This is a genomic window from Variovorax sp. Varisp36 (assembly GCF_047304235.1).
In the GTDB taxonomy this organism is placed as follows: domain Bacteria; phylum Pseudomonadota; class Gammaproteobacteria; order Burkholderiales; family Burkholderiaceae_C; genus Variovorax.
Genome location: NZ_JBGLYU010000039.1, coordinates 1 through 56330, shown reverse-complemented (window position 1 = coordinate 56330; position 56330 = coordinate 1). Strand labels below are relative to the sequence as shown.

The following is a 56330-nucleotide window of genomic DNA, read 5'->3' as shown; positions in this document are numbered from 1 at the left end:
GTTCGAGCGGGGCGTTGTGCGCAACGCGCAAGGCGACGGCTGGGCCTGGGCCGATCGCGTCACCGAACTGCGGCCGCCAGTCGAGGTGCCCGGCGAGCACGACTACCTGACCGAGATCCATCCGCAGGCGCGGGCCTTCATCGCCACGCTGGCCGACCGGCTCGGCAAGGGCGCGGCCTTTCTCATCGACTACGGTTTTCCCGAGGCCGAGTACTACCACCCGCAGCGCCACATGGGCACCGTGATGTGCCACCGCGCGCACCAGGCCGATGGCGACCCGCTGGCCGACGTGGGCTACAAGGACATCACCGCGCACGTCGACTTCACCGGCATTGCGTTGGCGGGGCAGGACGCGGGGCTCGAAGTGCTGGGCTATACGAGCCAGGCGCGGTTTCTGCTGAACTGCGGGTTGCTGGCTCGGATGGAAGCGGGGTCCGTCGCGGAGCGGGCGATGGCGGCGCGGCTGATCCATGAGCACGAGATGGGGGAGTTGTTCAAGGTGATTGGCTTTGCCGTCGGCGAGGCTTGGGATGCGATGGGGTTTGCCGAAGGGGATCGCAGTCATACGCTTTGAGCGGTTGGCTTGGGTTGTTTTCCGGGGCCGGGACTCGCCCCGGCGGGCGACCTACTTTTCTTTGCTTCGCCAAAGAAAAGTAGGCAAAAGAAAGGCGACCCCACTGTCTGCGACCCTTCGCTTCGCTACGGGCAACCTGCGGTGCTCGCGTTTCGCGGGGTCTCGCAGAACTCGCTTCGCTCAAACAGCTGCGAGCCCTGATCCGCGAAACGCTGCGCTCCTCGGCGCAGCCAGAGGGGAGGGGAACCCTCCCGGGCCTTTGCTTCGCTGGGCCACCAAGCCACCGCAGGCGCAAAGCGCCTGCGGTGGCTTGGTATTGGCTTTTGGTTTTGGTATTGGCTGTTCCGGAGCCGAGCGCAGCGACGGCGCGTTCCAAATCCCTTCTGGCTGCGCCGAGGAGCGCAGACGCAGACAGCAGGGTCGCCTTTTCTTTGCTTACTTTCTTTTGGCGAAGCAAAAGAAAGTGAGTCGCCTGCCGGGGCGAGACCCGGCCCCGGAAAGACATCAGCCCCTCAAAACAAAGTCATAAGCTAGCAACAAAGAGTTCGTTGGCGATCCAAACCCCGCCCCCTACATTCCCGGCATGACTGCCGCCCCCACCAGCGAGGTAAATGCCCCTTCGCAGCACTTCGAAGTGCGCCCTTTCGATGCCCCGGTCGGCGCCGAGGTGGTAGGCCTCGACATCTCGAAGCCCATCAACACCGAAGACTTCATCCGCCTTCACAAGGCCCACCTCGACCACCACGTCCTGGTCTTCCGCGACCAGCAGATCACCCCGCAGGAGCACATCGATTTCAGCCGCCGCTTCGGCCCGCTCGAAATCCACGTGCTGCACCAGTTCCAGCTGAAGAACCACCCCGAGATCCTCATCGTCTCCAACATCAAGGAGAACGGCGAGCCCATCGGCCTCGGCGATGCGGGCGTCTACTGGCATTCCGACATCTCGTACAAGCCCAACCCCAGCCTGGGCTCCCTGCTGCATGCCCAGGAACTGCCGAGCGAAGGCGGCGACACGCTTTTCGCCAACCAGCATCTTGCATGGGAATCGCTGAGCCCCGAGCTGCAGCAGCGCATCCTGCCGCTGAAGGCCGAGCACAGCTACCTCGCCAAGTACGAAGAGTTGCGCGCGAAGAATCCGTGGCGGCCCAAGCTCTCGCAGGCGCAGATCGACCAGGTTGCGCCCGCCGTGCAGCCGGTGGTGCGCACGCACCCTGAGACGGGCCGCAAGGCACTGTTCGTCAGCGAGCATTTCACGACGCGCATCGTCGGCCTGCCCGCGCAGGAAAGCGATGCCCTGCTCGCCGAGCTGTTCGCGCACAGCGTGAAGCCCGAGTTCGTGTACCGCCACAAATGGGCGCCGCACGACCTGGTGTTCTGGGACAACCGCTCGCTGATGCATCTCGCGGCGGGTACGCCCGACCACCTGCGCCGCCGCCTCAACCGCACCACGATCGTCGGCGATACCCCTTTCTGATCTTCTCGTTCCCGGACCGACTTCAATGAACCGCTTCACCCGCAAAGCCGCCGCGCTCGTCGCCGGCCTGGGCCTCCTGGCCGGCAGCCTCGCCGCACACGCCGAGGGCCGGATCCGCATCGCCGAGCAGTTCGGCATCGTCTACCTGCTGCTCAACGTGGCGCAGGAGCAGAAGCTCATCGAGAAGCACGCGAAAGCCGCGGGTGTCGATGCCAAGGTCGAATGGGTCAAGCTCTCCGGCGGCTCGGCGGTGAACGACGCGCTGCTCTCGGGCAACATCGAGATCGCGGGCGCCGGCGTGGGGCCGCTGCTCACGCTCTGGGACCGCACCAAGGGCCGGCAGAACGTGAAGGGCGTGGCCTCGCTGGGCAACTTCCCGTACTACCTGGTGAGCAACAACCCGAACGTGAAGACCATCGCCGACTTCACCGACAAGGACCGCATCGCACTTCCTGCCGTGGGTGTCTCGGTGCAGTCGCGCGTGCTGCAGTTCGCCTCGGCCAGGCTCTGGGGCGACAAGGAGTTCGACAGGCTCGACAGGATCAGCGTGGCGGTGCCGCACCCCGATGCTGCAGCGGCCATCATCAAGGGCGGCACGGAGATCACGGGGCACTTCGGCAATCCGCCGTTCCAGGAGCAGGAGCTCGCGGGCAATCCGAATGCGCACATCGTGCTCAACTCGTACCAGGTGCTGGGCGGTCCGTCGTCTGCAACGGTGCTGTACGCAACGGAGAAATTCCGCAGCGAGAACCCGAAGACGTACAAGGCCTTCGTCGATGCGCTCGACGAGGCGGCGAAGTTCGTCACCGCCAACCCTGAGAAGGCGGCCGACATCTACCTGAAGGTGAGCAACGCCAAGCTCGACCGCGATCTGCTGTTGAAGATCATCAGGAACCCCGAGGTGCAGTTCAAGACCACGCCGCAGAACACCTATCCGCTGGCGGAGTTCATGCACCGAGTGGGCGCGATCAGGAACAAGCCGGCTTCGGTGAAGGACTACTTCTTCGACGATGCGCAGAACGTGTCGGGCAACTGATGAGCGGCACGGCGGCGGTCCTTGATTCGCGGGGTGACTCCCTCTCCCGCGAGCGGGAGAGGGGGCAAGACACTGCCGCGGCACCGGCACTGCTGCGGGTCGACAATGTCAGCCTCGAATACCGCACCCCCCAGCGCCTCGTCCGCGCCACGCACCGCGTGAGCTTCGACGTGCATGCCGCCGACCGCTTCGTGCTGCTCGGTCCCTCGGGCTGCGGCAAGTCCACGCTGCTGAAGGCCGTGGCCGGCTTCATTCCCCCGGTCGAAGGTGAGATCCGCATCGACGGCCGGCGCGTGGCGCAGCCCGGTCCCGACCGCATCGTCGTGTTCCAGGAGTTCGACCAGTTGCCGCCGTGGAAGACCGTCAAGCAGAACGTGATGTTCCCGCTGCTCGCTTCGCGCACGCTGGGCCGGAAGGAGGCCGCGGAACGCGCGCTGCACTATCTAGGCAAGGTCGGCCTGGCGAAGTTCGCCGAGGTGCATCCGCACCAGCTTTCCGGCGGCATGAAGCAGCGCGTGGCCATTGCCCGCGCGCTCGCGATGCAGCCGCGCGTGCTGCTGATGGACGAACCCTTCGCCGCGCTCGATGCGCTCACGCGCCGCAAGATGCAGCAGGAACTGCTCGAGCTGTGGGACGAGGTGCGCTTCACGCTGCTGTTCGTCACCCACTCCATCGAGGAGGCGCTGGTGGTGGGCAACCGCATCGCGCTGCTGTCGCCGCACCCGGGGCGCATGCGCGCCGAGGTCAACAGCCATGGCTTCACACTGGCGAGTGTGGGCGGTGCCGAATTCCAGGGCACGGCGCAGCGGATCCACGACATGCTGTTCGAGGAAGAGGCCGTCGCATGAGTGCCATCGTCCCGCCGGTCCGCCCCGAGTACGTGCGCACGCTGGAGCCCTTCACCGAAGTACCGGTGGAGCGTTCGCTGCCGATGGGCGAGCGCATCTGGTCGCAGGCATGGCTGCGCAAGGGCCTGATCCTCGCCGTCGTCGCCGTGCTCTGGGAGCTCGCGGCCCGCTGGCAGGACAACGACCTGCTGCTGCCCACCTTCACCGCCACGGCAACGGCGCTGTTCGGAGGCCTCGCGAGCGGTGAGCTGATCGAGAAGGTGCGCATCTCGCTGGCCGTTCTGTTGCAGGGCTACCTCGCCGGCGTGCTGCTGGCCTTCGCGCTCACCACGCTCGCGGTGTCGACGCGCGTCGGCCGCGACCTGCTGGACACGCTCACGTCCATGTTCAACCCGCTGCCCGCCATTGCGCTGCTGCCGCTGGCGCTGCTGTGGTTCGGGCTGGGCCGCGGCAGCCTCGTGTTCGTGCTGATCCATTCGGTGCTGTGGCCGTTAGCGCTCAACACCTATGCCGGCTTCCAGGGCGTGCCCGAGACGCTGCGCATGGCGGGGCGCAACTACGGCCTGAAGGGCCTGCCCTACGTGCTACAGATCCTGGTGCCGGCGGCGCTGCCGTCGATCCTGTCGGGGCTGAAGATCGGCTGGGCCTTTGCATGGCGCACGCTGATCGCGGCGGAGTTGGTGTTCGGTGCCTCGTCGGGCAAGGGCGGGCTGGGCTGGTACATCTTCCAGAACCGCAACGAGCTCTACACCGACCGCGTGTTCGCGGGCCTCGCCCTGGTGGTGCTGATCGGCCTGCTGGTCGAGAGCCTGGGCTTCAAGACGCTGGAGCGCCTGACCGTTCGCCGCTGGGGCCAGCAGCGCTAGGGAGCGCGGACGAGGCCCTCTCAGCCGCCGGTCTTCTTCGCGGCCTGCCGCAGCGCGCGCAGCTCGCTGTTGAGAAACTCGTTGGCGTCGCGCACCATGCCATCGGTCAGCTTCACCTTGTAGGCCTGCCCCGTCATCTCCGAGCGCGAGGCGCAGCGCTCGATGAAGTCCTCGGCCGTCACCAGTTCCTTTTTGAAGTAGTCGTACTTCGCCTGCATGTGCTTGGCGGCATCGGCGGCGTTGTATTCGTTGCCGTTGCGCATGAAGACCATGGCCGACATCTTCGAGACGCGCTGGATCAGCGTGTCGATCAGCTTTTCCTCCGTGGCGGAAGGGGTGGCGTGGGCCAGCAGGGCCGAAGCGCCGAGCAGGAAGGCGAGCCACGCGCTTCGCAGCAATCTGGATGAAGTCATTTGTCGTGTTCCCTGGCAATTTCCGGGCCATGCTAGGGCTGGCGCCACTGCCGTGTCAAACCCGGCCCGGCTCGGGTCTAATCGCAGCTTTTGGCACGTTCTCCTCTCTTCCATGAGCTCTTCGACCCCCGATCTCCCGTCGATTGCCCAGGCGCTGGCCGATGCCGCGGCCGCGCAGTCGATGCGCTACTTCCGCACACCGCTGGACATCATCACCAAGGCTGATGAAAGCCCCGTCACGCTGGCCGACCGCGCGGCCGAGACGGCCATGCGCGACATCCTTGGCGCTCGCGTGCCGGCCGACGGCATCTACGGCGAGGAGCATGGCCCCGAGCGGCTCGACGCCGGGCGCATCTGGGTGCTCGACCCCATCGACGGCACGCGCAGCTTCATCACCGGCTCGCCGCTGTGGGGCACGCTGATCGGCGTGCTGGAGGGCGGCCGCGTGGTGCTGGGCATGGTCGACATGCCGGTGCTCGAGGAGCGCTGGATCGGCCACAACCCCAAGGACGGGGGCAAGGGCGCCACGCGCGACGGCCAGCCCGTGCGCGCGAGCGGCTGCACCGACGTGGCCAAGGCCCGCATCGTCACCACCTCGCCCGACATCTTCGCGCCGGCCGACTGGGCCGCCTTCGACAGACTCAGCCGCCAGTGCGCGATGCGCCGCTTCGGTGGCGACTGCTACGGCTACGCCCAGCTGGCGGGCGGCACCATCGACCTCGTGGTCGAAACCGGCCTGCAGCCCTACGACTACCTCGGCCCGGCCGGGCTGATCGAGGCGGCGGGCGGCGTCATCACCGACTGGCAGGGCCAGCCGTTGGGGCTGAAGTCCGACGGGCGGGTGATCGCGGCGGCAACGCCCGAACTCCACCGGCAAGCCATGGCCATTCTCTCGGCCTAGACTGTTGTCCATATGTTCCGCTGGCTGATCGTCGTCGTCCTGGCACTGGTGCTCATGAGCGGGCTGGCCGCCTGGCTGCGCCGCTTCGGCTTCGGACGCCTGCCCGGCGATTTCGAGTTCCGCGCCTTCGGCCGCGAATGGCAACTGCCGATTGCGAGCACGGTGGTGCTCAGCATGATCGCGGCGCTGGTCGCGCGCCTTCTGTAGACAAGAGACAAACAGCAATGAGAGCCTGCGTAGACATCGGCGGCACCAAGGTGGCCGTGAGCCTTTCCGCCTCGAGCGACGCGCCGCTGATCGGCCGCCGCAGCGAGCCCACGGCCAAGACCGGCGACAACGATGCGGTGGCAGTGCAGATCATGCGGATGATCGACGAAGTCTGTGCGCAGCAGGGCATCGATGCGGCGAGCATCGATCGCGTGGGCGTGTCGTCGGCCGGGCCTTTCGAGCTGCGCGACGGCCAGGTCGAACTGGCCACGCCCAACATCTGCGGCGGCATCGCCGGCCCGGCGCGCGGCCTGCCCAACACCTGGATGACCGCGCTGATCGAGGCCCCGCTGGCAAAGCGCTTCGCCCGCGTGCGGGTCGAGAACGACGCCGTGGCCGCGCTGGAGGCCGAGCGCCATTGGGGTGCGCTCCAGGGCGTGGACGATTGCGCCTATGTCACCTGGAGCACCGGCGTCGGCGTCGGCCTGTGCGTGGACGGCCGCGCGTTGCGCGGCAAGAACGGCAACGCCGGCCATGCCGGCCACAGCTTCGTGGTGGACGACGCCAGCGGCGCGCTGTGCGGCTGCGGCAACGTCGGCGACGTCGAAGGGCTGATTGCCGGCAACTCCATCGCGCGGCGCTTCGGCCAGCCTGCGGCCGATCTTTTCAGTTCGGCTGCGGGTGGCGAGCGGCATTCGCTCGAGATCGTCGATGCGCTGTGCCGCGTGATGGGCCGCATGCTCTACAACCTGATCGCCACGCTCGACCTGCAGCGCATCAGCCTGGGCGGCAGCGTGTTCTGGCACCACCGCGACTTTCTGCTGCCGAGGCTGCAGGCACAGGTCGACGGCAAGCTGCCGCCGCTCACGCACGGCGTGCGCCTCGTGCCTGCCGGCCTGGGCGACAAGGTCGGCGACTACGCGGCGCTGGCGCTGCTCGACTGAACGGCCACGCGCGCCGGCGAAACCAATGACCCAGCTGCCCCGCCGCCGCTCCTATGCCTACCTGCTGTGGCTGGTGGGCGGCTTCATCGGGGCGCATCGCTTCTATTTGGGGAGCTACCTGGGCGGCGCGGCGCAGCTGGCGCTGCTGCTGTACGGAATGGCGGGCCTGCCGGGATCGCGTTTCGGCCTGGTGCTCGTCCTGCCGTGGCTGCTGTTCGACCTCTACTGGATTCACCGGCAGCTGGCGCGGCAGGGTGCGGCCGGGGCCAGGAAGGAAGACGCCGCGGCCCGGCGCAACGTCCGCCGCGCCGCGGCGAGCGACGCCAAGGACTTCGACCTCGCCGCCCTCGCCGAAGCCAGCCGGCTGCAGGAGCGCTTCGTGGCCGCAGCCGAGGCCGACGACTGGGCCGGGGCCGTCGCCATCGGCGAGCAGGTCGTCGCCAGCGCGCGCCGCGTGTTCAAGGGCCCGCACCAGAACCTCGCGATGAGCCTGTGCATGCTGGGGCAGGCCTGCCACCAGCTCGGCGCCCTCGACAAGGCCCGGGCCTGCCTCGAGGAAAGCCTGTCCATCGGCCGCAAGATCGGCATGCCGGCGGAGGACATCGACATCGCCCGCAAGGCACTCGACCTGGCCCTGGCCGACATTGAGGAGCGCAAGGCCCGCGGCGCGGCATCCGATGGCAGGGCGCATTGCTGAAGCTGCTCGAAGACCGCGAGGCGCGCTACCGCGACGCGCTGGCCCAGGGCGACCTGCCGAGTGCCGAGAAGCTCTGTGCCGAAACCGTCGCCGCCAGCCGCCGGCTGTACGGCGGCCCGCACAAGGCCGTGGTGCTCCACCTGTCCAGCCATGCGGAGCTGTGCCGCCGGCTGCACTGGAACGACGAGGCGCAGGCCGCGGCCGACGAGGCGCTGGCCATGGCCGGGCAGCTCGGCCTCGACGACAGCTGGCGGCGCGGGCCGACCAACACCCTTGCGCTGCTGCACGCCGCGGCCGGGCGCTCCGACGAGGCCGAGACGCTCTACAAGAAGACCATCGCCATGGCGGTTGCCGAGGCCCGGGGCGGCTCCAGCGACGGTGTGGTGCGCGCCTTCAACAACCTCGCGTTCCTCTACGCCGACTCTGGCCAGGACGAGAAGGCGGAGCTCTGCTACGCGCGCGCCCTCGTGCACCTCGACAAGCTCCCGCCGGGCGAAGGCGATGCCGAACTGCATTCCGACATGCTCAACAACTTCGCCGGCCTTTACATGGCGCGGCGCGACTTCGTCCGGGCCCGTGAACTGTTCGAGCGTTCGCTCGACATCCAGCAGCGCGACTGCCGCGGCATCTCCCCGGCGGCCGCCACCGCCCACAACGACCTGGGGCTGATCGCGCAGGAAGAGGGCGACCTGCGCCAGGCGCTGGTGCACTTCAAGCGCACGCTGCTGCTCAACCAGATCTGCTCGCCCGACCACTTCAGGAACATCGACAACGCGCAGCGCAACATCGACAGCGTGAGCATGGCGCTCGCGGCCGTCGCACGCGCCGCACGCATGGAGCCCAGCACTTGAGCATCGGCGCTGCCTTCTACGCCCTCGACCGCTACCGGCTGCGCGCGCTGGTGATCGATCCGTCCACCGTGTCGGACTTCCTGCACTCGCCCGCCGAGCAGGGCGGTCCGCACGACAGCCAGACGGTGGAACAGGCCTGGGACGTGGTACGCACGCTGATGCCCGAGGCGGTGGATGGCGAAGAGCTCGAAGGCACCGACGGCCTGGGCTGCATCTATCTCACGGCGGCCCACGTGGAGCGCGCGGCGGCGCGGCTCGCGCAGTGCGACGTGGCGGAACTGATGGGCCGTTTCATGGGCGAGCCGGCAAAGTTCGCCGAGCTCTACTGGGCCAGGGTCTGGCAGGACGGCACACAGGATCTCGCGGGCTTCATGGAAGGCGTGAAGCGATTCTTTGCAGCCGCGGCCGCTAGGCGCGACGCGGTCGTCTTCTACATCGTCTGAATCGCAGCTAGCCCGGCGGCCGCACGGCCGCCACGATCTCGCCCAGCCGCCTCAGCCCCGCATCCACCGCCTTCGAATATGGCCAGCCGCAGTTGAGGCGCAGGTAGTTGTCGAAGCGCCCCGAGTTCGAGAACTGCGCGCCCGGCGCCACCAGCACGTGCTCGCGCAGCGCGGCTTCGAACACGTCCACCGACGAGCGCTGCGCCGGCAGCTCGACCCACAGCTGCAGCCCGCCGCGCGGCAGGTTCAGCCGCGTGCCGGCCGGAAAATATCTGGCGATGGCGTCCGCCGTCTGGTCGCGCTGCACGTGCAGCCGCTCGCGCAGCCGGCGCAGGTGGCGGTCGTAGGCACCGCTGGCGATGAACTCGCCCGCCGCGATCTGCGCCAGCGCCTCGTTGTTGCGGGTCTGCGCGTACTTGAGCATTTCCACCTGCGCATGCCAGCGTCCGGCGGTGATCCAGCCCAGCCGCAGCCCCGGCGCCAGTACCTTGTGCAGCGAGGCGCAATAGATCACGTTGCCCGTGCGGTCCCACGACTTCATGGCGCGCAGCGGCGTGTCGCTTTCCACAAGGTCGCTGTAGGTGTCGTCCTCGACCAGCGCAATGCCATGGCTCTCGCACAGGTGCACCAGCCGCTGCTTGTGGGCGTCGGGCATCACGCTGCCGATGGGGTTCTGCAGGTGCGGCACCACCACCACGGCCTTGATGTCGTCGTAGGTGTGGATGGCGAGGTCGAGCGCCTCGAGGGAGATGCCGGTCTGAGGGCTGGTCGGGATCTCCAGCGCGCGCAGCCCCAGGCTTTCGAGCACCTGCAGCAGTCCGTAGAAGGTGGGCGACTCCACGGCCACCGTATCGCCCGGCTTGGCGATCGCGCGCAGTGCGAGGTTCAGCGCCTCGATGCAGCCGTTGGTGATGAGCACTTCGTCGGGCGACACCGTCATGCCGACGCGCAGGTTGCGCTGCGCCAGCGCCTCGCGGAACTGCTCGTGGCCTTTCTGCGACGAGGCGGTGGTCAGCAGCTCGGGCCGCTGGCGCAGCGCGCGCGTCATCGAGTTGCGCAGCGCCTCGGCCGGATAGAGCTCGGGGGCTGCGCGGGCGATGGCGAAGTTGAGCTTCACGCCCGTGTGCCGGCCGCGCGCCATGAAGTTGGCCATGCGCGCCCGCATGCTGACGAACTGCGCCGGGTCGGGCGCCACGCCAGCCACCGGCTCTTCCATCGGCGCGATGGCCAGCCGCTGCGGCCGCCGCACGAAATACCCCGAGCGGTCGCGTGCCTCGACCCAGCCGTCGCTCTCCATCGCGCGGCAGACCTGCAGCGCGGTCGACAGGCTGATGTCGTGCAGCCGCATCAGGCTGCGCAGCGACGGCATCTTGTCGCCCTGCTTGAGCGAACCAATGTGGATCGCGTCCACGTAGTGCGCGGAGAGCTGGCGGTAGAGCGGTAGCGAGTCCATGGCGTCGATGTTCCCCGCGCCGGGCATCCGAAAACAGATGCAGTTGCTCGGGAAAACGACCATAACAGATGCGTTCACAGCGGGCTGTTCCGGTCGCAATAGCCGTGGCGTGTGCCTGTTTTTTGAGTGGCCGGATTTCTACGATCGATACCCGAATCACCGCTTTTCAAGGCACGCCATGATCACCACGCTCACCTCCGCACCTGCCTCCGTCATCCTGGAGCCGGGCCAGTCCCTGCGTACCGCCGTCGATGCCGGCACGTGGCTGCAGGTGGCCGAGGGCCGGGTGCGCGTGGTGTCCCCGCCCGGGTGGTTCGGCGAGACGGTGTTCATGGCGCAGGCGGTGCTGAACGAGGGCGATATGCATCACCTGGCGCATGGCGGCTGGATCGAGGTGTCTGCGCTGGCGACGGCGCATCTGCGGATTCATGCGCCGGCGGCGGGGCTGGTTTCAGGACCCGAACAGGGCCGGCCGGTGATGCGTTTCGTGCGCTTGCTCACTGGCTGGTGAGCGTCTCATTCCGTGGCGCGTGCGAAGGACGCCCATCAACGACTGCTCAGTCCAATGCTCACCCCGTCGGCGTGAGCGCGCCCCGAACTGAACTGAACAGACAGTTTCAGCGCTCGCTCGCAGCCTCCCGCAGCGCATCGAGAAAGCTCCGGCGCCACCAATGGATGTCCTGCTCGCGAATGCGAGACAGCAGCTTCTGGTGCCGTTCGCGCCGCTCCTCCAACGGCATCTGCAGCGCCTGCTGCACCGTCTCGGCCGTGCCATGGGTGTCGTACGGATTCACCAGCAGCGCTTCCTTCAGCTGCTCGGCCGCGCCGGCAAAGCGCGACAGCACCAGCACGCCCGGGTCGGCCGGGTCCTGCGCCGCGATGTATTCCTTGGCCACGAGGTTCATGCCGTCGCGCAGCGGCGTCACCAGCCCGACGGCCGCCGCGCGGCACAGCCCCGGCACGCGCTTGCGCGCCACCATGCGGTGGATGTAGCGCACCGGCATCCAGTCGAGCTCGCCGTAGTCGCCGTTGATGGCGCCGCACAGCGATTCGAGCTCGCGCCGGATGTCGCCGTACGCATCGACCGTCTCGCGCGTGGGCGAGGCGATCTGGATCAGCGTCGCGCTGCGCCGGTTCTCGGGGTAGTTGGCCAGCAGCTCGCGGAATGCGCGCACGCGCTGCGGAATGCCCTTGGAGTAGTCGAGCCGGTCGATGCCCAGCAACAGCCGGCGGCTCGAGTACTCGCGCTTCATGGTCTCGTACATGTCGCGCGACTCCTTCGCGTGCGTGAGCGCCGCGAACTCGTCGACGTCGATGCCGATCGGGAAGGCGTTGCTGCGCACCGTCTGCCCGTAGGCGCGGTACATGTCGTTGCCCAGGTACTCGCCGTGGGCCTCGTTGCGCACGTAGTGCTCGAAGTGCTGCACGTCCTGCTGCGCCTGGAAGCCGATCAGGTCGTAGGAGAACAGCGAGCGCATCAGCCACGCATGCTGCGGAATGGCCGCGGTAATGATCTGCGGGGGCAGCGGAATGTGCAGGAAGAATCCGATGCGCTGCCTGCAGCCCATGGCGCGCAGATCGGCCGCCAGCGGGATCAGGTGGTAGTCGTGCACCCAGATGATGTCGTCGTCCCTCAGCAGCGGCAGCAGCTTGCGCGCGAACAGCTGGTTCACGCGCCGATAGCCGCCGATGAAGCCGGCCTCGAAGTGCGCCAGGTCCAGGCGGTTGTGGAACACCGGCCACAGCACGTCGTTGCTGTAGCCGAGGTAGTAGCTGTCGTGGTCCTCGCGGCTCAGGTCGATGGTGGCGAGCGTGACATTGCCGGCCTGCTGCCTGTGCAGTTCGCCTTCGCCGGTCGGGCCACCCTCGACGATCTGTCCGCTCCAGCCGAACCACAGGCCGCCGCTTTGCTGCAGGCTCTCGCCGAGCGCCACGGCGAGGCCGCCGGCCGCCGGCTTGCGCGGGTCCGCCACGCGGTTGGAAACGACGACGAGTCGGCTCATATGCAGGAATCCCAGGGCGCCGACAGGCGCACGGCCGCATTGATGATGCCGACCATCGAATAGGTCTGCGGAAAGTTGCCCCACATCTCGCCGGTGACCGGGTGCGTGTCTTCCGACAGCAGGCCCAGCGGGTTGCGTGCCGCGAGCATGGTCTCGAAGATCTGGCGCGCCTCGGCCTTGCGGCCGATCTTGGCGAGCGCGTCGATGCGCCAGAAGGTGCAGATGTTGAAGGCGGTCTCGGGCTTGCCGAAGTCGTCGGCGGCCTCGTAGCGGCGCATGTAGGGGCCGTCGCACAGCGACTTTTCCATTGCATCCACGGTGGAGATGAAGCGGGGGTCGCGCGCGTCGATCAGGCCGACCTCCACCATCAGCAGGATGCTCGCGTCGAGCTCGTGGCCGCCGAAGCTTTCGGCGAAGGCCTGGCGCTCCTCGCACCACGACTTGGCGAGGATCTCTTCCTTCATGCGCGAGGCATGGCCGTGCCAGTAGGCCGCGCGCTCGGGCAGGTTCAGCGCGCGTGCGATCTTGGAGAGCCGGTCGCAGGCGGCCCAGCTCATCAGCGCCGAGCTGGTGTGCACGCGTGCGCGCGTGCGCAGCTCCCACATGCCGGCGTCGGGCGTGCCGTACACGCGCACCGCCTGCTCGCCCACCGCCTCCAGGTGCGGAAACTCCGCCGCGCCCGCGCGGCTGAGCAGCCGATGGTCGTGGAAGGCCTGTGCCGCGCCGAGCACGATGTTGCCGTACACGTCGTGCTGGAAGTGCTCCTGCGCCTGGTTGCCCACGCGCACCGGACCCATGCCGCGGTAGCCCGGCAGGCCTTCGACGAAGGACTCGGGCAGCTCGCGCTCCAGCCCGATGCCGTACAGCGGCTGGATGTGCTCGCCGTGCGAGCCGATCACCACGTTGCCGAGCCAGCGCAGGTAGTCTTCCATGGTGCCCACTTCGCTCAGCGAATTGAGCGCGCGCACCACGAAGAAGGCGTCGCGCAGCCAGCAGTAGCGGTAGTCCCAATTGCGCTGGCTGCCCGGCGCCTCGGGGATGCTGGTGGTCATGGCGGCCACGATGGCGCCAGTGTCCTCGTACAGCGAGAGCTTGAGCGTGATGGCCGCGCGGATCACCGCCTCCTGGTACTCGAAGGGAATGGCCAGGCGCTTGCTCCAGGTGCGCCAGTAGGAGATGGTTTCCTGCTCGAACTTGCGCGCGGTGTCGGCGATGCCGTCGAGCAGCGTCTCGTCCACGCCGAACATGAAGTTGTATTCGCGCGAGATCACGAAAGGCTGGCGCGCGAGGATGTGCGAGATCGAGGCGTCGGTGTTCAGCCGCAGCGTCACGTCGGGACCGACGTAGCGGATGTGGTTGCTGCCGCGCGTCACCTCCTCCGGCGCCACGGCGCCCCATTGGAAGCGCGGGTCGAGCGACACGCGCACGCGCGGCGCTCCGGCGATCGGCCGCACGCGGCGCACCATCATCAGCGGGCGGAAGTAGCGCGAGCGGCTGTAGAAGCGCGGCGCGAAGTCGGTGATCTCGATGCCCTGGCCCGCGCTGTCGAACAGCTGCGTGCGCAGCACCGCGGTATTGGGTTCGTACCACTGCTTGCTGGAGGCGAAGTCCTCGATCTCGATGGCCCAGGCGCCGGCGTCTTCGCCGGGATGCAGCAGGGCATTGAAGACCGGATCGCCGTCGAAGCGCGGCAGGCAGCACCACACGGCACGGCCGCGCGCGTCGATGAGCGCGCTGTAGGCGCAGTTGCCGATCACGCCCACGTTCAGCGAAGGTTCGGCCGGCGGCGCGAAGCCGCGCGTTCCGGGCGCGGCGGCCGCCTTTGCATCGACGGGGGCCTTGTCGTCGGGACCGGCGGCACCGGCCAGCGCCTCGCCCGCGCGGTCTTCGGGAGCCTCCATCAGTTGTTGCTCGCTCATCGGGGGCTCCTCGGGGGTTCGGTGTTCTTGTTTTCGGGGGCTGTCAGCAGGTCGCGTGCCTGCACCAGCCATTCATAGACGTCGCGCGGCGATTCGAGGCGGTGCAGCGCCAGGCTCGGCCCCGAGCCGACCTTGACGGCGATGCCGCCGCGCGGCTGCACCACGGCAAAGCCGGTTTCGTCGGTGGTGTCATCGCCGAGGAAAACCGGCATGCGGCCCGCGAAGGGCGCTTCGCTCATGAAGGCCTCGATGGCGATGCCCTTGTGCACGCCGGTAGGCTTCACCTCGAAGACGAACTTGCCGTGCATCAGCTCGAGCTGCGGTTCGTGCGCGATGGCGCGCGACATCGCGTCGCGGCACACCGCCTCGAGCTGCGGCGCGAGCCGGTAGTGCAGCGCGATGGCGGCGTGCTTGCGCTCCACCAGCAGGCCTTCGTGCACACGCGCGAGTTCGTTGGCGATGTCGAGGATGGATGCGAGGTCGGGCGCGCGCTGCTCCTGCATATGGCCCTCGGCGTCGCGGCGCTGCACGCCATGCTCGCCGGCCGCGGGCAGGCGCAGCGGGGCCAGGAAGCGGTCGATGGAATCGATCTGGCGGCCCGACACCACGGCGAGCGCGCCGCCGAGCAGGTCGCGCAGATCGCTCAGCAGGGGCACGAGGGCAGGGGGAATTTCGATGGCTTCAGGCGTGGGCGCGAGTCCGACCAGCGTACCGTCGAAGTCGAGAAAGAGGGCTGCGTCCCGGCCTAACGGAGGAGGCAACTGCAAGTTGCTGGAGGACTTTGGCATTGGGAAAAACCATAACACGCGCCATCATGCGCGCGTGTCGGCAAATGCCGAATCTCCCTTTGGCGTCAGCGGGCGGCCGTTTCAGGTTCGTGCCGGCAGCGATGCCGCGACGGCTTCCACCCGCGCCCGGTGAATCGCCTCGCCGATCTTCGGGCCGGTGGCACCCGACTGCTGCGCAGCCTTCGCCACCGCATCGGTGGCCACTGCCGCCGCCGTTGCCAGCACCGCGAGCAGGCGCTCGCGCTGCGGGTAGGTCGCGTTGCCGAAGCCGGGCCGGCCGCGCGCATCGCACTCGCAGGCCAGCAGCGCCTCGGCGAAGCGTGCGGGCTTGCGGAAAGCATCGCAGCGCTCCAGCAGGCGCACCAGCCCCGTTGCATCGAGTGCGCCGCTGCCGTCGACGTGGCCATGCTCGCGCGCCACCACCTCGGCCAGCTCCCGGATGTCCACCGGCACGCGCCAGCGGTCGCACACCTGCTGGAGCTGCGGTTGTCCAACGCTGCGCATGAGGCAGGCGAAGCGCACCGCCAGCGAGGCCCGCAGGCGCGCACCGGCATCGATGGCCGCCATGGCTTGCGTGCCGGTTTCGATCCCGGGCAGCAGCACGGCCAGCGCGCCGCAGTCGCGCAGCACTTCGAACATGCGCGAGGGACGCGCTTCCATCAGGCCGCGCGACAGCTCCTGCCACACGCGTTCGGGCACCAGCGCATCGGCCTCGCCGGCCGCGACCATCTCGCGCATCAGCGCCATCGTTTCCGGGGCGACGGAGAAGTCGTCGAAGCGGGCCGCGAAACGCGCCACGCGCAGGATGCGCACCGGGTCTTCGCGGAAGGCGTCCGTCACGTGGCGCAGCACCTTGTCGCGCAGGTCGCGCTGGCCGTGGAAAGGGTCGGCGAGCGCGGCGGGCGTGGGGTCGAAGCGGCCGTCGGCGCCCACCAGCTCGGCCGGCAGCGCGATGGCGTTGACGGTCAGGTCGCGGCGCGCGAGGTCTTGTTCCAGCGTGACGTCGGGCGCGGCATGCACGGTGAAGCCGCGGTAGCCCGGGGCGCTCTTGCGCTCGGTGCGGGCCAGCGCGTATTCCTCGCGCGTCTCGGGGTGCAGGAACACCGGAAAGTCGCGCCCCACCGGCAGGTAGCCCCGGGCCACCATTTCTTCGGGCGTCGCGCCGACCACCAGCCAGTCGTGGTCGGACACCGGGCGCTCCAGCAGGCGGTCGCGCAGTGCACCGCCAACGAGAAAAATCTTCATGGGTGCAGTGTAGGGATACTCCCGGGTTCAAAAAATAGAACGGTCGTTCGATAATTTTCGAAGCAAACCGGGTAATCGTTCGTCGACCGGACGAAATGAAGCGGCAGACACAAGCCAGCTCCCGAATCCGCGGAGGGATCTTTCAACCAAAGGAGCAATTCGCATGAAGAAGACGATGTTTGCGCTGGCAACTCTGGGGGCCTTGGCGTCCGGAAGTGCGATGGCGCAACAGGCCGGCAACTGGGTCCTCGGCACGGGCTGGTTCCATCTGTCACCGCAGGATTCCAGCAAGCCGCTGACCGTGACTTCGCCCATTCCGGCCGTGCTGCCCGGCTCCGGCGCGAGCGCCAGCGACTCCGACACCCTCGGCCTCAGCGCCATGTATTTCCTCGACAGCCACTGGGCGGTGGAAGGCGTGTTCGGCGTGCCGCCGAAGTTCAAGCTCGACGGCACCGGCACCCTGGGCCGCGTCGGCCAGCTTGGCGAGGCCCGCCAGTGGAGCCCGACCATCCTGGGCAAGTACTACTTCAACGAGGGCAACGACGCCTTTCGTCCCTATGTCGGCCTGGGCGCCACCTACGTCTGGTACAGCGGCGTCAAGCTGACCTCGAACCTGCAGGGCGCGCTGGCCAGCCAGTTCCACCAGTCGCCGTTTGCGGTCAACACCACGGCCAAGCTCGACAGCTCGTTCGCACCCGTGGTCAACGTCGGCGTGGCCTACCAGTTCGACAAGCACTGGGGCCTCTCGTTCTCGGTGTCGTACATCCCGCTGAAGACCAAGGCCAAGCTGACCACGACCTCGGTCACCGGCCTGCCGGTGGCCACCAGCGAGGCCAGCCTGAAGCTGAACCCCATCGTGACCTACCTCGCGGCCACCTACCGGTTCTGACCTGCCACCTGCCTCCAGGACCTTAGCGCCGGGTGCGGTAGGGCTCTTCGAATGGCAGGAAGTCCTTCTCCGCCAGTGCATCGTCGATCCAGGCCTTGACGCCCGGCAGCGCCTGCACGCGCTCGATGTAGGCCGTGATGTGCGGCGGCACCGGCAAGCCAAAGGTCTTGATGCGCGTGCCGACCGGTGCGAAGTAGGCGTCGGCGATGCCGAACTGGGTGCCGAACAGCATCGGGCCGCCGTGCGCCTCCAGCAGGCCGCTCCACATCTGCACGATGCGCGCGAGGTCGCTGGCGACTTCAGGCACCTCCTTCATCAGCCGCGCACCCACTTCGGGCAGCGAAGCCTCGATGTTCATGCCGCAATGGTTGCGCAGGCCGCCGAAGCCCGAATGCATTTCGGCGCAGACGCTGCGCGCGCGCGCACGGTCGGCCACCGACCGGGGCCAGAGCTGCTTCTCGGGGAAGGCTTCGGCGAGGTATTCGGCGATGGCCAGCGTGTCCCAGACGACGAGTTCGCCGTCCACCAGCACCGGCACCTTGGCCACCGGGTTGAGCGCGCCGATGGTGTGCTTGAACTGCGAGTCGGCATCGAACGAATCGAAGCGCAGCACGACTTCCTCGAATTCGATGCCGGCCTGCTTCATCAGCACCCAGGGCCGCATGGACCACGACGAGTAATTCTTGTTGCCGACATAGAGCTTGCGCATGGGGAGGCCTCCGTTCGTTGCGGTGATTCGGGAAAAGCCTTCGATGCTAGCCGGGCGCTGCCCAGCGATTGATGCCGAACGCGGCGCGAATTGATGCGGGGGCGCCGCGCTCAGCGTTTGCGGGCGTCGCCGCCATCGCCCTTCGGCGGACTGCCCATGCGCTCGATCAGGCTCACGAGGTGCGGCACCAGCGCCAGCACGGCGAGCGCGAGCAGCGCGCTCAATATGGCGGTGGTCTCCCGGCCGAGCCCGCAGGCCATGCCGATGGCGGCCGTCATCCACAGCCCCGCGGCGGTGGTCAGGCCCTGCACATGGCTCTCGTCCTTGCCCTGCTTGAGGATGGTGCCGGCGCAGAGAAAGCCCACGCCCGCCACCAGCCCCTGGATCACGCGGCTCATGTCGGCCGGCACGATGCCGGTCTGCTGCGGGATCAGCACGAACATCGCCGAGCCGATGGCCACCAGCATGTGGGTGCGCACGCCCGCGGCCTTGCCCTGCTGCTCGCGCTCGAAGCCGAGCACGAAGCCCAGTGCGCCCGCGAGCGTGAGGCGCAGCACGATGCGCGTGAGCTGCGCGACGTCGGCCGCGTCCGAGAACTCGGACGCGATGGTGGCGAGGACCTCGTCGCGCCAGCTCATCGGGCGGGCCTCAGGGCAGGTCCTTGTTCGGTTCCGGCTCGGCCGCGTCGCGCGGCCCCACGCGGCCCAGGCGCTCCTTCAGCGACTGCGGCCGGCCGCTGATGATGGCGGCGTAGTTGGTGGTGTTGGCCAGCACCTTCTTCACGTAGTCGCGCGTCTCGGTGAACGGCACGTTCTCGGCCCAGATGGCGGCGTCGAGCACCGGCCCGTTGCGCCAGCTGCGCGGGCGGCCGGGGCCGGCGTTGTAGGCGGCGGCGGCTAGCGCCATCGATCCGTCGAAGTCGTCGAGCGCGAGCTTCAGGTAGTTGGTGCCGATGGTGATGTTGGTCTCGCGGTCGTTGATCTGGCCGGGCGAAAAGTCCGACATGCCGATCTTGCGGGCCGTCCAGCGCGCGGTGGCGGGCATGACCTGCATCAGGCCCGAGGCGCCGACGCCGGAGCGTGCATCCATGATGAAGCGGCTTTCCTGGCGGATCAGGCCGTAGACGTAGGCCGGGTCGAGGCCGATGTCCTGGGCCTTGCGCAGCACCGTGTCGTGGAAGGGCATCGGGAAGCGCTGCTCCACGTCGACCACGCCCTTGGTGCGCTCGCTGGTGTTGATGCAGCGGTCCCACACCTCGCGCTGGCAGGCGAAGTCGGCCGCGGCCAGCAGCGCGCGGTCGTCCATGCCGCCCTTGTCGTGCAGGTTGGTGGCGTAGTTCCACTCGCGCGTGCCTTCGGGGCGCAGGCCCATCGCGATGGCGTAGAGGCCGCGGGCGAGCGCCGGGTTGTTGCGCGCGGCGGCCTTTTCCTCGGGCGTGAGCGGGGCGGGGCGCGTGGGCACCATGGTGCGCTGGCCCAGCTCTTCGAGCGCCAGCATTTCGTAGAAGCCGCGCGAGCCGGCGATGCTCTGGTAGAGCTCGCGGGCTTGGGCGCGGCGTTCGTCGCCGCCGACGCCGGCCAGGGCGCGGGCTTTCCAGTAGACCCAGGTCGGGTCGAGCTGGGCGGTTTCGCTCATGGCGTCGATGGCGGGCGCCACCTCTTTCCACTGGCCCGCACGCAGGGCGGCGCGCACGCGCCAGCCGAGCATGTCGTCGGACAGGTCGCCGTTCTTCGTGACGTTGGCGAAATAGCTGCCGGCCTGCGGCCAGAGCTTGATGGCGGCGGCGCGGCCGATGGTTCCCCAGAGCCAGTTGCGCTCTTCGGCGGAGAGCATCGGGCCCCACTTGCTGTCGAGCTGCGAGGCGGCCAGTTCGGGATCGGCAATGGCGACCTTGATGAGCGCCAGCACCACCAGCTCCTTGCGCGACTTGGCTGCCACGAAGGCGCGGCCGGTCAGGAACTTGGCCGAGCTGGCGTTGAGCTCGTCGAACAGCGGCAGCGCATCGGGCGCGGCGATGGTGACGGCGGCGCGCGCGGCCTGCGGGCGGTTGGCCTCGATGGCCAGGCGGGCCTTTTTCCAGACGTCGTTGGTCGACATCAGGCGGGCGGCGACCATGCGGTCTGCGGCGGTGAGGCAGCCGTCGTCCAGGTCTTTCTGGGCGAGCCAGCTGCGACGCACCTCGTCGGCCTGCGCCTGCGTGGCGGTGCCGCTGCGCAGCGTGTCGACCAGGACTGCGTAGCAACGCACCTGTGCATCGTCGCCCATGCGGAAGCCGTCGAGCGAGGCGGAGAAGTTGTCCCAGTCGCGGCGCTGGCCGGTGAGCAGCAGCCAGTCGTTGCGCAGGCGGTCTTCCTGGTAGGTGCCGGGGTAGCGCGCGAAGAAGTCCTGCACTTCGTTGGGGGCGGCTTCCTGCAGGCGTGCCTTGAGTTCCCAGTAGGCGGCCCAGGGTTCCAGCGCATGGCCTCGGGCTTGCGGCAGCAGGGCGGCCAGGCGGGCTTTGTCGCCGCGCTGGAAGGCCTGCTTCATCTGGATCAGCACGTCGTCGTTGGTGTTGCCGTTCTGTGCCGCCGCGGGCTGCTGCGAGAGCAACGCGGCGAGGGCCAGGACAGCGGAAAAAACGAGTGCGGGGGTTGTGTTGCGCGGGTAGGCGCGCTTGGGTGCCAAAATGCTTGGGAACTGCATCGGGGGATTATGGACAAGTCAAAGGATGCCGGCACTTCGGCGACGGCGAGTTTTCTGAAGGATCAGCTGCGCAAGGCATTGATCGCACAACGCCTGGCCATGCCGGACCGGCTGACACGCGCAGACCTGCTGCAGCGCGTGATGCGCATCTGGCTGGTGGGCCGGCCCGACACCGTGATCGGCGCCTACTGGCCGATCAAGGGCGAGTTCGATCCGCTGCCCGCGCTACATCGATGGAAGGAAGACGGCGAGCTGATGGAGGAGGCGCAGCGTCGCCGCATCGGACTGCCGGTGATCGACAAGGTCCACAAGACGCTGACCTTCCATGCCTGGTACCCGGGCTGCCAGATGGAAGAAGACGCCTACGGCATTCCCAAGCCCAAGGACACCGAGCTGATCGTGCCGACCCTGTTGTTCGTGCCCTGCGTGGGCTACAGCGCGGGCGGCTACCGGCTGGGCTATGGCGGCGGTTTCTACGACCGCACGCTGGCCGCGCTGGAGCCGCGGCCGTTCACGGTGGGGCTGGGGTTCACCCACGGCTTCCTTGAAGACTTCGAGCCAGAGGCGCACGACCTGCCGCTCGACGCGATCCTCAACGACAACGGCGTCGTCTGGCCAACGAGCTGAGCGGCTCGGTCAGTCGATGTTGTCGACGGTGTCCGGATCGGGCACCTCGCCGATGGTTTCGCGCGTGGTCACGGCCTGCAGCTGCAGCCAGTCGCAGAAGGCCCTGATCTCCGGGCGAAGCGCATTGCGCGGCCCGGCGATGAGCCAGTAGGACATCGGCGAGTCCATGCGGTGCTGCGGCAGCACCTCCACCAGGTCGCCGTTGGCCAGGCTCTCGGCAATCAGCGAACTGCGCGCCAGCGTCACGCCCTGGCCGGTGAGCGCGGCCTGCACCATCTGGTAGGCGTAGTTGAAATAGAGCCAGCGCTTGGGCTGTGCGCGCTCCAGCCCGTTCACCTCGAACCAGCGGCGCCAGGTCAGCCACTCCAGGTGCGTGCGGTGCGCGTCGCCGGCCTCGATCAGCGTGAACCGGGTGATGTCCGCGGGCGTCTTGATGGGCGGGTTGCTCTTCAGCAGCCAGGGGCTGGCCACGGGCGTCAGCGTTTCGCCGAACAGGCGCACGGCGCCGGCGGGCATGCTTTCACGCGGGCCGTAGCGCAGGGCGATGTCCACGTCTGCCACTTCGAGGTCGACCGCGACGTCGCTGGCGTCTATGCGGATGTCGATCTCGGGGTTGTCGCGCTGGAAGGCCTCCAGCCGCGGGATCAGCCACATCGAGGCGAACGAGGCAAAGGTGGTCAGCGACACGCTCTGGCGTCCCGCGCTCTGGCGGATCTGGCGCACGGCCATGTCGATGCGCGGCAGCGACTGCTGCACCGCCAGCAGCAGCAGGGCGCCGGCGCTCGTGAGCTCCACCGCGCGCGTATGGCGCAGGAACAGGGCCACGCCCACCTCTTCCTCGAGCGATTGGATCTGGCGGCTCACGGCCGACTGGGTCAGCGCCATTTCTTCCGCTGCGGCGCGGAAGTTCAGGTGCCGGGCCACCGCCTCGAAGGCGCGCAGGTGCCCGGCGGAGATCGGGCGGGAGCGCAAATGGGTCTGCGAATGTTGCATGGGTATGACTTTGGAGGGCGAGTCGGCGTCCAGGTCGATTGATGCTGAACACGCATCAGTAGGCTAACTCGTTTTCATTGGACCGCCAACGCCGTAGAAACGATCATTCATTCCCGAACTGCGCTATTGCCTCTTTCTGTCAAGCGCTTCGGCAAAGCCCAAGGAGTTACACCATGTCCACCGCTGTCTGCACCACCGAATCGTTCTCGCCCCTGTCCGTTCCTGCCCGCGCCGCCGCCGTTCCGCCGGCCGTGCGCCGTGGCGCCTGGCAGATCGCGCCCGGCGAGGCGATGAGCCTGAAGGCACGGTCGGCCAGCATCCTGCGGGTCAAGCAGGGCCGGGTGTGGATCACGCCCGACGCCACGCTGCGCAATCCTAGCGAAGACCTGGTGCTCGCACCCGGCGAATCGCTGACGGTGGCCGCGGGCCAGCGCATCGTGATGGAGGCGTGGGACGGCTACGGCGCGACCTACAGCTGGGACAACGCCTGATCGACCGCCCGCCTCCAGGAGCTGAAAAAGCGGCCTTCCGGCCGCTTTTCTCTTTTTGGGGAACCGGCCGCTCCATTCAGCAGTTGATGTCGAAGCTGGGCCGCAGGTCCAGGAAGTGCCGAAGGGCCGCCTCGCCGTCCAGCACGTGCACGCCGGCCATCAGGTCGAGGCCCTCGCATTCGGCCAGCCCCATGCCGAAGCCGCTGTAGCGGCGGGCCTCCAGGGGGGCCTCGTAGAGCACCCTGACGTCGACATGGCGCGGATCCTTCTCGATCTGCCGCATCAGCATGTCGACGGCCTCGCGCGGGCCTTCCAGGTGCTGGCAGAAACGCAGGCCGTCGAACACCAGCAGCCCCGTGATGCCGCGCTCCGCGTTGCGCGCGCGTGCCTGGGAAGTGATCGACCCCACGGTAGCCGGGGACTGGTCCTGGGCCAGCGTGCTGCAGTAAAGGACCTCGTGGAGCGGGAGTTTCTGCGGTTGTTCGTCTGTCATGCGTCTGGTGAGGGGAGGACGTGCGCAGTGTAGGAAAGCCGGGGACGCCGCGAAATGTCAAAAGACACAGGCGAACGGCCTATAGTGAAGCGTGAAATTCGAGGACTACCCCGTTGCCGCGTCGCCTCCCCAGGGCATGAATCCGTGCGACCAGTGCGTATTGCGCCGCCTCGATGCGTTCCTGCCGGTCTCGGGCGAAGAACTCGCGACCATCCAGGCGTTTCGCGTCGGCTCCCGGCGGGTGGAAGCCGGCAGCTCGATCATCGACGAGCACCGGCGCAGCCCGCAGCTCTTCACCCTCTATTCGGGCTGGGCCTTTCGCTACAAGACCTTGAGCGACGGCCGGCGGCAGATACTGAGCTTCCTGCTGCCCGGCGACTTCCTCGGTCTGCAGGACGAGTTCGCCGACGGCCACACGCACGGCGTGGAGGCGGTGACCGACGTCACGCTGTGCGCGTTCTCGCGCGAGCGGCTCTGGGAGCTGTTCCATGCCCAGCCCAAGCTCGGCTACGACATCACCTGGCTGGTGGCGGGCGAAGAAAAGATGGTCGACGACAGCCTCGTCACCTCGGGGCGGCGCAACGCCGCCGAGCGCGTGGCCATGCTGCTGATGCACCTGTACCGCCGCGCGGAACGCGTGGGCATGGTGCGCGACGGCTGGGTCGAGTTTCCGTTCAACCAGCAGCACATCGCCGACGCGCTCGGGCTCTCGCTGGTGCACACCAACAAGACGCTGCGGCGGCTGCAGCGCCTGGGGTTCTACAAGATCGACGCCGGCTGGCTGCGCATCATGGAGCCGCATGCGCTGGAAAAGCTGGGCGACTACTTCGAGCGCCCGATGCGTCCCACGCCCTTGATCTGAGGAGGCAGGCCCTTCAGCGCGTGGCCGTCAGCTGGCGCAGGTCTTCCTGGTAGGCCTGCAGCCGGCGCACCGCCTGCGCGCGCTGGCTGGCGGTGGTGCTGTTGTGCAGCGCCGCCGTGTTGCGGCAGCCTTCCTGCAGCAGCGCCTGCTGCTGGTCGCGCCAGGGTCCGGGCGGCGGCTCAGCGATGCGCTGGATGTAGTCGTGCAGCGCGGCGCGCGCCTCGGCGGGCGATGGCTTGCCGGCGACGAAGCCGCGCAGCACCGCCAGTGCGTCCTGCTGGCGCCTGCGGCGCTCGGCATCCGTCAGCCGCGGGTCGAACACCGACTGCGCCGCCTGCTGCTTCAGCAGGTCGCGCTGCTCGTCGGTGAGCCGGCCATAGAAATCCTCGGCCCGGTCGAGGGCCCGGTCGTAGCGCTTTTCCTGCACCTGCGCCGGAGTGCGCTCGAGCCAGCCCTTGCGGTATTCGGCGTTGACCTTCGCGTACTTGCGTTCCAGCTGCTGCAGCTGGGACTCGCTCAGGCTGAGCGCCAGTTCGGTACCAGCGGGCTCGGCGCGCTCGGTCACGGCCAGCAGGCGCTCGCGGATGCGGTCGGTCATGGCGCATACCTGTGCCGGCGTCACCTCGCCCGGCGCCAGCGCCTGCGCCTCCTGCAGCAGCGAGGCGATGCGCGGCAGCTCGTTCTGCCGGTGCCAGGCCAGCAACTGCTCGAGTTCGTCGCGCACCTTCGGAGTCTGCGCACCGTTGAAGTCCAGGTAGGCGTCGAGCCGCCAGTAGCTCACCGTGGGCAGGTTGTTGTAGGCCAGCTTGATCGCGCTGCAGGCGCCCAGGGCGGCGGCGGCAAGCAGCACGCCGATAATCCGCGCCACTGCAGCGCAACGAAATCGGGAAGAAAAACGCATGAATCAAACTCCGCAACAAGACAACCAGGGGCCGGTCGACATCGTCATCATGGCCGCCGGCAAGGGCACGCGCATGAAAAGCAGGCTGCCCAAAGTGTTGCATCGATTGGGTGGCCGCGCCCTGCTGGCGCATGTGGCGGGCACCGCCGCGCGAATCGGTGCGCGCAGCGTGGTGGTTGTCACCGGGCACGGCGCGGCCGAAGTCGAGGCTTCGCTGGACAGCGGCATCCCTGGTGCCACGCTGCGCTTCGCGCGCCAGGAGCCGCAGCTCGGCACCGGCCACGCGGTGCAGCAGGCCGCGCCGCTGCTGCCGGACGACGGCACGGTGGTCGTGCTGTCGGGCGACGTGCCGCTGATCGGCGAGAACACGCTGCGTGCGCTCATCGCGGCCAGCGGGGGACAGCGGCTCGCGCTGCTGACCATCGAATTCGACGACCCGAGCGGCTACGGACGCGTCATCCGCGCGGCGGGCGGTGGCGAGGTCACTGCCATCGTCGAGCACAAGGACGCAAGCGAAGCGCAGCGTGCCGTGCGCGAGATCTACAGCGGCGTAATGGCAGTGCCCGCGCGCCTGCTCAAGGGCTGGCTCGCGCGGCTGGACAACAGGAACGCGCAGGGCGAGTACTACCTGACCGACGTGGTGAAGTTCGCCGCCGCCGACGGCGTGCCCGTGGTCGCGCACGTCACCGCCGATGCCCTTCAGGTGGCCGGCATCAACAGCCCCGCCCAGCTCGCGGCGCTCGAACGTGCCTGGCAGCTGCGCCAGGCCAACGCGCTGATGGAGCAGGGCGTGCGCCTGGCCGACCCGGCGCGCTTCGACCTGCGCGGCACGCTCGAATGCGCGGGCGACGTGGAGATCGACGTCAACTGCATCTTCGAAGGCGTGGTGTCGCTGGGCGAGGGCGTGCGCATCGGTGCCAACTGCGTGATTGCCAATGCGCGCATCGAGGCCGGTGCAGTGATCCACCCGTTCACCCACGTCGACGGCGAGAAGGCCGGCGTGACGGTGGGTGCGGGCGCACTCGTCGGCCCCTTCGCGCGGCTGCGTCCCGGCGCGCAACTGGGCGCGGAGGTCCACATCGGCAACTTCGTCGAGGTCAAGAACTCGACGCTGGCCCCCGGCGCCAAGGCCAACCACCTGGCGTACCTGGGCGACGCCACCGTGGGCGAGCGCGTCAACTACGGCGCGGGCAGCATCACCGCCAACTATGACGGCGCCAACAAGCACCGCACCGTGATCGGCGACGACGTGCACGTGGGCAGCAACTGCGTGCTGGTGGCGCCGGTCACCATCGGCGCGGGCGGCACCATCGGCGGTGGGTCGACCATCAACAAGTCGACCGAGCCTGGCGCGCTGACCGTGGCGCGCGGCAAGCAGGTCAGTTTCCCGAACTGGAAGCGCCCGCAAAAAAAACCGAAGGCCTGATCGCCTTCTTCCTCATGCCCGGGGTGCCAGCGGCACCTTGGGCTCGAACTTGGCGCGCTTGAGGCTGAAGAAGGCCTTGACGTTGCGCACGTTCGCATCGGCCGTGAACAGGCGCTGCGTGAGCGCGCCGTAGTCCGGCATGTCGCGCGCGGCCACCACCAGCACGAAGTCCGGCCCCGGCGACACGCGCCAGCACTGCTGCACCGCGTCGTCTGCGATCACGCGGGCCTCGAAGGCGTCGAGCGATGCGGCGTCCTGCCGGTCGAGCGAAATCTCGATCACCGCCTGCAGGCCGTGGCCCAGCGCCGCGGCGAGCCGGTCGGGCGACAGCAGCGCGACCTGGCGTTCGATGAGCCCTTGCTCGTGCAGCCGCTGCACCCGGCGCAGGCAGGTGGGCGGCGAGATGCCGGCATCGGCGGCCAGGCGCTGGTTGGTCTGCGAGGCGTCGCGCTGAAGGGCGTCGAGCAGGCGCAGGTCTATTGAATCTAGCGATATTGATTCCATATTCGGTGAAATTATGGAATAAAAATCCATACATGTAATAGCATGAAATAAAAAGTCAAAACTATCGGTATTAAGAAGACATATTTCTTTCTGGCCTGCCTACCATTCAGGCTCCTCTCCATTCAAAAGGCAGCTCACCATGTGCGGCATCGTCGGGGCAGCGTCCCATCGCAACATCGTTCCGGTCCTGGTCCAGGGCCTTCAGCGGCTCGAATACCGCGGCTATGACTCGTGCGGCGTGGCGGTGCATGCCGGCGGCCTGACGCGCGCGCGCACCACCTCGCGCGTGGCTGACCTCGTGGCGCAAGTGCGCGACGACAAAGTCGAAGGCCTCACCGGCATCGCCCACACGCGCTGGGCCACGCACGGTGCGCCGGCGGTGCACAACGCCCACCCGCATTTCAGCCATGGCCCCGGTGCCGATGCGCCGGCCGCGCGCCCAGGCCGCATTGCGCTCGTGCACAACGGCATCATCGAAAACCACGAAGCCCTGCGCGCCACGCTTGAAGCCAGGGGCTACGTGTTCGAGAGCCAGACCGACACCGAGGTCATCGCTCACCTCGTCGACAGCCTCTACGACGGCGACCTGTTCGAAGCCGTGAAGGCCGCCGTGCTGCAGTTGCACGGCGCCTATGCCATCGCCGTGATCTGCCGCGACGAACCGCAGCGCGTGGTCGGCGCACGCGCGGGTTCGCCGCTGATCCTTGGTGCGGGCAAGGACGGCGCAGAGAACTTCCTCGCCAGCGACGCGATGGCCTTGGCCGGCGTGACCGACCAGATCATCTACCTCGAAGAAGGCGATGTGGTCGACGTGCAGCCCGGCAAGTACTGGATCGTCGACAGGAACCACAAGCCCGTGACGCGCGTTGTGCGCACCGTGCAGGCCCATAGCGGCGCGGCCGAGCTCGGCCCCTACCGCCACTACATGCAGAAGGAAATCTTCGAGCAGCCGCGTGCCATCGGCGACACGCTCGAAGGCGTGGAAGGCATCGTGCCCGAGCTGTTCGACGGCGTCGGCCAGGATGGCGCCACGGGCGCCAGCGCCCACCGCGTGTTCCAGGACATCGACAAGATCCTCATCCTCGCCTGCGGCACCAGCTACTACAGCGGCTGCGCCGCCAAGTACTGGCTCGAAGGCATCGCGAAGATTTCCACGCAGGTCGAGATCGCGAGCGAATACCGCTACCGCGACTCCGTGCCCGATCCGAAGACGCTGGTCGTCACCATCAGCCAATCGGGCGAAACCGCCGACACGCTGGCCGCGTTGAAGCATGCGCGCTCATTGGGCATGGAGCAGACGCTGACCATCTGCAACGTGGCCACCAGCGCGATGGTGCGCGAGTGCAAGCTGGCGTACATCACGCGGGCGGGCGTGGAGATCGGCGTGGCGTCGACCAAGGCCTTCACCACGCAGCTCGCGGGCCTGTTCCTGCTCACGCTGGCCATCGCGCAGGCGAAGGACCGGCTGAGCGAAGCCGACGAGGCGCGCTACCTGAAGGAGATGCGCCACCTGCCTGTCGCGCTGCAGTCGGTGCTGGCGCTGGAGCCGCAGATCATCGGCTGGGCCGAGGACTTCGCGCGCAAGGACAACGCGCTGTTCCTGGGCCGCGGGCTGCACTACCCGATCGCGCTCGAAGGCGCGCTCAAGCTCAAGGAAGTGACGTACATCCACGCCGAGGCCTACGCCGCCGGCGAGCTCAAGCACGGCCCGCTCGCGCTGGTGACGAGCGAGATGCCCGTGGTGGCCGTCGCACCGAACGATGCGCTGCTCGAGAAGCTCAAGAGCAACCTGCAGGAAGTGCGCGCGCGCGGCGGCGTGCTCTACGTGCTGGCCGACGGCGACACGAAGATCACGAGCAACGAAGGGCTGCACGTGATCCGCATGCCGGAGCACTACGGCGCGCTCTCGCCGATCCTGCACGTTGTGCCGCTGCAGCTGCTGGCGTATCACACGGCGTGTGCGCGGGGGACGGACGTGGACAAGCCGCGCAACCTGGCGAAGAGCGTGACGGTGGAGTGAGTGCGGGCGAACGCCAGGTGCTTTGCCCGATCACAATAAAGTCGGTCGAGAACAATAGAGTCTGTCGCACTCACAACTCAAACTGAGTTCAAGGGCGCTTTTTCCAGCGGCAGGTTCTTTGCCATTAATGTCCGGGACAGTGCGTTGATGTCTGAGGCAACCCATCGGCGGGGGCAAGCGTTGGCGGTATGGGGTACCCGGATCGATCACCAGCGAGAGCACGCGACCGAATTAACTGAAGCCCATGCCCAGATACGTTTCCGGCCCTTTCCGCCGCTCGAGAGCCGCGCCACTCGCCGTGCTGTGGAGCGCGATCGCGGCGCTGTGCATCGGTTGCGCCGCCAGCCGCACCGAGCCTGATCCCTCGCCGCCGCACGACACGCTGCGGCAGATGGCCACCCGCTACGGCATCTGCAGCGTCGCCATCGCGGTGGTCAGGAATCGCCAGCTCCAGGCCGTCGATGCGGCGCCGGGATGCACGACCGACTCGCCAACGACGCCCGATAGCGTCTTCGAGGCCGCTTCGCTCAGCAAGCCCGTGTTTGCGTACGCAGTGCTGATGCTGGTGCAGCAAGGAAAGATGGACCTCGACGCGCCGGTGGCGAAGTACCTGCCGAACGGGTATTGGCACAGCTTTCGACCGCATCTCGCTGATTCGCAAGCCGATCTGGTGTCCGATGCGCGCCTGCAGGCGGTCACGGTGCGCATGGCGCTGAACCATACTTCCGGTCTGCCCAACTGGGCTGGCGGACCTCTGGGCTTCGACCGCAAGCCCGGCGAGCGGTGGCAATACTCGGGCGAAGGCTACGTGCTGCTGCAGCGCGCCGTCGAGGCGGTCACGAACGAGAAGCTCGACGACTTCATGGAGCGCCAGGTGTTCCAGCCGCTCGGCATGACCCGCAGCGGATACTCGAGCAACCCGCGCCTGGAGAAATACATCGTCCCACGCGTGGGCAAGGATGGCGCACCGATGAAGCTGCGGCCTTTCCTCACGCCAGTGTCCGCGTTCACGCTCTACACCAGCGCGCACGACTACGGCCTCTTCCTCGCGGCGCTGCTCAACGATGAACGCTCGCTGCGACAGATCGTCGAGTCCCCAGTGCCGGTGAACCCGAAGCTGAATCTGAGCTGGGGACTGGGCTGGGGCCTCGAACAAGACAAGGCCGACACCCTCATCTGGCACTGGGGCAACAACCCCGGCTACCGAGCCTTCGTGATCGCATCGCCGCGAACTGGAGACGGCTTCATCATGTTCACCAACAGCGATGGCGGCCTGCGGCTGGCCGAGCCGCTGAGCAACAAGATCCTGCCGGGACCGCACAAGCTGTTCCGTTTCCATCTGCTGCGCGAAGGGCTCGACAACCTGCTTTGCGAGACGTTCGATGTCTGCCTCTAGCAGCGGCCTGCGAGTCAACCAGCAGGCAGCTACCTTCGGCATCGGCATCGGCATCGGCATCGGCATCGGCAGCGGCAGCGGCAGCGGCAGCGGCAGCGGGCAGTCATCGCGCGCTCCGTTCCGCTTGCTGCGCCTCCTTTTTGTGAATGTCCAGCCCGTACGAACCAGACTAGAAGCTTCGCAGCAAACTTTGCCCGGGCGATATCGATTTGTTGCAGCGGGTGATCGGCGCCGCTATGCGGACACGGAGTTTTCCTACGAATTTGCCGGCCTCGCCGCTTCATCTTTCGGGCTCCCCACAACTCAACTGGAGCCCATGATGCCTACTTCCCGACGCGCGGAGCCCGACGCCTGCAGCCTCCTGGACACCGACCATCGCAACGTCAAGAAGCTGTTCAAGGAGTATGAGGAACTCGCTCACTCGCGCGCGGCTTCTGCGGAGAGCAAGAAGCGCGAACTCGCCAACCACATCTGCACGGAACTCACCGTCCATGCACAGATAGAGGAAGAGATCTTCTACCCCGCGGTGCGCGCGGCCATCAAGGAGACGGACTTGCTCGACGAAGCCGAGGTGGAGCATGCAAGCGCCAAGGACCTGATCGCGCAGATCCAGGAAGCCACGGAGATCGACGAAAAGTTCGATGCCAAGGTCATCGTCCTTGGCGAATACATCGACCATCATGTGAAGGAGGAGCGCAACGAGATCTTCGTGAAGGCGCGCGCCGCCCGCGGCCTGGACCTGGTCGCCATGCGCGGGCAGCTGGCCGCGCGCAAGGAAGAGCTGATGGAGGAACTCGGCGCCATGGCCTGAGTTCGCGCGCAGGGGTTCTCCGCAAGACCGAAGGCGATCTCATAGCAATGCGCTATGAGATCAATATGCTCAATCTGGTTGTTGAAGGGACAGTCCAAACCTAGACTGGCTCCGATCGCGAGTGATCGACAACCAAAGGAGAACCCCTTGTCCGATGAAACGAAGTGCCCCTTCCCGGGCCATGCGCGCACGCACTCCATGACGGGTGCTTCGGCAAATGCAGGCTGGTGGCCCAACCAGCTGAACCTGAAGCTGCTGCACCAGCACACCGCCAAGTCCAATCCCATGGGCGAGGCGTTCGACTATGCCGAGGAGTTCAAGAGCCTCGACCTCGACGCGGTGATCAAGGACCTCCAAGCCCTGATGACCGATTCGCAGGATTGGTGGCCCGCCGACTACGGCCACTACGGCCCGCTGTTCATCCGCATGGCCTGGCACTCCGCGGGCACCTACCGCACCTCCGATGGCCGCGGCGGCGCGGGCAACGGCGCGCAGCGCTTCGCCCCCCTCAACAGCTGGCCCGACAACGGCAACCTCGACAAGGCGCGCCGGCTGCTGTGGCCGATCAAGCAGAAATACGGCCGCAAGATTTCCTGGGCCGACCTGATGATCCTCACCGGCAACGTCGCACTGGAGTCGATGGGCTTCAAGACCTTCGGTTTCGCCGGCGGCCGCCCGGACATCTGGGAGCCCGAAGAGGACATCTACTGGGGGCCGGAAGGCAAGTGGCTGGCCGACGAGCGCTACAGCGGCGACCGCGAGCTCGCCAATCCGCTGGCCGCCGTGCAGATGGGCCTGATCTACGTGAACCCCGAAGGACCGAACGGCAACCCCGACCCGCTCGGCTCGGCGCGCGACATCCGCGAGACCTTCGCCCGCATGGCCATGAATGACGAGGAGACCGTGGCGCTGACCGCAGGCGGCCACACCTTCGGCAAGGCCCATGGCGCGGGCGACCCGGCCAAGGTCGGCGCGGAGCCTGAAGGCGCCGACATCGAGGAAATGGGCCTGGGCTGGAAGAACAGCTTCGAAAGCGGTATCGGCGTCCACGCCACCACCAGCGGTATCGAAGGTGCCTGGACCCCCACGCCCACCAAGTGGGACAACAGCTACTTCGAGACGCTGTTCGGCTACGAATGGGAACTCACCAAGAGCCCCGCGGGCGCGCACCAGTGGAAGCCCAAGGGCAGCACCGGCGCGGACACCGTGCCCGATGCGCATGACCCGGCCAGGCGCCACGCCCCGATGATGACCACCGCCGACATGGCCATGCGCATGGACCCGGCCTACGAGAAGATCTCGCGCCGCTACATGGCCAACCCGCAGGAATTCGCCGATGCGTTCGCCCGCGCCTGGTTCAAGCTGACGCACCGCGACATGGGACCGCGTGCCCGCTACCTCGGCGCGCTGGTGCCGAAGGAAGAGCTGATCTGGCAGGACCCGATTCCCGCCGTGGACCATCCGCTGGTCGACGACAAGGACGTCGCGGCGCTGAAGGCCAAGGTCCTCGCCTCGGGCCTCACCGTATCGCAACTCGTGGGCACGGCCTGGGCCTCGGCCTCGACCTTCCGCGGCAGCGACAAGCGCGGCGGCGCCAATGGTGCGCGCATCCGCCTCGCGCCGCAGAAAGACTGGGAGGCCAACCAGCCGGCCCAGCTGTCGAGGGTGCTGTCGGTGCTGGAAGGCATCCAGAAGGAGTTCAACGGCGCGCAGTCCGGCGGCAAGAAGGTCTCGCTCGCCGACCTGATCGTGCTGGCCGGCAATGCGGCGGTCGAGGCCGCGGCGAAGAAGGCCGGACAGGACGTGACGGTGCCCTTCTCGCCGGGACGCATGGACGCTTCGCAGGCGCAGACCGACGCTGTCTCCTTCGCTCCGCTGGAGCCGCAGGCCGACGGTTTCCGCAACTATCTCCGCAAGGGGATCGACGGGGCGTCCGCCGCGGGGCTGCTGCTCGACAAGGCGCAGCTGCTGACCCTCACCGCGCCCGAGATGACGGTGCTGGTCGGCGGCCTTCGCGTGCTGAATGCGAACGTCGGCCAGTCCGGCAACGGTGTCTTCACCAAGCGCCCGGAGACGCTCAGCAATGACTTCTTCGTGAACCTGCTCGACATGAACACCGGGTGGAAGAAGTCCGCGACGACCGACGGCGTGCTGGAGGGACGCGACCGCAAGACGGGCGCGCTCAAGTGGACGGGCACGGTGGCCGACCTCGTGTTCGGTTCCAACTCGCAGCTGCGCGCGGTCGCGGAAGTCTATGCGGCCGGCGATTCGCAACAGGTCTTCGTGCGGGACTTCGTGGCCGCCTGGACCAAGGTGATGAACCTCGATCGCTTCGACCTGCGGTGATTGCGGGCGGCCGGTCGCGGCCGCGCCGAGCAGCAATACAGCCCGAGCCTGGTTCCGGAGAGTCCCGAACCAGGCTCGGGCGTATTCAAGGACAACAGCCTTCGACACCAGGAGCCTTGCATGAAACCCCAGCCCATCGAATACGCCGCCGCTTCCGAGGAAGTCAGGGCGGTCTTCGACGACATCAGGACCACGCGCAACGTGCCGGACGTCAACAATTTCTGGAAGTACCTCGCCAACGACCCGGCCACGCTCAGGCGCACCTGGAGCAGCCTCAAGGAAGTGATGGCGCCCGGCGCGCTCGACCCGGTCGTGAAGGAGATGGTCTATCTCGCCGTGAGCGTCACCAACAGCTGCGGCTATTGCATCGCGAGCCATCACGCCGGTGCCGAGAAGGCCGGCATGACGCCCGCGATGTTCGCCGAGCTGATGGCCGTGGTCGGCATGGCCAACGAGACCAACCGGCTGGTGAACGGCTACCGCGTGCCCGTCGATCCGGCCTTCGACAAATAGCGGGTGTCGGCGGCGCGCGTTCAGCCGATCGTCATCAGGCTCGCGTTGCCTCCGGCCGCAGCCGTGTTGATGCTGAGTGCGCGCTCCACCACGAGGCTTTCGAGCGGTATGTCCGCGTCGCCGGGCGCGAAGGCGCGTACGCCGACAATCGGGCCCGGGCGCGCCGCGATGCGCTGCATCACGCCCGGCAGGCCTTGCGCGCTGCCGTGGCGCAGCGCGGCGTCGAACACCACTGTGTCGGACGCCCAGTCGTTCGCGATGGCCACGCACTGCTGCACTTCGGCCGGCAGCGAAGCGCGAAGGCCCTGTGCGGTGGCGTCGGCGGGCCAGATCGCGGTGCTGCCGACCGACAGCACGGCGGCCAGCTGCGCCAGCCGGTCCGCTTCTGCATCCGCACCCGGGTCGACCAGGCACAGCACCGCTTCGCGCGGCGCCAGCGTGTAGACGTTGCGCTCGCCGGTCGGGCCGGCCAGCGTGCGCGAACTGCCCGAGCGCGACTGCGCGGCAAAGCGCGCGCATTGCGCCGCCAGCGCGGGGCGGCCGGTGGCTTGCGCCCAGCGCGACAGCGCCGACAGTCCGGCCTGCGGCGCCGAAGCGGCATCCGCCACCGCGCGCGCCATCGCATCGTCGGGCCGCGCCGACAGCATGCGCAGCATGTACAGCGGCCCGCCGGCCTTCGGCCCGGTGCCCGACAGGCCCTCGCCGCCGAACGGCTGCACGCCCACCACCGCGCCGACGATGTTGCGGTTCACATAGACGTTGCCCGCCTTGGCGTTCTCCACGATCTGCGCGATGGTTTCGTCGATGCGCGTGTGCACGCCCAGCGTCAGCCCGTAGCCCGTGCCGTTGATCTGCCCGACCAGCGCACCCAGGTCGCGGCGGCGGTAGCGCACGAGGTGCAGCACCGGTCCGAACACCTCGCGCTGTAGCTCCGCGATGCTGTCGAGCTCGATCAGCGTGGGCACCACGTAGGTGCCGTTGCGCGTGTCGTGCGCGTATTCGCGGGCCTGGCGGAAGACCTTGCGGCCCTTCGAGCGCATGGCCGCGATGTGGCGCTCGATGCCGTCGCGCGCCTCGGCGTCGATCACCGGGCCGACGTCGACGGCCAGCCGCGCGGGGTTGCCGATGGAGGCCTCGGCCATCGCGCCCTTGAGCATCTCGACGAGCCGGTCGGCCGCTTCCTCCTGCACGCACAGCACGCGCAGCGCGGAGCAGCGTTGTCCGGCGCTGTCGAAGGCCGAGGCCATCACGTCCGCGACCACCTGCTCCACGAGCGCCGACGAGTCGACGATCATTGCGTTCTGCCCGCCGGTCTCCGCGATGAGCGGCACGGGTGCGCCATGCGCGCCCAGCCGCTGCGAGAGCGTCTTCTGCAGGATGCGCGCCACCTCCGTCGAGCCGGTGAACATCACGCCCTGCACGCGCGCGTCCGCCACCAGCGCGGCGCCGACGGTTTCGCCCCGGCCGGGCAGCAGCTGCACCGCGGCGCGCGGCACGCCGGCCTCCCACAGCACGCGCACCGCCTCGGCCGCGACGAGCGGTGTCTGCTCGGCTGGCTTGGCCAGCACCGGATTGCCCGCCGCGAGCGCGGCCGCCACCTGGCCGGTGAAGATCGCCAGTGGAAAGTTCCACGGGCTGATGCAGACCATCGGGCCGAGCGCGCGGTGGGTGTCGTTCGAGAAGTCGCTGCGCGCCTGCGCCGCGTAGTAGCGCAGGAAGTCGACAGCCTCGCGCACTTCGGCGATGGCGTTGGCGAACGTTTTTCCGGCCTCGCGCGTCAGCAGGCCGAGCAGCCGGGGCATGCCTTCCTCGAGCTTGCCGGCGGCGCGTTCGAGCAGGGCGGCGCGTTCGGCGGGTGGCGTGGCGGCCCATGCCGGAGCGATGCCATGGGCCTGGGCAATGGCCGATTCGACGTCGGCCAGCGTGGCTTCCTGAACCTGTCCGACGATGTCGCGATGGTCGGCGGGATTGGCGACGTCGGCCGCCTCGCCGTGCGGCACGGCTTGCGCGAGCATCGGCGCCGCGTGCCAGTTTTCAAGGGCGCTGCCGGCCAGCGCATGGCCCAGTGCGCGAAGGCTGTCGTCGTTTGCGAGGTCGAGCCCTTGCGAGTTGGCGCGCTGCTGGCCGTACAGCGCCGCGGGCAGCGCAATGGCCGGATGCGGCAGGCCCATCGTGCCTTCCTGCGCAGCCATGCGCTCGACCGTGGCGACCGGGTCTTCCACCAGCGCGTCGAGCGGGATCGCCGGGTCCGCGATGCGGTTCACGAACGAGGTGTTGGCACCGTTCTCCAGCAGGCGGCGCACCAGGTAGGCCAGCAGCGTCTCGTGCGTGCCCACCGGCGCGTAGATGCGGCACGGCCGCCCGAGCGGGCCGACCACCTGTTCGTACAGCGGCTCGCCCATGCCGTGCAGGCACTGGAACTCGTATTGCCCCGGCTGATAGCGCGACGGCTCCGCCATCGTGTAGATCGCGGCCAGCGTGTGGGCGTTGTGAGTCGCGAACTGCGGGTAGACGGCATCGGGCGCATCGAGCAGCTTGCGCGCGCAGGCGAGGTACGACACGTCGGTGTAGGCCTTGCGCGTGTAGACCGGGTAGCCGCCGAGCCCGTCGATCTGCGCGCGCTTGATCTCGCTGTCCCAGTAGGCGCCTTTCACCAGGCGCACCATCAGCCGGTGCCGGCTGCGGCGCGCGAGATCGACCACGAAGTCGATCACGAACGGGCAGCGCTTCTGGTACGCCTGGATCACGAAGCCGATGCCGTTCCAGCCCGCGAGCGCCGGCTCGAAGCACAGCCGCTCCAGCAGGTCGAGCGAGAGTTCGAGGCGGTCGGCTTCCTCGGCGTCGATGTTCAGGCCGATGTCGTACTGCTGCGCCAGCAGCGCGAGCTCGCGCAGCACCGGATACAGCTCGGCCATCACACGCGCGTACTGCGCGCGGCTGTAGCGCGGGTGCAGCGCAGAGAGCTTGATCGAGATGCCCGGCCCTTCGTACACGCCGCGGTGGTTCGAGGCCTTGCCGATCGCGTGGATCGCCTCTTCGTAGGCCATGCGGTAGCGCTTCGCGTCTTCCATGGTGAGCGCCGCTTCGCCGAGCATGTCGTACGAATAGCGAAAGCCCTTGGCCTCCAGCTCGCGCGCATTGCCGAGCGCCTGTGCGATGGTTTCGCCGGTGACGAACTGCTCGCCCATCATGCGCATCGCCATGTCCACGCCCTTGCGGATCAGCGGCTCGCCGCCCTTGCCGATCAGGCGCGTGAGCACGGCCGACAGGCTGGTTTCGCTGTGCGTGGCCACGAGCTTGCCCGTCAGCAGCAGGCCCCAGGTCGCGGCGTTGACGAACACCGAAGGGCTGCGGCCCGCATGCGATTGCCACTGGCCGTGCGCGATCTTGTCGCGGATCAGCGCGTTGCGCGTCTCGGCATCGGGAATGCGCAGCAGCGCCTCGGCCAGGCACATCAGCGCCACGCCTTCCTGCGACGACAGCGCGTATTCCTGCAGCAGGCCCTGCACGAGGCCGGCGCGGCCGCCTGCGTTCTTGCGGTCGCGCAATTGCTGCGCGACGCGGTGGGCGAGTTCCTGTGCTTCCTCTGCCTGGCCTTTGGGCAGCCGGGCCTGCGCGAGCAGCGGTGGCAGTGCCTGCGGTTCGGGGCGGCGACAGGCCGCTGTGATGAGGGCGCGCAGCGGCGAGGGATCGGGCGGCAGTCCGTCGGCGAATGCCGTGAAGGAAGAGGGCAGAGGGTCGGGGCTCATGGGAGGTTTGTGCTGGGAATTGTTGGATGATCCGCGTCCCGATGCCGAATTTGTGTTCAAAGAACGGCGCTTCGATAGAGTAAAACGCTATGTAAAGCAGCGGACAAGTCAGGTTCGTCGGGGGCGGTGGGCAGAGAATCCGCGTTCCGTTCCATCCCGGGAGTCGCACGAACATGCTCAGCTACAGATGGTTCTTTTCCTTGGCCCTCGCGGCCGCGTGCATCGCGCCCTGGCCGACGCATGCGGCAACGGCCGATGCCTCCACCTGTTTGAATTCGGCCGCCGCTGGATGCTTCCGCAGCTTCACACCGCCAGGAGCCGGAGGCGCGCTGCACTACTACTCCTCGCTCGATCCCGATGCACCGGCGACAGGCGCCACCGCCGGGCCGACGAAAGCGCTGATCGCCATGCACGGCCATTCGCGCGACGCCAACAAGACATTCGAGGCAGCGCTGAGCACCCTTCGCAACGCCGATGCGCTCGGCGACACGCTGGTGATCGCGCCGCTCTTCCAGGTCGCGGCCGACAAGGCGGTGGCCGGACGCTGCAACACGGTGGGCGTGCCCGTCGCGCAGCCCGGCGACCTGCTGTGGACCTGCGGCTCCTGGCTCGAAGGCGCGCGCTCGGCCTCGGGCAGCCGCGTCGGGTCCTTCGCGGTGATGGACGCGCTGGTGGCCGACATCGCGCTGCGCTGGCCCAGCCTGCGCACCATCACCGTCGCGGGTTTCTCGGCGGGCGGACAGTTCGTGCAGCGCTACATCGCCTTCACGCAGCACGACGGCACGGCGGCGGGCAATCCGGCGATGCGCTACGTGGTGGCCGATCCGAGCACCTGGCTCTACTTCGATCCGGTGCGTCCGCAGCTCTCGCCTGACGGCGCCTCCGTGACCGGCTTCTCCGTGCCTGACGCATCCGCGTGCCCGCAGATGAACCGCTGGAAATACGGCACCGACGGCCTGCCCGCCTACTTCGGGCGCACCGCCGCGCAGGCGCGCCAGCAGTACGTGCAGGCCGACATCAGCTATCTCGAAGGCGCGCTGGACAGCAACGACGCGAAGGGCACGGCATACCGCGTGCTCGACAAGTCCTGCGCGGCGCTTGCGCAAGGCTCGTTTCGCATGCAGCGCGGCCTGGCCTATGCGCAGTACGACCGCAAGCTGCTTGCGCCGGACAAGCGCCGGGAGGTCGTGGTAGTGCCGGGCTGCGCGCACGACGTGGCCTGCGTGTTTCCCTCCGAGGCGGCACGCGCCGCGCTGGTCGGCCCTTCTCGCTGATCGGAGCAGCCTGCCGGCGGGCTTGACGCGATTTCCTTTATGGTGGACATTTGATCCAGTATGAAGGAAATCAAGGAATCGGCCGAAACGGAAGCCCCGTCCGGCCTCAATGACCGCATCGCCCAGCGCGTGCGCGACCTGCGCGCGGCCCGAGGCCTCTCGCTCGATGCGCTGGCCACGCACTGCGGCGTGAGCCGCTCGATGATCTCGCTGATCGAGCGCGGCGAAAGCAGCCCCACCGCCGTGCTGCTCGAGAAGCTCGCAACTGGTCTCGGCGTGTCGCTGGCTTCGCTGTTCGAGGCGCCCGCGCCCGCCGCCGATCCGGTGGCGCGCCTGGCCGGCCAACTGCGGTGGCGCGACCCGCACTCCGGCTATGTGCGGCGCAACGTGTCGCCCGACGGTTTCGCATCGCCCATCCAGATCGTCGAAGTGATGTTCCCGTCCAAGGCCCGCGTGGCCTACGAAACAGCGGCGCGCGAACCCCTGATTCACCAGCAGGTGTGGGTGCTCGACGGCGTCATCGAACTCACGCTGGGCGACGAGCGCCACCGGCTCGAAACCGGCGACTGCCTGGCGATGGTGCTCGACCGTCCCATGAGCTACTACAACCCCTCGCGCAAGACCACCCGCTACGCCGTCGTGATCGCTACCGCGCCCTTTTCCCGGAGATGAACATGCCGACCCTCACTGCCGATGCGCCGCGCATCCGCCTGCTGTCCACCGTCACCGGCACGCAGCTGCAGGGCCTTGCCGCCGTGCTGGCCGATTGCGTCGATGGCGGCGCGTCGGTGAGCTTCATGCAGCCGCTGGCCGAAGAACGCGCCCAGGCCTTCTGGCGCCACGTGGCCGACGGTGTGGCGCGCGGCGAACGCGCGTTGCTGGTGGCCGAGGACGCCGAAGGCATCGTGGGCACGGTGCAGCTCGTGCTGGCCCAGCCCGAGAACCAGCCGCACCGCGCCGAGGTGTCCAAGATGCTCGTGCACCGCCGCGCACGCCGCAAGGGCATCGGCGCGCTGCTGATGCAGGCGGCCGAACAGGTGGCGCGCGAGCACGGCAAGACGCTGCTGGTGCTCGACACCTCCAGCGCCGAAGCCGAGCGGCTCTATGCGCGCGTGGGGTGGACGCGGGTGGGCGCGATTCCCGGCTTTGCCCTGTTGCCGCAGGGCGGGCTGTGCGCCACCACCTTCTTCTATCGCGAGCTGATCGAACAGGGCCCTGGCAGTGATCAGGGCGCGGCGGCTCCGCAGGTGCGGTAGGTCTGCGGCGCCGGTGTGACCTGCGCCGCCTTTGCCGCGGAAGCCTTGCGGTTCGACGCCGTATGGAGCAGCAGCGCCACCACCACCATCGCCATGCCCACGGCCTCGTTCACCGTAGGCAGCCTGCCCAGCGCCGCGCTCATCAGCAGCGCCGACACCGGCACGAAGTTCAGGAACGCCGTGCCCGTGACGGCCCCGAGCGTGCGCACGCCGTAGTTGAAAGCCAGCACCGAGATGGCCGAAGGCACCACGCCCACGAAGAACAGGGCCTGCCAGGACAGGCGCAGGCCTTCCAGGCTGGGCACTGCCGACCAGCCCAGCACAGCGGCCCCGATTGCCGCGGCCAGCAGCACGGGCCACGAGGCCAGCACCGTGAGCGCGGTGTACTCGATCACGTCGAGTCCGGGAAAGCGCGTGGCGCCGCGCGTGTACCAGACCCAGCCCAGCGTGCCGGCGAACGCGATGGCGTCGCCGAAGAGCGTCGTCGACCCGGCGGACGCACCCGCGCCGAACAGCAGGCCCGACACGATCGCCACGCCCGCCAGCGCCAGCGCGCTGGTCAGCAAGGTCGCTCGCGACGGACGCACGCCGTCGAGCGCCCAGCGCACCAGCTGCGCGGTCATGGGCGTGGTGGCGATGATCACCGCGCCGTGCGAAGGCACCGAGTGCGCGAGGCCGACCAGCAGCATCACGCTGAACACGCCGAAGCCGGCCGCGCCGCGCAGCGCCAGCGGCCCCGCATGCAGCCGCAGCTTGCGCCAGGGCGCCGCGCCGCGCGGCAGGATCAGCAGTACGAACAGCAGCGCCGACAGGGTGTAGCGGATCAGCGTGAACCACACCGGTTCGACATGGTGCAGCACGCCCTTGCTCACAAGGAACAGGGAGCCCCACCCGGAGGTGGCGAGCAGCAGCGCGGCGATGCCGCCCAGGCGTTGGCGTTGGAACATGGGGGAGCCTCTTCTTGCAATGATCGATGCCCCAAGAATCGGTGCTGGAGGCCGCCATTGCCATTCGCTTCTTTGGACAGGGGGCTCCAGAAAAACGAACGGACCGATCCGGCCCTGAAGCTCACAATCCATCGCCATGGAGCTCTATCAACTCAAGACCTTCGTCGCCATCGCGAAGGAAGGCAGTCTGACCCGCGCCGCCGAGCGCGTGTTCACCAGCGCGCCGGCGGTCAGCGCGCAACTCAAGGCGCTGGAAGACGAACTCGGCGTGAAGCTGTTTGAGCGCACGCCGCGCGGCATGTCACCCACCGAGGCCGGCCTCAGCCTGCTCGAAGAGGCCGAACGCACGCTGGCCTCCGCCACGCGCATGCGCTCGGCGGCCGATCAGCTGCGCGGCGCCGCGCAGGGCGTGGTGCGTTTCGGCACGGTGGTCGATCCCGTGGCGCTGCGGCTCGGCGAGGTGCTGGTGAAGCTGGCGGAACGCCATCCGCAGGTTGCGCTGCAGCTGAGGCAGGGGCTGTCGTACGAAACGCTTTCCGCCGTGCAGCGCGGCGACCTTGATTGCGCCTACGTGCTCAGCGACAGCGAGCAGATCGAAGGACTGGAACTGCGCCGCCTCGGTGCGGTCGATCTCGTCGTGGCCCTGCCGTTGCCCGTCGCCGAGGCGCACCCCGGCCTGTCGCTCGACCAGCTCACGAACATGCCGTGGGTAGGCACGCCGCCTTCATGCATCCTGCGCGTGCATCTGGAAAAACTGTTCGCCGGCGCGGGCCGCGAATACCGCCAGGGCCGCACGGCCGACGGCGAGAGCGCCATCCGCAGCATGGTAGCGAGCGGCATGGGCGCGGGGCTGATGCGGCTCGACCAGGCCGAGCAGGGCGAGCGCAACGGCGAGCTTGCGATATGGAACGGCTGGCGGTCGCATACGTGGCTGTGCTGGGTTGCACGGGGGGAGGGCAAACGTCCCGTGGCGGTGGAGGCGGTGCGCAGCGCGGTGATGGAGGCCTGGGGCTGAAACGATGCCTCTCGTTCGGGGCGCGCTCGCGCCGACGGGGTGCCCTGTGCACGCACCTCCGAAACGCACCCGACGCGGCGCAAAGCATTGCCGCGGGGTACCATCCCCGCCGCCGCAACGCTCCGCTCTCCATGAACGCTGAAATCGCTGCCCTGCCCGCCTCCAATCCTCTCGCCGATCTGCTGAGCCGCGCCCGGCAGGCCCTGGCGGATACGGCGGGCGCGCTGCCCGTGCCATCGACCGCCACCAACGAGGCGGGCTGCGTGGTGTTCCTGGCCGTCGGCGAAGACAGCAGCCGGGCCCGCGTGGCTTCGGGCCGGGGCGCTGACTTCGACGCCGCGTGGCGTGCCGCCGCCGAGCAAGCGAAGCGCACCGGCCAGGCAGCGCAGCGCCTGCGCGCCGAGGTGGTCGACAAGGTCGAGCCCATGAGCTGGGGCGCGCTGAAAGCGAAGTTGGCGCAGACCAAGCGCAACTACTTCAACGAGGGCATCGCCTTCGATGCGCGCTTCGAAGTCGCGCTGCTCGCGCAGGAAATGCTCGGCAGTGCGATCCTCTACAACGGCGACGTGGAGCATGCCGAACCCAATACGGGCAACCTGCGCCTGCACTGCAAGCGGCGCTTCGGCCGCGAGATCGACTTTCCCGCGGACGACGCGGCGCCGGTCTGGTGCTTCACCACGCGGGCCGTGTACGTGGACGCCGAGGGTGCCTGGCCCCTCGCCGCCGAAGGGCAGGCGGCCGGATTCCGCGAGCTGCGCGAATGGAACGCGCCGCAGGTCCACGCGCTGATCGACGCCGCCGGCAACTACCTGGCCGAGCAGGTCAAGCCCACAGGCGAGTTCCACTACGGCTGGTTTCCCTGCTTCGACCGCCCCATTCCCACCTACAACACGCTGCGCCATGCCAGCTCCACCTACGCAATGCTGGAGGCGTGGGAGCTCACGCGCAGCGACGCGCTCAAGGCGGCCATCGACCGCTCGCTGGCCTTCCTGACCGGCACGCTGATCCGCCAGGCCAAGTTGCCGGACGGCACGCGCGCCGCCTACCTGCTGGACATCGGCAGCGAGATCAAGCTCGGCGGCAATGCCGTGTGCCTGCTCGCGCTGGTCAAGTACACCGAGCTCTCGGGCAACCCGCAATACCTGCCGCTGCTGGAGCAGCTCGCGCTCGGCATCCGCCACATGCAGGACCCGCAGACCGGCAGCTTCGTGCACGTGCTCAACGCGCCCGCGCTCGACGTCAAGGACCGGTTCCGCGTCATTTACTACGACGGCGAAGCCGCCTTCGGCCTGATGCGCCTGTACGGGCTCACGCGCGACGCGCGCTGGCTCGCGGTCGTCGAGAAAGCCTTCGAGCATTTCATTGCCGCCGAGCACTGGCGCGCGCACGACCACTGGCTGAGCTACTGCGTCAACGAACTCACGCGCTACAGGCCCGAGACGCGCTACTACCGGTTCGGCCTGCAGAACGTGGCGGGGTACCTCGACTTCGTGCTGGAGCGCATCACCACCTTTCCCACGCTGCTCGAACTGATGATGGCCGCGCGCGACATGGTGCTGCGGCTGGAGGCCGACCCCGCATTGCGCCCGCTGCTGGTGGAGCTCGACCGCGACAAGTTCGACCGCGCGCTGGCGTACCGCGCGCGCTATCTCGCCAACGGCCATTTCTGGCCCGAGCTGGCGATGTTCTTCCGCAACCCGGCGCGCATCGCGGGCTCGTTCTTCATCAAGCACCACAGCTTCCGCGTGCGCATCGACGACGTGGAGCACTACCTCTCGGGCTATGTGGCGTACCACCGGATGCTGAAGGCGGGCGAGGCGCTGCAGCAGGCAAAGGCGGCGACCGGCGTCGTCGCCTGGGGCGGCGACGTCAACCTCGCGCGCCGCCAGCACTACCGGCTGCACGAACTCGGCGGCGCGCACAGGATGCTCGGCGGCATCGCCGCGCTGCGCGAGGCCGACCTGCGCATCGTGAACCTCGAATGCGTGGTCGCCGCCAGCGGCGAGCAGGGCGTCGACAAGGGCGAGTCCGCTCCCTACTACTACCGCGCCCGCCCCGAAATGCTCGCGGTGCTGACCGAGGCCGGCATCGGCATGGTCGCCACCGCCAACAACCACAGCGGCGATTACGGCCCCGATGCGCTCATGGAGCAGCACGGCCTGCTGGATGCTGCGGGCATCGCCCATGCCGGCACCGGCCGCACGCCGGAGGCCGCGCTGCGGCCCGCGTTCCGGCGCGCGGGTGGCGTGCGCGTGGCGCTGTTCTCGCTCGACGCCACGCAGTCCCGCTTTGCTGCCACTGCCGCACGCGCGGGCGCTGCCTGGCTGCCGCTGGGCGACCCGGCCGCCTGGACCGCCACGCTCGCACCGCGCATAGAGGCCGCGCGCCGCGAGGCCGACGTGGTGCTCGTGGCGGTGCACTGGGGCGACAACCTGGAGACCCAACCGACGCAGGCCGAGATCGCCGTCGGCCATGCCATCGTCGATGCCGGGGCGGACGCGATCCTCGGCACCTCGGCGCATGTGCTGCAGGGCATCGAGATCTACCGCGGCCGGCCGATCCTGCACGACGCCGGCGACCTGCTGTTCGATTCGGTGCGCAACGACTTCGGGGATTCGGGCGTGTTCTCGCTGACGCTGGGCCCGCGCGGCGTCGAGGAAGTGATGTTCACGCCCATCGGCGTCGGCTTCGGCTTCTCGCGGCAGCTCGCGGGCGACGAGGCGCAGGCACTGAGCGAACGCTTCGCCGCGCAATGCCGCGCGCTCGGCACCGAGATGGTCCCGGCGGCCGGAGGCCGTTGCGCGGTGCGGCTGTCGCCGCCCGAGCGGTCCGCCTTCCGGCCCGAACCGGCTTCCGCGGTTGCGCCGGTTGCGCGGCCGGCGCCCCTCGTCGGTGCTGTGCCTGCACCGCGGCCCGAGTGGCTGGCCGACGCGGTGCCTGGCGACGCGCGCATCACGCCGCTGCAGATCGGCCCGCTGCGCCTGGTGGGCGTTCGCTGCGCGCCTCGGCAGATCGTCGGGCGACGGCTGCTGTGGGTCGAATCGTTCTGGACCGTCGATGCACCCCTCGCGGCCGACCTGCGCGTGCAATTTCGCGCGTTGCCGATGCGCAGCACCCGCATGCCGCCATGGGGCGAGGGCATGGAGCACGACCCCTGCGACTGGATGTGGCCCACCAGCCGCTGGGAGCCCGGCCGCATCTACCGCGACCGCTACGGCCTGCGTGCGCCGCGCGCCGGCCTGCTGGAAAGCGACGTGCTGCAGCTCGAAGTGCGCGTGCGCGGCGACGCGCCCGAGCTGCCGCCAGCGCGCCGGCTCCCGCTGTGGTGCGGCCTGCGCGTGCCTGATTTTCCGACGCCCTTGCCCGAGCGCGCCGCGCCCGTGCTCGCGGCCGACCGCCCCGGCGCGGGCTCCGAGCTCGAGCCTGTGTGGACCGCCGCGCAGCTGCAGCAGATCACCGGCGGACACTGGCTGGTCGAGCCGCCGCCCGGATGGTCCGTCAACTCGGTGGTGCGCGGGCCGGTCCACATGAGGCTGCTGCCGAAGCCCTCTCTCTTCATCGCTTCCGACTACCGCACGCTCGCCGCGCACGAGAACTACAGCAAGCCGCGCACCGACAACTGGGACCGTCACCTCGAACTGCCCGGCCTGCACCCTGCGCTGGCCGGCGCCGTGGTCGCGCACCCGGTCGACGGGCTCGACCCGGCCTTTCCGCTGCTGCAGGTGGACGACCCGATCGCCGCGATGCTCGCCATGGGCGCTGCCGCACGGGCGCGCTACAAGGGCTTCGTGGTGGGCGTGACCGGCACGGTCGGCAAGTCGTCCACCATCGCGATGCTGCGCGACCTGCTGCCCGAGCGTGCGCGCGTGCACACCACCGTCGAGAACTACAACTCGCGCGTCGGCGTGCCGGCCATGCTGGCCAATCTCGGGCCCGACGTGGACGTGTGCATTCTCGAAATGGCGCAGAGCGGGCTCTGGATGGACCGCGGCCCGATTTCGCTGGTGGCGCGGCCGCACGTGGCCCTCATCACCGAGATCGGCCTGTCGCAGACCCGGCAGGCCTCGACGCTGGAGCTCACGGCCGCCTACAAGTCGCGCATCTTCCTGGGCCTGGAGCCCGGCGGCGTGGCGATCGTGCCCGACCACATTCCCTGCCTGCGGCAGGTGGTGGATGCCGCCGCGTGCACGGCCGGTGCGATCTGGGTGGTGGGCAGCGGGCCCGACGCGAACGTGCGCCTGCTCGATACCCGGCCCGAAGCGCGCGGCGGCTGCCGCGTGCGCATCGCGATCCCGGGGCGCACGCTGGAATACCTGTTCCCGGTCGAGAGCGCGGGGCTGGTGCGCAATTCGGCGCTTGCGCTCGCGGCCTTGCTCGCCATGGGCTTCGACGGCGACGCTGCCTGCGCGCGCATGCCCCAAGTGCGCCTGCCGGCCTCGGTGATGCAGGTGCGCGCACTGCGCACGCAGGCCGGCGTGCAGGCCACGCTGATCGACGACAGCTGGAACGCGGAGATCATGTCGATGCGCAACGCCATGGAGTTCGTGCGCAACTGGCAGCGTGCGGAGAGCGGCCCGGTGGCGCGCAAGATCGGCGTGCTGGGGCGCATCGTCAATCTCGACGGGGAAGCCGAGGCCATGCACCGCGGCCTGGCCGCACCGCTGCTGGCATCCGGCATCGAGCACCTCGTGACGCACGGCGACGAGATGCGCTGGCTGCGCGAGGAGGTGCCGGCCGAACTGCTCGGCCCGCACTTCGACGACGCCGCGCAGCTCGCGGGCTACCTCGGCGGTTTCCTGCGCGACGGCGACCTCGTGCTGGTGAAGGGCGACCGCGTCGGCTCCGACTTCGGCCGCGTGCCAGGGCTGCTGCAACGGCTATGAAGACGCCGGGCCTCTTGCTGCGGTACATGCGCGGTGTCCTGGTGCTGCTCGCGCTGGTGCAGGCGGCCTGCGCGCAGCGCACCGGCCCCGACGTACCCCGGCCCTTCGTCGCGAGCAACGACGAGGTGCTGCACTGGAACCAGCCCGCCGATCGCGCGAGCTGCCCCGACCGGCCCGGCTACCTGTGGGTGCGGCCTGCCGAGGGGCCGGCCTGCATCCGCTACTTTGCGAGCGACGACATCGACGGTGCGCGCATGGCCATCGTGCAGTTCTCGGGCGACCGCGACGGCGTGATGGACCAGGCGCCCGAGCGCATCCCCGGCAACACCGAACCCCTGCGTACGCTCGACGCGCAGCGCAGCCGCGACCGCGCCGGCGTGCCGTGGATCTTCATGGCGCGGCCCGGCACGTACGGCTCATCGGGCGATCACCGCAAACGCCGCCAGCTGGTGGAGTTCCACGCGCTCGATGCTGCGCTCGATGCGCTCATGCAGCGCCACAAGCTGCAGCGCATCGTCATCGTCGGCCACAGCGGCGGCGCCACCGCGGGCGCCGCGCTGCTCACGCTCGGCCGCACGCGCGTGGCCTGCGCGGTGCTCACGTCGGGCGCCTACGGGCTGCTTGAGCGCGCACGCATGCTGGGCCGCTCCAGAGACGGCCGCACCGACACCACCGGCAGCGCGCAGTTCTACGACCCGCTCGACCACGTGGGCGGCATCGCGCGCGACCCGGCGCGGCGCATCGTGCTGATCGGCAGCCGCGACGACAGGAACACGCCCTTCGCGCTGCAGGAGCGCTTCGCCGACGCCGTGGCCAAGGCCGGCCACCGCATCGAGCTGCGCACGCACGCGGGGGAGCCGCCCGACTACCACGACCTCAAGGACCTCATCGCGCTGCGCACCGCCTCGCAGTGCGCGCGCGAGGCGATGCTTCAGCAAGCAGGAAATACATGAGCAAAAGCAACATCACGTCGCGCGAGTTCGGCCGCATGCCCGACGGCCGGCCGGTCACCGAATACACCCTCGACAACGGCCGCGGCCTGAGCCTGAGTGCCATCAATCATGGCGGCATCGTCACCGCGTTGCGCGCCCCCGACCGCCATGGGCGCAGCGGGAACATCGTGCTGGGCCTGCCCACGCTCGCCGACTACCTCAAGCCGCATCCGCATTTCGGCACCATCGTCGGACGCTTCGCCAACCGCATCGCGGCGGGGCGTTTCACGCTCGACGGCACGTCGCATCAACTGGGGCTGAACGACGGCGTCAACTCGCTGCACGGCGGCGCGAAAGGCTTGGGCACGCGCTTCTGGGAGATCGTGCCGGTGACGGTGCAGGAGGCCGGCGGCGACATCGCCATCGAGCTGCGCTACACCAGCGCCGATGGCGAAGAGGGCTACCCCGGCGAGCTGCGGCTGACAGTGCGCTACACGCTGTCGGCAACCGCCAACACATGGCGCATCGACTACAGCGCCACGACCGACAAGCCCACGGTTCTGAACCTGAGCCATCACGACTACTTCAATCTTGGGGGCAGCGGCTCGGTGATGGACCACCGCCTGACGATTCCCGCGAGCCGCTACTGCCCGGTGGACGCGACGCTGATCCCGACCGGCGTGGCCGACGTGGCTTCGACGCCGTTCGACTTCCGCACCGCGACCCGCATCGGCGAGCGCATCCGCGAAGGCCACGATCAGCTGCTGCTTGCGCATGGCTACGACCACAACTGGGTGCTCGACAGGGCTCAAGCCGAGCACGGCCTTGCGCTCGCGGCGCGGCTGGAGCACGAGGCCACGGGCCGCGTCATGGAAGTGCACACCAGCGAGCCCGGCGTGCAGTTCTATTCGGGCAATTTCCTCGATGGCAGCCTCTTCGGCAGCGCGGGCGCGAGCCTGCGGCAGGGGGACGGGCTGTGCCTGGAGACCCAGCATTACCCCGACTCGCCGAACCGGCCGGAATTTCCGTCAACGGTGCTGCGGCCGGGGGAGCGCTTCCACAGCGCGACCGAGCATCGGTTCGGGGTGCTTGGCTGAGCCTTCGTGCATCCGGTGCGGCGCGGGGACTTCAGTTCCATCGCCGACCCGGTGCAGTCAAGTCCCGCGCGTCCAGGCGCGTGTGAGCGGACAGCAGGCCGCGCTCGGCACCTTCGAGCTGGCTGGTGCGCTGGGATGATGGTGCCGGCGCCTGCGGCGGCGAAGAGATGCCAGGCACCACGGCCTTGGCGGCATCGATGAGCGTCTTGAGCTCGCTCATGTCCCACTGGGGCAGCGGTGCCGGGGGAAGGGGCAGCACCTTGTCGAGATTGGGAAAGCGCAGGTCGGGGTTGTGATAGAGCGCGTCGCCAAGAGCGTTGTAGCGGTCTGCGCGCGACTTGTCGACGGTACCGCTGACCAATGGAGTACCTCTACTGAATGCGCCTCGTAAGTAGTTGGCACTTCTCTCGCTACCCAATCTTGTCCCTTGATGAAGCGCACGCAGGGCGCGCGGATAGTCCTCGTCTATGACACTTAGAGTAACGCCCAATTCAAAGGCTGCCTGCCCAGACCCCTGAGCAAACGCACATTCGAGCATCTTCAATCCGATCGCACGATTTCCCCAAAACGAAGGCGGCTCGTCGTGATTGCCAAGCAGCTTGGCGCCTATGTACGTTTGCGATGCCATGCTTCCCATGTCCGCCGCCTTCTGCCAGAACGCATACGCCACCGTCGCATCCTGCTTGAGCGAGCCGATGCCGCCCATATACATCGTGCCCATGTTGTCCCAGGCCGCCGGCACACCTTTGCGCATCAGGTCTTCGGTCAGCTCGATGGCCTTCTCCGGGTCTTGCTCAACGCCCAGGCCTTGCAGGTAGAGCCCTGCCAGGTTGAACTGCGCCTTCCAGTGGCCTAGCTTCATCGCCTGCTCGTAAAGCTGGGCCGCCTTCGCGTAGTTGCGGTCCTCCGACCACTTCTCGTAGCTCACCAGCGCCAGCGCCTGCTGGAACAGTGCTTCGGCTTCTGCCGTGATGGGCGGGTTGGCAGCGGCCTCGTGCTTGCACACGAAGTCCTTGCGGTGCGGATCGAACTTGTCGAGCCTGGTGAAGCGTGGCAGCTTGCTGTCCGACATGAAGGGTTGGTGAGGCTGGGCTTTGAAGTCGTCTTGCATGGGACATCCCGCCAGAAGGAATGCGGCAGCAAACAGGGTTGCCGCCCCGGCTGTGCGGGTGCCTTGCATCACCGCGCGTTCACCCCACCACGGGCGGATTGCCCACGCCGACCTGCGGAATCCTGCTGAAGCCCAGAGGGTTGGCCTGGTTCCACCAGGTCCAGATGACCTGCGCCGGATCGATGTCCAGGTGCTGCTCGCGCGGATCGGGGAAGAGCTGGCCTTCCATCACATAGGACTGGCGATGCCACTGGTTGAACGATGCCGCGAGCGCGTGGGATTCGGGTACGCGCGCCTGCCAGATGCCCGTGACGAGGCAGCGCGCGGCGCCGCTGCATCGCACCCGCGGCGTCGGCAACTCGGCCTCGCGCGCGATGCCCTGGGCCACACGCGTGTGAGTGGCAAGAACGCCTCGCTCGGCACCTTCGAGTTGACTGGTGCGCGGGGATGTCGGTGCCGGGGCTTGCGATGGGGAAGGAGCGGCAGACACCACGGCCTTGGCGGCATCGATGAGCTTCTTGGGCTCGCTCATGTCCCACTGGGGCAGCGGTGCCGGGGGAAGAGGCAGCACCTTGTCGAGGTTGGGGAAGCGCAGGTCGGGGTTGTGATAGAGCGCGTTGGCGAAAGCGTGATAACGATCAGCTCTTGATGTATCTGGCCCTCCTTGTACCGGCGCCTCTCCGCCTCGAAATGAAGCACTCAAGTAGCCGGCGCTTTTTTGGCTGCCAAGCTTGACACCCTCGTGAAATATCTTGAGCGCCCGCTCGTTATCTTCTTGAAGATCGGAGTGCGTCCCCACGAGAGTGATTGCCAATTCAAAGGCCCCATTCGCAGAGCCTTGAGCGAACGCGCATTCAAGCATCTTCAGCCCGATAGGGCGATTCCCCCAAAAAGTCGGCGGTTCATCGTGCGCGGCCTTCAACTTAGCTCCGATGTATGCCTGCGACGCCATACTCCCCATGTCTGCCGCCTTCTGCCAGAACGCATACGCCGCGGTCGCATCCTGCTTGAGCGATCCAATGCCGCCCATGTACATCGTGCCCATGTTGTCCCAGGCCGCCGGCACGCCCTTGCGCATCAGGTCTTCCGTCAGCTCGATGGCCTTCTCGGGGTCCTGTTCGACGCCCAGCCCTTGCAAATAGAGTCCCGCCAGATTGAACTGTGCCTTCCAGTGGCCCAGTTTCATTGCTTGTTCGTACAGCTGCGCTGCCTTGGCGTAGTTGCGATCCTCCGACCACTTCTCGTAGCTCACCAGCGCCAAAGCCTGTTGGAACAGCGCCTCGGCCTCGGATGTGATGGGCGGATTGGCATTGGCCTCGTGCTTGCACACAAAGTCCTTGCGATGTGGATCGAACTTGTCGAGCCGGGTGAAGCGCGGCAGCTTGCTGTCCGACATGAAGGGTTGATGAGGCTGGGTCTTGGAGTCGTCTTGCATGGGGCATCCCGCCAGAAGGAGTGCAGCGGCAAACAGGGTTGCCGCCCCGGCTGTGCGGGTGCTTTGCATCACCGCGCGTTCACCCCGCCACGGGCGGACTGCCCAGGCTGACTTGGGGAATCCTGGCGAAGCCCAGATGGTTGGCCTGGTTCCACCAAGTCCAGATGACCTGCGCCGGATCAATGTCCAGATGCTGCTCGCGCGGATCGGGGAAGGGTTGCCCCTCCATCACGTAGGACTGGCGATGCCACTGGTTAAACGATACCGCGAGCGCGTGGGATTCGGGTACGCGCGCCTGCCAGATGCCCGTGACAAGGCAGCGTGCGCTGCCGCTGCATCGCACCTGTGGCGTGGGCAACTCGGCCTCGCGCGCGATGCCTTGGGCCACACGCGTGTGAGCGGCAAGAACGCCTCGCTCGGCACTTTCTTCGAGTTGACTGGTGCGCTGAGGTGTCGGTGCCGGGGCTTGCGGCAGCGAAGAAGCAGCAGGCACCACGGCCTTGGCGGCATCGATGAGCGTCTTGGGCTCGCTCATGTCCCACTGGGGCAGCGGTGCCGGGGGAAGGGGCAGCACCTTGTCGAGGTTGGGAAAGCGCAGGTCGGGGTTGTGGTAGAGCGCGTTGGCGAGGACGTGGTAGCGATCGGCCCTCGATGTATCCGGACCTCCTTGCACTGGTTTATCTCCACGTCGAAACGAAGAGCTCAAGTAGCCGGCACTTTCTTGACTGCCAAATCTGACGCCTTCATGCAGCACCTTAAGTGCTCGGGAATAGTCCTCCCCCAAATTTGGATCATTGCCGTTTAGATCCGCCCCAAGCTCGTATGCGGCGGGGCCATAGCCTTGTGCGAATGCGCACTCCAGCATCTTGCGCGAGATTGTCCTGTTCGCCCAGAACGATGGCGGATCGTTGTAGACACCAATCAGTTTTTTTCCAATGTATGTCTGCGACGCCATGCTTCCCATGTCTGCCGCCTTCTGCCAGAACGCATACGCCACCGTCGCATCCTGCTTGAGCGATCCAATGCCGCCCATGTACATCGTGCCCATGTTGTCCCAGGCCGCCGGCACACCCTTGCGCATCAGGTCTTCGGTCAGCTCGATGGCCTTCTCCGGGTCTTGCTCAATGCCCAGCCCTTGCAGGTAGAGCCCTGCCAGGTTGAACTGTGCCTTCCAGTGGCCCAGCTTCATCGCCTGCTCGTAGAGCTGGGCCGCCTTGGCGTAATTGCGATCCTCCGACCACTTCTCGTAGCTCACGAGCGCCAGCGCCTGCTGGAACAGTGCTTCGGCTTCTGCCGTGATGGGCGGGTTGGCGTCGGCCTCGTGCTGGCAGACGAAGTCCTTGCGGTGCGGATCGAACTTGTCGAGCCTGGTGAAGCGCGGCAGCTTGCTGTCCGACATGAAGGGTTGGTGAGGCTGGGCTTTGGAGTCGTCTTGCATGGGACATCCAGTCAGAAGAAGCGCAGTGGCGAACAATGCACCCGCTGCGCGGATGCATTGCGTCATCCAGGTTGTAGAGGTGTGCATGAACTAAGCAAACTTGACGAACGGCACCCCGCGAGGGTCCTCGAAGAGGTGGATGAAGCTGTTGTTTTCTGGAGCGTGCGCTTTGGCTTTGTTTCCGCCATTCGCCTTCATCCGCTTCAACCAATCCTCATGCGCCTGCGCAGTCTCCCTCCGCGTACAGTCCCTCCCATCCAAATCATCCCCCGCCAGATTCCCCCACACCCGCTTCCTCGCCGCCTTGGTGAACGCATACTCCTCCGTGCACAGGTTCAGCTCGCTGTCCGCCGCCATGCTGCGCGCGTTCAGGTTCGCGCTGCCAAGCGTCAGGTACACGTCGTCCACGATCATCAGCTTGCTGTGGATGTAGATCTCCCGGTAGCGCCTGGGCGTGATGTTGAAGTCGCTCAGGTTCTCGGGGTCCACGTCGTCGGCGTGGCCCCTGGCTTTCTCTTCCACGCCCGCCTGCGCGTCCTGAGCCTCGCTGTCGCGCGCCTTGATGCGGATGTTCTTCGCCTGGTTCGCGCTGTCGAAGGTCAGCAGCATCGCCACCAGCGGCTTGATGCCCAGTTCCTGCAGCTGCGCCTGTGCATCCACGGGCACCGTGTTGGCCGAGGCGCCCACCAGCCCGCCGCCGCCCCGGGCGCCCGCCTCCCGGCGCTTGCGTTCCCCCTGCACCTTCTTGTCGTACTCGCCCATCTGCGCACCGGCACCCAGCGTGCCGACCGTGTCGTAGGTGCTGGGCACCATCTGGCCGCGCTCGGGCTGCGGGATCACCACGAACAGGTGCAGCGGCGCCATGTCGGTGGGCGCCGCACCTGCCTCCTGCATGGCCCGGCGGTAGCGCCTGCGCACGTCCTTGAGCAGCCTGGGCCACTCGCTCAGCTGGAAGTACTGGTTCTCCATATAGATGTAGTTCAGCGCGTTGGCGCTGGCCAGCGTGTAGCCCTTGAGGATGGTGCCGTCGTCGGATTCCGGCTGGGTGCGCTGGATCTGCACGCGGCAGCGCGAGCCTGGCGGGCGCGGGAGGTCTCGGGCCTGGATCGACTGGCGCCGGCTCCCGAGCTTCTCGCTGAAGGCTCCCGCCCCGTTGGCAGGAAAGAACCTGCCGGCCAGCCCGGGGATCACCTGCACGCCGGCCGCGCTGTCCCAGCCCTGCACGAAGTTCCGGTTCAGGCAGTGCAGCGCCTCGCCCTGCACCCGGATGGCGTAGTCCCGGTATGGCTTGCGGTGCCAGCGCACATCGTCGTAGTTGGTGTAGCTGTTGGGGCTGAGCTCGCGCCGGGGGTCGTTGAAGGCGTGCGAGGTGGTGTCCCAGTAGTCGGTCACGCTGTTCAGGCCCATCACGTAGCCGCAGATGTTGCGCGGCCTGCCGCCGGTGGCAGGCTCGTAGTCGATCAGGATCGGCTTCTGGTGGTGGGTGCCCACCGCGATCATGCTGGCGGCCTCGCTCAGGTCGCGCTTCGAGTCGGGCAGGTAGCGCGCCAGGTTGGAGTGGATTTCGAGCGGGCTGCCGCGGCGCAGCCGCACTTCCAGGTTCTTGAAGCGCCCGGCCAGCGCGTCTTCCCACCACTGCTTGCAGTAGTTGGAGCGGTCAGTCAGCACCCAGGCGGAATTGGAACGGTTGTCGTAGGAATCGGCGCCCTCGGGCCAGGTGGTCCGGCTGGTCTTGGAGAAGGAGGTGGGCGCCCAGAACGCGGGAAAGTCCGGCACGTTGCCCGCCGCCTTGTTGACCACCAGGCTGTCGAACCACAGCAGCATGCGCACCTTCACGCCCTCGCCGGCCTTGCGCACCAGCAGGTCACCGTAGGTGGTGCCGTGCGGCCAGGTGGTTCGGCTGCGGGTCAGCTCCATGCCGGGGTCGAAGCCCCACAGCACCAGGTCGATGCTGCTGCCGGCCGCGAGGATGTCTTTCTCGATGGCGGCGAAGCCTTCCTGCCCGCACATGAAGAATTGCAGCGCGTTGTTGTCGTGGATCGGGTGCGTCCTGTGGTCCTTCTCCAGAAACCATTGCAGCGTGCCCTTGCTGCGCCGCTTGATCATGTCGACGTGGCTGACTTCGGGCTTTTGGATTTCGTCGAGGAGCTTGTTCAGATCAGCCATGTCGGTTGTCGGCTCGAGAGAGGTTCATCATAGGGCGGCGTCGATGAGGGCCATCAAGTGGACGCCTGGCCGGCATCCGAGCCGCGCTCGCGCTGCGACCGGCGCTTCGAGCTGTCTTGCCCATCGCCGCGGTACCCCTTGTTGGACAGCTGATGCTCGTTGTACCGGGACTGCCCGGGATCGGGTTCCATCCGGTCCGGCGCCACCGGAACATCGTGGACGGTTCCGTTGAAGAGCCGGACCTGGTAGCGTGCGCCTTTCTCGGCGTGCTCGATGGTCAGCCGTCCGTGTTCATCGAACAAGCCTTTGCGGATTTCGGCGCCATTCTTCAGCAGGGTGTAGGACTGGCCGGAGAAAAGCAGGGGCGAGGGACCGGGGACGTGCTGTACGGAGAACGCGATCTGCGGATCAGGAGGTGTCTCCTTCAAAGCCGCAGCCGTCGATCGGATCGGGGGCACCGGCTTGTTCGCAGGCCCGACCAGGCTGTGCGTTGCCGCATGCTCGCGCCAGATGCCCATCGTGCCGTGCTCGATGCCATTCGCGTTCCAGCGCGTGTAGCTCGAGCCGCCGTTGATCAGCACCTCGTCCCTGGCGGTGATCGTGATGCGGTTGGCCTCCAGCTTGGTGTTCATCTTGGCCAGCACATTGACGCTGGCCTTCAGCGCCCTGATGTCGATGTCGGAACTGCCGGCGGTGAGTTTC

At 68.0% G+C, this 56330-nt stretch carries 49 protein-coding genes (1 of these 49 running past the window's edge); 29 read left to right on the top strand and 20 right to left on the bottom strand.

The genetic code is table 11. The features are described from left to right. From ACCD11_RS21100 to ACCD11_RS21080, 5 genes are all read left to right on the top strand, one after another. A protein-coding gene (locus ACCD11_RS21100; RefSeq protein WP_413315341.1) for a class I SAM-dependent methyltransferase crosses the window boundary here: on the top strand, positions 1-574 show its 3' portion. The gene continues 440 nt to the left of window position 1, outside the view; 574 of the gene's 1014 nt are visible here — the last part of the coding sequence; the start codon falls outside the window, past its left edge; its stop codon occupies positions 572-574. 583 nt (positions 575-1157) lie between these two features. Continuing rightward, entirely contained in the window at positions 1158-2048 is an 891-nt protein-coding gene (locus ACCD11_RS21095) for a TauD/TfdA dioxygenase family protein (protein ID WP_413315340.1), read from the top strand. Positions 2049-2073: 25 nt separating this feature from the next. After that, on the top strand, positions 2074-3084 hold the full coding sequence (locus ACCD11_RS21090) for an ABC transporter substrate-binding protein (protein WP_413315339.1): 1011 nt from the start codon (positions 2074-2076) through the stop codon (positions 3082-3084). Continuing rightward, positions 3084-3932, top strand: a complete 849-nt coding sequence (locus ACCD11_RS21085) for an ABC transporter ATP-binding protein (protein WP_413315338.1) — start codon at positions 3084-3086, stop codon at positions 3930-3932. Before ACCD11_RS21090 ends, ACCD11_RS21085 begins: the two co-directional genes overlap by 1 nt. Continuing rightward, the gene (locus tag ACCD11_RS21080) at positions 3929-4798 is read left to right on the top strand and encodes an ABC transporter permease (RefSeq protein ID WP_413315337.1); all 870 of its coding nucleotides are present in this window, start codon (positions 3929-3931) and stop codon (positions 4796-4798) included. The genes ACCD11_RS21085 and ACCD11_RS21080 overlap by 4 nt, the downstream gene beginning before the upstream one ends. A gap of 20 nt (positions 4799-4818) precedes the next feature. Here the strand turns inward: ACCD11_RS21080 and ACCD11_RS21075 are convergent, their stop codons facing one another. Beyond that, positions 4819-5211: a DUF5329 family protein gene (locus ACCD11_RS21075; RefSeq protein ID WP_413315336.1), complete on the bottom strand. Its 393-nt coding sequence runs from the start codon at positions 5209-5211 to the stop codon at positions 4819-4821. A gap of 112 nt (positions 5212-5323) precedes the next feature. Here ACCD11_RS21075 and hisN point away from each other — a divergent pair, with 112 nt between their 5' ends. The 6 genes from hisN to ACCD11_RS21045 are packed head-to-tail and all read left to right on the top strand — an operon-like array spanning position 5324 to position 9254. After that, on the top strand, positions 5324-6112 hold the full coding sequence (hisN, locus tag ACCD11_RS21070) for a histidinol-phosphatase (protein ID WP_413315335.1): 789 nt from the start codon (positions 5324-5326) through the stop codon (positions 6110-6112). Between the two features lie 12 nt (positions 6113-6124). Beyond that, a complete protein-coding gene (locus tag ACCD11_RS21065; protein WP_007831478.1) occupies positions 6125-6319 on the top strand; it encodes a DUF2905 domain-containing protein in 195 nt (64 codons plus the stop codon). Positions 6320-6336: 17 nt separating this feature from the next. Next, positions 6337-7263 carry an ROK family protein gene (locus ACCD11_RS21060; RefSeq protein WP_413315334.1) on the top strand — a complete coding sequence of 309 codons (927 nt, stop codon included), beginning with the start codon at positions 6337-6339 and terminating at the stop codon, positions 7261-7263. 25 nt (positions 7264-7288) lie between these two features. Beyond that, positions 7289-7960 carry a tetratricopeptide repeat protein gene (locus ACCD11_RS21055; protein ID WP_413315333.1) on the top strand — a complete coding sequence of 224 codons (672 nt, stop codon included), beginning with the start codon at positions 7289-7291 and terminating at the stop codon, positions 7958-7960. Continuing rightward, positions 7954-8811, top strand: coding sequence for a tetratricopeptide repeat protein (locus ACCD11_RS21050; protein ID WP_413315331.1), 858 nt, complete (start codon positions 7954-7956; stop codon positions 8809-8811). Before ACCD11_RS21055 ends, ACCD11_RS21050 begins: the two co-directional genes overlap by 7 nt. After that, the gene (locus tag ACCD11_RS21045; RefSeq protein ID WP_413315330.1) at positions 8808-9254 is read left to right on the top strand and encodes a DUF1877 family protein; all 447 of its coding nucleotides are present in this window, start codon (positions 8808-8810) and stop codon (positions 9252-9254) included. Before ACCD11_RS21050 ends, ACCD11_RS21045 begins: the two co-directional genes overlap by 4 nt. Before the next feature lie 7 nt (positions 9255-9261). Here ACCD11_RS21045 and ACCD11_RS21040 read toward each other — a convergent pair whose 3' ends face one another. Continuing rightward, positions 9262-10707, bottom strand: coding sequence for a PLP-dependent aminotransferase family protein (locus tag ACCD11_RS21040; RefSeq protein WP_413315329.1), 1446 nt, complete (start codon positions 10705-10707; stop codon positions 9262-9264). Here ACCD11_RS21040 and ACCD11_RS21035 point away from each other — a divergent pair. Then, positions 10706-11218, top strand: coding sequence for a hypothetical protein (locus ACCD11_RS21035; protein ID WP_413315328.1), 513 nt, complete (start codon positions 10706-10708; stop codon positions 11216-11218). The genes ACCD11_RS21040 and ACCD11_RS21035 overlap by 2 nt on opposite strands. Positions 11219-11324: 106 nt before the next feature. On the opposite strand, the gene otsA is transcribed toward ACCD11_RS21035, so the two are convergent. From otsA to ACCD11_RS21015, 4 genes are all read right to left on the bottom strand, one after another. Beyond that, positions 11325-12710 carry an alpha,alpha-trehalose-phosphate synthase (UDP-forming) gene (gene otsA, locus ACCD11_RS21030; protein WP_413315327.1) on the bottom strand — a complete coding sequence of 462 codons (1386 nt, stop codon included), beginning with the start codon at positions 12708-12710 and terminating at the stop codon, positions 11325-11327. Continuing rightward, positions 12707-14629: a glycoside hydrolase family 15 protein gene (locus tag ACCD11_RS21025; RefSeq protein WP_413315326.1), complete on the bottom strand. Its 1923-nt coding sequence runs from the start codon at positions 14627-14629 to the stop codon at positions 12707-12709. The genes otsA and ACCD11_RS21025 overlap by 4 nt, the downstream gene beginning before the upstream one ends. After that, on the bottom strand, positions 14626-15417 hold the full coding sequence (gene otsB / locus ACCD11_RS21020; RefSeq protein WP_413315325.1) for a trehalose-phosphatase: 792 nt from the start codon (positions 15415-15417) through the stop codon (positions 14626-14628). Before otsB ends, ACCD11_RS21025 begins: the two co-directional genes overlap by 4 nt. A gap of 81 nt (positions 15418-15498) precedes the next feature. Further along, positions 15499-16662: a multifunctional CCA tRNA nucleotidyl transferase/2'3'-cyclic phosphodiesterase/2'nucleotidase/phosphatase gene (locus ACCD11_RS21015; protein ID WP_413315324.1), complete on the bottom strand. Its 1164-nt coding sequence runs from the start codon at positions 16660-16662 to the stop codon at positions 15499-15501. A gap of 163 nt (positions 16663-16825) precedes the next feature. On the opposite strand from ACCD11_RS21015, the gene ACCD11_RS21010 reads away from it, so the two are divergent. Further along, positions 16826-17551 carry an OmpW/AlkL family protein gene (locus ACCD11_RS21010; RefSeq protein WP_413315323.1) on the top strand — a complete coding sequence of 242 codons (726 nt, stop codon included), beginning with the start codon at positions 16826-16828 and terminating at the stop codon, positions 17549-17551. A gap of 22 nt (positions 17552-17573) precedes the next feature. On the opposite strand, the gene ACCD11_RS21005 is transcribed toward ACCD11_RS21010, so the two are convergent. The 3 genes from ACCD11_RS21005 to ACCD11_RS20995 form a co-directional block, all read right to left on the bottom strand. Further along, positions 17574-18260, bottom strand: coding sequence for a glutathione S-transferase family protein (locus tag ACCD11_RS21005; RefSeq protein WP_413315322.1), 687 nt, complete (start codon positions 18258-18260; stop codon positions 17574-17576). Between the two features lie 110 nt (positions 18261-18370). Beyond that, positions 18371-18898 (bottom strand): MgtC/SapB family protein, encoded by a 528-nt coding sequence (locus ACCD11_RS21000; RefSeq protein WP_413315321.1) that lies wholly within the window; start codon positions 18896-18898, stop codon positions 18371-18373. 10 nt (positions 18899-18908) lie between these two features. Then, positions 18909-20942 (bottom strand): transglycosylase SLT domain-containing protein, encoded by a 2034-nt coding sequence (locus ACCD11_RS20995; protein WP_413315320.1) that lies wholly within the window; start codon positions 20940-20942, stop codon positions 18909-18911. 9 nt (positions 20943-20951) lie between these two features. On the opposite strand from ACCD11_RS20995, the gene ACCD11_RS20990 reads away from it, so the two are divergent. Beyond that, positions 20952-21569, top strand: coding sequence for a 5-formyltetrahydrofolate cyclo-ligase (locus ACCD11_RS20990; RefSeq protein WP_007831500.1), 618 nt, complete (start codon positions 20952-20954; stop codon positions 21567-21569). A gap of 9 nt (positions 21570-21578) precedes the next feature. Here the strand turns inward: ACCD11_RS20990 and ACCD11_RS20985 are convergent, their stop codons facing one another. Continuing rightward, the gene (locus ACCD11_RS20985; protein ID WP_007831501.1) at positions 21579-22562 is read right to left on the bottom strand and encodes a LysR substrate-binding domain-containing protein; all 984 of its coding nucleotides are present in this window, start codon (positions 22560-22562) and stop codon (positions 21579-21581) included. Positions 22563-22735: 173 nt separating this feature from the next. Between ACCD11_RS20985 and ACCD11_RS20980 the strand changes: the two genes are divergently transcribed. Further along, the gene (locus ACCD11_RS20980) at positions 22736-23053 is read left to right on the top strand and encodes a DUF2917 domain-containing protein (protein ID WP_056597326.1); all 318 of its coding nucleotides are present in this window, start codon (positions 22736-22738) and stop codon (positions 23051-23053) included. Between the two features lie 76 nt (positions 23054-23129). Here the strand turns inward: ACCD11_RS20980 and ACCD11_RS20975 are convergent, their stop codons facing one another. Beyond that, positions 23130-23546 (bottom strand): BLUF domain-containing protein, encoded by a 417-nt coding sequence (locus ACCD11_RS20975; RefSeq protein WP_007831506.1) that lies wholly within the window; start codon positions 23544-23546, stop codon positions 23130-23132. A 91-nt stretch (positions 23547-23637) separates the two neighbouring features. Here ACCD11_RS20975 and ACCD11_RS20970 point away from each other — a divergent pair, with 91 nt between their 5' ends. Continuing rightward, positions 23638-24408, top strand: coding sequence for a Crp/Fnr family transcriptional regulator (locus ACCD11_RS20970; protein WP_007831507.1), 771 nt, complete (start codon positions 23638-23640; stop codon positions 24406-24408). Between the two features lie 13 nt (positions 24409-24421). Here the strand turns inward: ACCD11_RS20970 and ACCD11_RS20965 are convergent, their stop codons facing one another. Next, positions 24422-25258, bottom strand: a complete 837-nt coding sequence (locus ACCD11_RS20965; protein WP_413315319.1) for a DUF6279 family lipoprotein — start codon at positions 25256-25258, stop codon at positions 24422-24424. A gap of 49 nt (positions 25259-25307) precedes the next feature. Between ACCD11_RS20965 and glmU the strand changes: the two genes are divergently transcribed. Next, on the top strand, positions 25308-26735 hold the full coding sequence (gene glmU, locus ACCD11_RS20960) for a bifunctional UDP-N-acetylglucosamine diphosphorylase/glucosamine-1-phosphate N-acetyltransferase GlmU (protein WP_413315318.1): 1428 nt from the start codon (positions 25308-25310) through the stop codon (positions 26733-26735). Positions 26736-26747: 12 nt separating this feature from the next. Here the strand turns inward: glmU and ACCD11_RS20955 are convergent, their stop codons facing one another. Next, on the bottom strand, positions 26748-27239 hold the full coding sequence (locus ACCD11_RS20955; RefSeq protein WP_413315317.1) for an Lrp/AsnC family transcriptional regulator: 492 nt from the start codon (positions 27237-27239) through the stop codon (positions 26748-26750). Between the two features lie 139 nt (positions 27240-27378). On the opposite strand from ACCD11_RS20955, the gene glmS reads away from it, so the two are divergent. From glmS to ACCD11_RS20930, 5 genes are all read left to right on the top strand, one after another. After that, on the top strand, positions 27379-29259 hold the full coding sequence (gene glmS, locus ACCD11_RS20950; protein WP_413315316.1) for a glutamine--fructose-6-phosphate transaminase (isomerizing): 1881 nt from the start codon (positions 27379-27381) through the stop codon (positions 29257-29259). Between the two features lie 244 nt (positions 29260-29503). Beyond that, entirely contained in the window at positions 29504-30655 is a 1152-nt protein-coding gene (locus tag ACCD11_RS20945) for a serine hydrolase domain-containing protein (protein WP_413315315.1), read from the top strand. Between the two features lie 319 nt (positions 30656-30974). Continuing rightward, positions 30975-31466 carry a hemerythrin domain-containing protein gene (locus ACCD11_RS20940; RefSeq protein WP_413315344.1) on the top strand — a complete coding sequence of 164 codons (492 nt, stop codon included), beginning with the start codon at positions 30975-30977 and terminating at the stop codon, positions 31464-31466. Positions 31467-31613: 147 nt separating this feature from the next. Beyond that, on the top strand, positions 31614-33812 hold the full coding sequence (katG, locus tag ACCD11_RS20935; protein ID WP_413315313.1) for a catalase/peroxidase HPI: 2199 nt from the start codon (positions 31614-31616) through the stop codon (positions 33810-33812). Positions 33813-33932: 120 nt separating this feature from the next. Beyond that, entirely contained in the window at positions 33933-34325 is a 393-nt protein-coding gene (locus tag ACCD11_RS20930; RefSeq protein ID WP_007836531.1) for a carboxymuconolactone decarboxylase family protein, read from the top strand. A 20-nt stretch (positions 34326-34345) separates the two neighbouring features. Here ACCD11_RS20930 and putA read toward each other — a convergent pair whose 3' ends face one another. After that, complete coding sequence (gene putA, locus ACCD11_RS20925; RefSeq protein ID WP_413315312.1) at positions 34346-38074, bottom strand: trifunctional transcriptional regulator/proline dehydrogenase/L-glutamate gamma-semialdehyde dehydrogenase; 3729 nt, start codon at positions 38072-38074, stop codon at positions 34346-34348. 173 nt (positions 38075-38247) lie between these two features. Here putA and ACCD11_RS20920 point away from each other — a divergent pair, with 173 nt between their 5' ends. Genes ACCD11_RS20920 through ACCD11_RS20910 form a run of 3 tightly spaced genes read left to right on the top strand, consistent with a single transcriptional unit; the run spans position 38248 to position 40604 of the window. Beyond that, positions 38248-39348: a hypothetical protein gene (locus ACCD11_RS20920; protein ID WP_413315311.1), complete on the top strand. Its 1101-nt coding sequence runs from the start codon at positions 38248-38250 to the stop codon at positions 39346-39348. 60 nt (positions 39349-39408) lie between these two features. Beyond that, a complete protein-coding gene (locus ACCD11_RS20915) occupies positions 39409-40020 on the top strand; it encodes a helix-turn-helix domain-containing protein (RefSeq protein WP_413315310.1) in 612 nt (203 codons plus the stop codon). Next, positions 40017-40604 carry an N-acetyltransferase family protein gene (locus ACCD11_RS20910; protein ID WP_413315309.1) on the top strand — a complete coding sequence of 196 codons (588 nt, stop codon included), beginning with the start codon at positions 40017-40019 and terminating at the stop codon, positions 40602-40604. The genes ACCD11_RS20915 and ACCD11_RS20910 overlap by 4 nt, the downstream gene beginning before the upstream one ends. Here the strand turns inward: ACCD11_RS20910 and ACCD11_RS20905 are convergent. After that, a complete protein-coding gene (locus ACCD11_RS20905; protein WP_007836540.1) occupies positions 40574-41551 on the bottom strand; it encodes a DMT family transporter in 978 nt (325 codons plus the stop codon). The genes ACCD11_RS20910 and ACCD11_RS20905 overlap by 31 nt on opposite strands. A gap of 136 nt (positions 41552-41687) precedes the next feature. On the opposite strand from ACCD11_RS20905, the gene ACCD11_RS20900 reads away from it, so the two are divergent. The 4 genes from ACCD11_RS20900 to ACCD11_RS20885 all read left to right on the top strand — a co-directional run bounded on the left by ACCD11_RS20900 (position 41688) and on the right by ACCD11_RS20885 (position 49478). After that, positions 41688-42566, top strand: coding sequence for a LysR family transcriptional regulator (locus tag ACCD11_RS20900; protein ID WP_007836542.1), 879 nt, complete (start codon positions 41688-41690; stop codon positions 42564-42566). Between the two features lie 131 nt (positions 42567-42697). Further along, positions 42698-47449, top strand: coding sequence for a CapA family protein (locus ACCD11_RS20895; protein ID WP_413315308.1), 4752 nt, complete (start codon positions 42698-42700; stop codon positions 47447-47449). Further along, complete coding sequence (locus ACCD11_RS20890) at positions 47446-48402, top strand: alpha/beta hydrolase family protein (RefSeq protein ID WP_413315307.1); 957 nt, start codon at positions 47446-47448, stop codon at positions 48400-48402. The genes ACCD11_RS20895 and ACCD11_RS20890 overlap by 4 nt, the downstream gene beginning before the upstream one ends. After that, positions 48399-49478, top strand: coding sequence for an aldose epimerase family protein (locus tag ACCD11_RS20885; RefSeq protein WP_413315306.1), 1080 nt, complete (start codon positions 48399-48401; stop codon positions 49476-49478). The genes ACCD11_RS20890 and ACCD11_RS20885 overlap by 4 nt, the downstream gene beginning before the upstream one ends. Positions 49479-49509: 31 nt before the next feature. Here ACCD11_RS20885 and ACCD11_RS20880 read toward each other — a convergent pair whose 3' ends face one another. From ACCD11_RS20880 to ACCD11_RS20860, 5 genes are all read right to left on the bottom strand, one after another. Then, a complete protein-coding gene (locus tag ACCD11_RS20880) occupies positions 49510-50589 on the bottom strand; it encodes a tetratricopeptide repeat protein (RefSeq protein ID WP_413315305.1) in 1080 nt (359 codons plus the stop codon). 79 nt (positions 50590-50668) lie between these two features. Then, positions 50669-51985 (bottom strand): tetratricopeptide repeat protein, encoded by a 1317-nt coding sequence (locus ACCD11_RS20875; RefSeq protein WP_413315343.1) that lies wholly within the window; start codon positions 51983-51985, stop codon positions 50669-50671. Between the two features lie 118 nt (positions 51986-52103). Further along, complete coding sequence (locus ACCD11_RS20870; protein ID WP_413315342.1) at positions 52104-53423, bottom strand: tetratricopeptide repeat protein; 1320 nt, start codon at positions 53421-53423, stop codon at positions 52104-52106. A gap of 129 nt (positions 53424-53552) precedes the next feature. Further along, positions 53553-55628, bottom strand: coding sequence for a phospholipase D-like domain-containing protein (locus ACCD11_RS20865; RefSeq protein ID WP_413315304.1), 2076 nt, complete (start codon positions 55626-55628; stop codon positions 53553-53555). A 53-nt stretch (positions 55629-55681) separates the two neighbouring features. Continuing rightward, positions 55682-56330: DUF2345 domain-containing protein (locus ACCD11_RS20860; protein ID WP_413315303.1), on the bottom strand; the 649-nt coding region annotated here is incomplete at its 5' end.

Coding starts and splice junctions, on each gene's coding strand:
- ACCD11_RS21095 (WP_413315340.1), top strand. CDS start 1,158: ATGACTGCCGCCCCCACCAGCGAGGTAAATGCCCCTTCGCAGCACTTC.
- ACCD11_RS21090 (WP_413315339.1), top strand. CDS start 2,074: ATGAACCGCTTCACCCGCAAAGCCGCCGCGCTCGTCGCCGGCCTGGGC.
- ACCD11_RS21085 (WP_413315338.1), top strand. CDS start 3,084: ATGAGCGGCACGGCGGCGGTCCTTGATTCGCGGGGTGACTCCCTCTCC.
- ACCD11_RS21080 (WP_413315337.1), top strand. CDS start 3,929: ATGAGTGCCATCGTCCCGCCGGTCCGCCCCGAGTACGTGCGCACGCTG.
- ACCD11_RS21075 (WP_413315336.1), bottom strand. CDS start 5,211: ATGACTTCATCCAGATTGCTGCGAAGCGCGTGGCTCGCCTTCCTGCTC.
- hisN (WP_413315335.1), top strand. CDS start 5,324: ATGAGCTCTTCGACCCCCGATCTCCCGTCGATTGCCCAGGCGCTGGCC.
- ACCD11_RS21065 (WP_007831478.1), top strand. CDS start 6,125: ATGTTCCGCTGGCTGATCGTCGTCGTCCTGGCACTGGTGCTCATGAGC.
- ACCD11_RS21060 (WP_413315334.1), top strand. CDS start 6,337: ATGAGAGCCTGCGTAGACATCGGCGGCACCAAGGTGGCCGTGAGCCTT.
- ACCD11_RS21055 (WP_413315333.1), top strand. CDS start 7,289: ATGACCCAGCTGCCCCGCCGCCGCTCCTATGCCTACCTGCTGTGGCTG.
- ACCD11_RS21035 (WP_413315328.1), top strand. CDS start 10,706: ATGGCGTCGATGTTCCCCGCGCCGGGCATCCGAAAACAGATGCAGTTG.
- ACCD11_RS21040 (WP_413315329.1), bottom strand. CDS start 10,707: ATGGACTCGCTACCGCTCTACCGCCAGCTCTCCGCGCACTACGTGGAC.
- otsA (WP_413315327.1), bottom strand. CDS start 12,710: ATGAGCCGACTCGTCGTCGTTTCCAACCGCGTGGCGGACCCGCGCAAG.
- ACCD11_RS21025 (WP_413315326.1), bottom strand. CDS start 14,629: ATGAGCGAGCAACAACTGATGGAGGCTCCCGAAGACCGCGCGGGCGAG.
- otsB (WP_413315325.1), bottom strand. CDS start 15,417: ATGCCAAAGTCCTCCAGCAACTTGCAGTTGCCTCCTCCGTTAGGCCGG.
- ACCD11_RS21015 (WP_413315324.1), bottom strand. CDS start 16,662: ATGAAGATTTTTCTCGTTGGCGGTGCACTGCGCGACCGCCTGCTGGAG.
- ACCD11_RS21010 (WP_413315323.1), top strand. CDS start 16,826: ATGAAGAAGACGATGTTTGCGCTGGCAACTCTGGGGGCCTTGGCGTCC.
- ACCD11_RS21005 (WP_413315322.1), bottom strand. CDS start 18,260: ATGCGCAAGCTCTATGTCGGCAACAAGAATTACTCGTCGTGGTCCATG.
- ACCD11_RS21000 (WP_413315321.1), bottom strand. CDS start 18,898: ATGAGCTGGCGCGACGAGGTCCTCGCCACCATCGCGTCCGAGTTCTCG.
- ACCD11_RS20995 (WP_413315320.1), bottom strand. CDS start 20,942: ATGCAGTTCCCAAGCATTTTGGCACCCAAGCGCGCCTACCCGCGCAAC.
- ACCD11_RS20990 (WP_007831500.1), top strand. CDS start 20,952: ATGGACAAGTCAAAGGATGCCGGCACTTCGGCGACGGCGAGTTTTCTG.
- ACCD11_RS20985 (WP_007831501.1), bottom strand. CDS start 22,562: ATGCAACATTCGCAGACCCATTTGCGCTCCCGCCCGATCTCCGCCGGG.
- ACCD11_RS20980 (WP_056597326.1), top strand. CDS start 22,736: ATGTCCACCGCTGTCTGCACCACCGAATCGTTCTCGCCCCTGTCCGTT.
- ACCD11_RS20975 (WP_007831506.1), bottom strand. CDS start 23,546: ATGACAGACGAACAACCGCAGAAACTCCCGCTCCACGAGGTCCTTTAC.
- glmU (WP_413315318.1), top strand. CDS start 25,308: ATGAATCAAACTCCGCAACAAGACAACCAGGGGCCGGTCGACATCGTC.
- ACCD11_RS20955 (WP_413315317.1), bottom strand. CDS start 27,239: ATGGAATCAATATCGCTAGATTCAATAGACCTGCGCCTGCTCGACGCC.
- glmS (WP_413315316.1), top strand. CDS start 27,379: ATGTGCGGCATCGTCGGGGCAGCGTCCCATCGCAACATCGTTCCGGTC.
- ACCD11_RS20945 (WP_413315315.1), top strand. CDS start 29,504: ATGCCCAGATACGTTTCCGGCCCTTTCCGCCGCTCGAGAGCCGCGCCA.
- ACCD11_RS20940 (WP_413315344.1), top strand. CDS start 30,975: ATGCCTACTTCCCGACGCGCGGAGCCCGACGCCTGCAGCCTCCTGGAC.
- ACCD11_RS20930 (WP_007836531.1), top strand. CDS start 33,933: ATGAAACCCCAGCCCATCGAATACGCCGCCGCTTCCGAGGAAGTCAGG.
- putA (WP_413315312.1), bottom strand. CDS start 38,074: ATGAGCCCCGACCCTCTGCCCTCTTCCTTCACGGCATTCGCCGACGGA.
- ACCD11_RS20920 (WP_413315311.1), top strand. CDS start 38,248: ATGCTCAGCTACAGATGGTTCTTTTCCTTGGCCCTCGCGGCCGCGTGC.
- ACCD11_RS20915 (WP_413315310.1), top strand. CDS start 39,409: ATGAAGGAAATCAAGGAATCGGCCGAAACGGAAGCCCCGTCCGGCCTC.
- ACCD11_RS20910 (WP_413315309.1), top strand. CDS start 40,017: ATGAACATGCCGACCCTCACTGCCGATGCGCCGCGCATCCGCCTGCTG.
- ACCD11_RS20905 (WP_007836540.1), bottom strand. CDS start 41,551: ATGTTCCAACGCCAACGCCTGGGCGGCATCGCCGCGCTGCTGCTCGCC.
- ACCD11_RS20900 (WP_007836542.1), top strand. CDS start 41,688: ATGGAGCTCTATCAACTCAAGACCTTCGTCGCCATCGCGAAGGAAGGC.
- ACCD11_RS20895 (WP_413315308.1), top strand. CDS start 42,698: ATGAACGCTGAAATCGCTGCCCTGCCCGCCTCCAATCCTCTCGCCGAT.
- ACCD11_RS20890 (WP_413315307.1), top strand. CDS start 47,446: ATGAAGACGCCGGGCCTCTTGCTGCGGTACATGCGCGGTGTCCTGGTG.
- ACCD11_RS20885 (WP_413315306.1), top strand. CDS start 48,399: ATGAGCAAAAGCAACATCACGTCGCGCGAGTTCGGCCGCATGCCCGAC.
- ACCD11_RS20880 (WP_413315305.1), bottom strand. CDS start 50,589: ATGCAAGACGACTTCAAAGCCCAGCCTCACCAACCCTTCATGTCGGAC.
- ACCD11_RS20875 (WP_413315343.1), bottom strand. CDS start 51,985: ATGTCGGACAGCAAGCTGCCGCGCTTCACCCGGCTCGACAAGTTCGAT.
- ACCD11_RS20870 (WP_413315342.1), bottom strand. CDS start 53,423: ATGTCGGACAGCAAGCTGCCGCGCTTCACCAGGCTCGACAAGTTCGAT.
- ACCD11_RS20865 (WP_413315304.1), bottom strand. CDS start 55,628: ATGGCTGATCTGAACAAGCTCCTCGACGAAATCCAAAAGCCCGAAGTC.